Origin of the sequence: Kitasatospora sp. NPDC048722 (assembly GCF_040650235.1) — a bacterium.
Lineage (GTDB): Bacteria > Actinomycetota > Actinomycetes > Streptomycetales > Streptomycetaceae > Kitasatospora.
The window spans coordinates 11,767-67,232 of the sequence record NZ_JBEZGX010000012.1 but is presented as its reverse complement, the minus strand read 5'-3'; the positions used below and the strand labels follow the sequence as shown (position 1 = coordinate 67,232).

At 72.4% G+C, this 55,466-nt stretch carries 54 protein-coding genes and 1 pseudogene; 33 read left to right on the top strand and 22 right to left on the bottom strand.

What is annotated here, in order from left to right:
* Positions 1–66: 66 nt before the first annotated feature.
* The 14 genes from AB0C76_RS11860 (at position 67) to AB0C76_RS11795 (ending at position 16,106) form a co-directional block, all read left to right on the top strand.
* Entirely contained in the window at positions 67–1,011 is a 945-nt protein-coding gene (locus AB0C76_RS11860) for an ABC transporter permease (protein WP_359963339.1), read from the top strand.
* Complete coding sequence (locus tag AB0C76_RS11855; protein ID WP_359963336.1) at positions 1,004–1,945, top strand: ABC transporter permease; 942 nt, start codon at positions 1,004–1,006, stop codon at positions 1,943–1,945. Before AB0C76_RS11860 ends, AB0C76_RS11855 begins: the two co-directional genes overlap by 8 nt.
* Positions 1,946–1,964: 19 nt before the next feature.
* Positions 1,965–3,014, top strand: a complete 1,050-nt coding sequence (locus AB0C76_RS11850) for an ABC transporter ATP-binding protein (RefSeq protein ID WP_359963334.1) — start codon at positions 1,965–1,967, stop codon at positions 3,012–3,014.
* On the top strand, positions 3,007–4,029 hold the full coding sequence (locus AB0C76_RS11845) for a dipeptide ABC transporter ATP-binding protein (RefSeq protein WP_359963331.1): 1,023 nt from the start codon (positions 3,007–3,009) through the stop codon (positions 4,027–4,029). Before AB0C76_RS11850 ends, AB0C76_RS11845 begins: the two co-directional genes overlap by 8 nt.
* A gap of 177 nt (positions 4,030–4,206) precedes the next feature.
* Positions 4,207–5,826, top strand: coding sequence for an ABC transporter substrate-binding protein (locus AB0C76_RS11840; RefSeq protein ID WP_359963329.1), 1,620 nt, complete (start codon positions 4,207–4,209; stop codon positions 5,824–5,826).
* Between the two features lie 70 nt (positions 5,827–5,896).
* Positions 5,897–6,823 (top strand): ABC transporter permease, encoded by a 927-nt coding sequence (locus AB0C76_RS11835; protein WP_359963326.1) that lies wholly within the window; start codon positions 5,897–5,899, stop codon positions 6,821–6,823.
* Positions 6,824–6,899: 76 nt separating this feature from the next.
* The gene (locus AB0C76_RS11830) at positions 6,900–7,814 is read left to right on the top strand and encodes an ABC transporter permease (protein WP_359963529.1); all 915 of its coding nucleotides are present in this window, start codon (positions 6,900–6,902) and stop codon (positions 7,812–7,814) included.
* A gap of 15 nt (positions 7,815–7,829) precedes the next feature.
* Positions 7,830–8,882, top strand: coding sequence for an ABC transporter ATP-binding protein (locus AB0C76_RS11825; protein WP_359963325.1), 1,053 nt, complete (start codon positions 7,830–7,832; stop codon positions 8,880–8,882).
* On the top strand, positions 8,872–9,990 hold the full coding sequence (locus tag AB0C76_RS11820) for a dipeptide ABC transporter ATP-binding protein (RefSeq protein ID WP_359963322.1): 1,119 nt from the start codon (positions 8,872–8,874) through the stop codon (positions 9,988–9,990). The genes AB0C76_RS11825 and AB0C76_RS11820 overlap by 11 nt, the downstream gene beginning before the upstream one ends.
* Positions 9,991–10,399: 409 nt before the next feature.
* Positions 10,400–12,022, top strand: a complete 1,623-nt coding sequence (locus AB0C76_RS11815) for an ABC transporter substrate-binding protein (RefSeq protein ID WP_359963319.1) — start codon at positions 10,400–10,402, stop codon at positions 12,020–12,022.
* Between the two features lie 95 nt (positions 12,023–12,117).
* The gene (locus AB0C76_RS11810) at positions 12,118–13,062 is read left to right on the top strand and encodes an ABC transporter permease (RefSeq protein WP_359963316.1); all 945 of its coding nucleotides are present in this window, start codon (positions 12,118–12,120) and stop codon (positions 13,060–13,062) included.
* Positions 13,055–13,981, top strand: coding sequence for an ABC transporter permease (locus tag AB0C76_RS11805; protein WP_359963313.1), 927 nt, complete (start codon positions 13,055–13,057; stop codon positions 13,979–13,981). Before AB0C76_RS11810 ends, AB0C76_RS11805 begins: the two co-directional genes overlap by 8 nt.
* Positions 13,982–13,996: 15 nt before the next feature.
* Positions 13,997–15,094: an ABC transporter ATP-binding protein gene (locus AB0C76_RS11800; RefSeq protein ID WP_359963311.1), complete on the top strand. Its 1,098-nt coding sequence runs from the start codon at positions 13,997–13,999 to the stop codon at positions 15,092–15,094.
* Complete coding sequence (locus AB0C76_RS11795) at positions 15,087–16,106, top strand: dipeptide ABC transporter ATP-binding protein (RefSeq protein ID WP_359963308.1); 1,020 nt, start codon at positions 15,087–15,089, stop codon at positions 16,104–16,106. Before AB0C76_RS11800 ends, AB0C76_RS11795 begins: the two co-directional genes overlap by 8 nt.
* Positions 16,107–16,190: 84 nt before the next feature.
* Here AB0C76_RS11795 and AB0C76_RS11790 read toward each other — a convergent pair whose 3' ends face one another.
* From AB0C76_RS11790 to AB0C76_RS11770, 5 genes are all read right to left on the bottom strand, one after another.
* The gene (locus AB0C76_RS11790; protein WP_359963306.1) at positions 16,191–17,903 is read right to left on the bottom strand and encodes an ABC transporter family substrate-binding protein; all 1,713 of its coding nucleotides are present in this window, start codon (positions 17,901–17,903) and stop codon (positions 16,191–16,193) included.
* Between the two features lie 151 nt (positions 17,904–18,054).
* Positions 18,055–20,457 carry a peptidoglycan binding domain-containing protein gene (locus AB0C76_RS11785; RefSeq protein ID WP_359963303.1) on the bottom strand — a complete coding sequence of 801 codons (2,403 nt, stop codon included), beginning with the start codon at positions 20,455–20,457 and terminating at the stop codon, positions 18,055–18,057.
* A gap of 239 nt (positions 20,458–20,696) precedes the next feature.
* Positions 20,697–21,200, bottom strand: a complete 504-nt coding sequence (locus tag AB0C76_RS11780) for a DUF6113 family protein (RefSeq protein WP_359963301.1) — start codon at positions 21,198–21,200, stop codon at positions 20,697–20,699.
* On the bottom strand, positions 21,197–22,129 hold the full coding sequence (gene mshB / locus AB0C76_RS11775) for an N-acetyl-1-D-myo-inositol-2-amino-2-deoxy-alpha-D-glucopyranoside deacetylase (protein WP_359963299.1): 933 nt from the start codon (positions 22,127–22,129) through the stop codon (positions 21,197–21,199). The genes AB0C76_RS11780 and mshB overlap by 4 nt, the downstream gene beginning before the upstream one ends.
* Before the next feature lie 48 nt (positions 22,130–22,177).
* A complete protein-coding gene (locus AB0C76_RS11770) occupies positions 22,178–22,372 on the bottom strand; it encodes a DUF2304 domain-containing protein (RefSeq protein ID WP_329928134.1) in 195 nt (64 codons plus the stop codon).
* 315 nt (positions 22,373–22,687) lie between these two features.
* On the opposite strand from AB0C76_RS11770, the gene AB0C76_RS11765 reads away from it, so the two are divergent.
* From AB0C76_RS11765 to AB0C76_RS11740, 6 genes are all read left to right on the top strand, one after another.
* Complete coding sequence (locus AB0C76_RS11765) at positions 22,688–24,841, top strand: prolyl oligopeptidase family serine peptidase (protein ID WP_359963296.1); 2,154 nt, start codon at positions 22,688–22,690, stop codon at positions 24,839–24,841.
* Positions 24,842–25,040: 199 nt separating this feature from the next.
* Entirely contained in the window at positions 25,041–26,000 is a 960-nt protein-coding gene (locus AB0C76_RS11760) for an ABC transporter ATP-binding protein (RefSeq protein ID WP_359963293.1), read from the top strand.
* Positions 25,997–26,719 carry an ABC transporter permease gene (locus AB0C76_RS11755; RefSeq protein ID WP_359963290.1) on the top strand — a complete coding sequence of 241 codons (723 nt, stop codon included), beginning with the start codon at positions 25,997–25,999 and terminating at the stop codon, positions 26,717–26,719. Before AB0C76_RS11760 ends, AB0C76_RS11755 begins: the two co-directional genes overlap by 4 nt.
* 8 nt (positions 26,720–26,727) lie before the next feature.
* Positions 26,728–27,987: a histidine kinase gene (locus tag AB0C76_RS11750; RefSeq protein ID WP_359963287.1), complete on the top strand. Its 1,260-nt coding sequence runs from the start codon at positions 26,728–26,730 to the stop codon at positions 27,985–27,987.
* A gap of 35 nt (positions 27,988–28,022) precedes the next feature.
* Entirely contained in the window at positions 28,023–28,373 is a 351-nt protein-coding gene (locus tag AB0C76_RS11745) for a hypothetical protein (protein ID WP_359963285.1), read from the top strand.
* A gap of 53 nt (positions 28,374–28,426) precedes the next feature.
* Complete coding sequence (locus tag AB0C76_RS11740) at positions 28,427–29,056, top strand: response regulator transcription factor (RefSeq protein ID WP_359963282.1); 630 nt, start codon at positions 28,427–28,429, stop codon at positions 29,054–29,056.
* A gap of 4 nt (positions 29,057–29,060) precedes the next feature.
* Here the strand turns inward: AB0C76_RS11740 and AB0C76_RS11735 are convergent, their stop codons facing one another.
* Positions 29,061–29,933, bottom strand: coding sequence for a transglutaminase-like domain-containing protein (locus AB0C76_RS11735; RefSeq protein WP_359963279.1), 873 nt, complete (start codon positions 29,931–29,933; stop codon positions 29,061–29,063).
* A gap of 57 nt (positions 29,934–29,990) precedes the next feature.
* The gene (locus AB0C76_RS11730; RefSeq protein WP_359963276.1) at positions 29,991–31,007 is read right to left on the bottom strand and encodes a GNAT family N-acetyltransferase; all 1,017 of its coding nucleotides are present in this window, start codon (positions 31,005–31,007) and stop codon (positions 29,991–29,993) included.
* Between the two features lie 131 nt (positions 31,008–31,138).
* On the opposite strand from AB0C76_RS11730, the gene fdxA reads away from it, so the two are divergent.
* The gene (gene fdxA / locus AB0C76_RS11725) at positions 31,139–31,465 is read left to right on the top strand and encodes a ferredoxin (protein WP_030061559.1); all 327 of its coding nucleotides are present in this window, start codon (positions 31,139–31,141) and stop codon (positions 31,463–31,465) included.
* A gap of 20 nt (positions 31,466–31,485) precedes the next feature.
* Positions 31,486–32,637 carry a succinyldiaminopimelate transaminase gene (gene dapC / locus AB0C76_RS11720; RefSeq protein WP_359963273.1) on the top strand — a complete coding sequence of 384 codons (1,152 nt, stop codon included), beginning with the start codon at positions 31,486–31,488 and terminating at the stop codon, positions 32,635–32,637.
* A 98-nt stretch (positions 32,638–32,735) separates the two neighbouring features.
* Here dapC and AB0C76_RS11715 read toward each other — a convergent pair whose 3' ends face one another.
* Positions 32,736–33,497 (bottom strand): hypothetical protein, encoded by a 762-nt coding sequence (locus tag AB0C76_RS11715; RefSeq protein ID WP_359963270.1) that lies wholly within the window; start codon positions 33,495–33,497, stop codon positions 32,736–32,738.
* A gap of 293 nt (positions 33,498–33,790) precedes the next feature.
* The gene (locus AB0C76_RS11710) at positions 33,791–34,816 is read right to left on the bottom strand and encodes a hypothetical protein (protein WP_359963269.1); all 1,026 of its coding nucleotides are present in this window, start codon (positions 34,814–34,816) and stop codon (positions 33,791–33,793) included.
* Positions 34,817–35,000: 184 nt separating this feature from the next.
* On the opposite strand from AB0C76_RS11710, the gene dapE reads away from it, so the two are divergent.
* Both dapE and AB0C76_RS11700 read left to right on the top strand, forming a co-directional pair.
* A complete protein-coding gene (dapE, locus tag AB0C76_RS11705) occupies positions 35,001–36,077 on the top strand; it encodes a succinyl-diaminopimelate desuccinylase (protein WP_359963267.1) in 1,077 nt (358 codons plus the stop codon).
* A gap of 113 nt (positions 36,078–36,190) precedes the next feature.
* Entirely contained in the window at positions 36,191–37,000 is an 810-nt protein-coding gene (locus AB0C76_RS11700; protein ID WP_359963265.1) for a TIGR00730 family Rossman fold protein, read from the top strand.
* Positions 37,001–37,054: 54 nt separating this feature from the next.
* Here the strand turns inward: AB0C76_RS11700 and folP are convergent, their stop codons facing one another.
* Entirely contained in the window at positions 37,055–37,867 is an 813-nt protein-coding gene (gene folP / locus AB0C76_RS11695; protein WP_359963527.1) for a dihydropteroate synthase, read from the bottom strand.
* Positions 37,868–38,045: 178 nt separating this feature from the next.
* Here folP and AB0C76_RS11690 point away from each other — a divergent pair, with 178 nt between their 5' ends.
* Both AB0C76_RS11690 and AB0C76_RS11685 read left to right on the top strand, forming a co-directional pair.
* Complete coding sequence (locus tag AB0C76_RS11690; RefSeq protein WP_359963524.1) at positions 38,046–38,456, top strand: DivIVA domain-containing protein; 411 nt, start codon at positions 38,046–38,048, stop codon at positions 38,454–38,456.
* The gene (locus tag AB0C76_RS11685; protein WP_359963262.1) at positions 38,453–39,073 is read left to right on the top strand and encodes a DNA-3-methyladenine glycosylase I; all 621 of its coding nucleotides are present in this window, start codon (positions 38,453–38,455) and stop codon (positions 39,071–39,073) included. Before AB0C76_RS11690 ends, AB0C76_RS11685 begins: the two co-directional genes overlap by 4 nt.
* Before the next feature lie 8 nt (positions 39,074–39,081).
* Here the strand turns inward: AB0C76_RS11685 and AB0C76_RS11680 are convergent, their stop codons facing one another.
* Positions 39,082–39,882 carry an enoyl-CoA hydratase-related protein gene (locus AB0C76_RS11680; protein WP_359963261.1) on the bottom strand — a complete coding sequence of 267 codons (801 nt, stop codon included), beginning with the start codon at positions 39,880–39,882 and terminating at the stop codon, positions 39,082–39,084.
* 298 nt (positions 39,883–40,180) lie between these two features.
* Between AB0C76_RS11680 and AB0C76_RS11675 the strand changes: the two genes are divergently transcribed.
* Complete coding sequence (locus tag AB0C76_RS11675; protein WP_014137929.1) at positions 40,181–40,348, top strand: DUF3117 domain-containing protein; 168 nt, start codon at positions 40,181–40,183, stop codon at positions 40,346–40,348.
* 114 nt (positions 40,349–40,462) lie between these two features.
* On the opposite strand, the gene AB0C76_RS11670 is transcribed toward AB0C76_RS11675, so the two are convergent.
* Positions 40,463–41,095: an O-methyltransferase gene (locus AB0C76_RS11670; protein WP_329928162.1), complete on the bottom strand. Its 633-nt coding sequence runs from the start codon at positions 41,093–41,095 to the stop codon at positions 40,463–40,465.
* A gap of 174 nt (positions 41,096–41,269) precedes the next feature.
* On the opposite strand from AB0C76_RS11670, the gene sigE reads away from it, so the two are divergent.
* The 4 genes from sigE to AB0C76_RS11650 all read left to right on the top strand — a co-directional run bounded on the left by sigE (position 41,270) and on the right by AB0C76_RS11650 (position 44,610).
* Positions 41,270–42,118, top strand: coding sequence for an RNA polymerase sigma factor SigE (gene sigE / locus AB0C76_RS11665; RefSeq protein WP_359963259.1), 849 nt, complete (start codon positions 41,270–41,272; stop codon positions 42,116–42,118).
* Complete coding sequence (locus AB0C76_RS11660; RefSeq protein ID WP_359963257.1) at positions 42,115–43,116, top strand: zf-HC2 domain-containing protein; 1,002 nt, start codon at positions 42,115–42,117, stop codon at positions 43,114–43,116. The genes sigE and AB0C76_RS11660 overlap by 4 nt, the downstream gene beginning before the upstream one ends.
* A gap of 153 nt (positions 43,117–43,269) precedes the next feature.
* Positions 43,270–43,707, top strand: a complete 438-nt coding sequence (locus tag AB0C76_RS11655; RefSeq protein ID WP_359963254.1) for a sec-independent translocase — start codon at positions 43,270–43,272, stop codon at positions 43,705–43,707.
* Between the two features lie 225 nt (positions 43,708–43,932).
* Complete coding sequence (locus tag AB0C76_RS11650) at positions 43,933–44,610, top strand: hypothetical protein (protein WP_359963251.1); 678 nt, start codon at positions 43,933–43,935, stop codon at positions 44,608–44,610.
* A 90-nt stretch (positions 44,611–44,700) separates the two neighbouring features.
* Here the strand turns inward: AB0C76_RS11650 and AB0C76_RS11645 are convergent, their stop codons facing one another.
* The 4 genes from AB0C76_RS11645 to AB0C76_RS11630 all read right to left on the bottom strand — a co-directional run bounded on the left by AB0C76_RS11645 (position 44,701) and on the right by AB0C76_RS11630 (position 48,513).
* Positions 44,701–45,861, bottom strand: a complete 1,161-nt coding sequence (locus tag AB0C76_RS11645) for an Mrp/NBP35 family ATP-binding protein (protein ID WP_359963248.1) — start codon at positions 45,859–45,861, stop codon at positions 44,701–44,703.
* A gap of 56 nt (positions 45,862–45,917) precedes the next feature.
* On the bottom strand, positions 45,918–46,433 hold the full coding sequence (locus tag AB0C76_RS11640) for a DUF1003 domain-containing protein (RefSeq protein WP_359963521.1): 516 nt from the start codon (positions 46,431–46,433) through the stop codon (positions 45,918–45,920).
* A 109-nt stretch (positions 46,434–46,542) separates the two neighbouring features.
* Entirely contained in the window at positions 46,543–47,838 is a 1,296-nt protein-coding gene (locus tag AB0C76_RS11635) for a CBS domain-containing protein (protein ID WP_359963245.1), read from the bottom strand.
* A 141-nt stretch (positions 47,839–47,979) separates the two neighbouring features.
* Complete coding sequence (locus AB0C76_RS11630; protein ID WP_359963242.1) at positions 47,980–48,513, bottom strand: hypothetical protein; 534 nt, start codon at positions 48,511–48,513, stop codon at positions 47,980–47,982.
* 198 nt (positions 48,514–48,711) lie between these two features.
* Here AB0C76_RS11630 and AB0C76_RS11625 point away from each other — a divergent pair, with 198 nt between their 5' ends.
* Complete coding sequence (locus tag AB0C76_RS11625) at positions 48,712–49,572, top strand: DMT family transporter (protein WP_359963518.1); 861 nt, start codon at positions 48,712–48,714, stop codon at positions 49,570–49,572.
* A gap of 16 nt (positions 49,573–49,588) precedes the next feature.
* On the opposite strand, the gene corA is transcribed toward AB0C76_RS11625, so the two are convergent.
* Positions 49,589–50,713: a magnesium/cobalt transporter CorA gene (gene corA / locus AB0C76_RS11620; protein ID WP_359963239.1), complete on the bottom strand. Its 1,125-nt coding sequence runs from the start codon at positions 50,711–50,713 to the stop codon at positions 49,589–49,591.
* A 347-nt stretch (positions 50,714–51,060) separates the two neighbouring features.
* Here corA and AB0C76_RS11615 point away from each other — a divergent pair, with 347 nt between their 5' ends.
* Positions 51,061–51,699: a suppressor of fused domain protein gene (locus AB0C76_RS11615; protein ID WP_359963237.1), complete on the top strand. Its 639-nt coding sequence runs from the start codon at positions 51,061–51,063 to the stop codon at positions 51,697–51,699.
* Positions 51,700–51,777: 78 nt separating this feature from the next.
* Here the strand turns inward: AB0C76_RS11615 and AB0C76_RS11610 are convergent, their stop codons facing one another.
* The 5 genes and pseudogenes from AB0C76_RS11610 to AB0C76_RS11590 form a co-directional block, all read right to left on the bottom strand.
* Positions 51,778–52,638 (bottom strand): PHP domain-containing protein, encoded by an 861-nt coding sequence (locus AB0C76_RS11610; protein ID WP_359963234.1) that lies wholly within the window; start codon positions 52,636–52,638, stop codon positions 51,778–51,780.
* A gap of 46 nt (positions 52,639–52,684) precedes the next feature.
* On the bottom strand, positions 52,685–53,323 hold the full coding sequence (locus AB0C76_RS11605) for a DUF6758 family protein (RefSeq protein WP_359963231.1): 639 nt from the start codon (positions 53,321–53,323) through the stop codon (positions 52,685–52,687).
* Positions 53,324–53,642: 319 nt separating this feature from the next.
* The gene (locus tag AB0C76_RS11600) at positions 53,643–53,801 is read right to left on the bottom strand and encodes a hypothetical protein (RefSeq protein ID WP_359963543.1); all 159 of its coding nucleotides are present in this window, start codon (positions 53,799–53,801) and stop codon (positions 53,643–53,645) included.
* A gap of 343 nt (positions 53,802–54,144) precedes the next feature.
* Entirely contained in the window at positions 54,145–55,056 is a 912-nt protein-coding gene (locus tag AB0C76_RS11595) for an alpha/beta fold hydrolase (RefSeq protein WP_359963229.1), read from the bottom strand.
* A 137-nt stretch (positions 55,057–55,193) separates the two neighbouring features.
* Positions 55,194–55,466 (bottom strand): annotated as a pseudogene (locus AB0C76_RS11590) (DEAD/DEAH box helicase); the annotation flags it as partial.

Here is a 55,466-nt window from a genome sequence, read left to right as displayed (position 1 = left end):
CGGGTGGACCGGACCACAGTCCGGCTCCGCCCGCCTCCCTTCCTTGTCCGAAAGTATGGAGGTCTGATGGGCCGCTATGTGATCCGCCGGTTGATACAGGCGATCCCTGTTCTCATCGGTGCGACGTTCCTGATCTATTTCATCGTCTTCTCGCTGCCGGGTGACCCGGTGCAGGCGCTGGCCGGTGAGAAGCGCGCCGACCCGATCGTGGCGGAGATGATCCGTCAGAAGTACCACCTGAACGACCCCTTCCTCGTTCAGTACTGGAACTACATCTCGGGCGTCTTCCGGGGCGACCTGGGCGAGAGCCTGCAGGGTCGCAGCGTGAGCGACATGATCGGCGACGCCTTCCCCTACACCCTGAACCTCGGCATGGTGGCGTTCGTCATCGAGGCGGTCGTCGGTGTGGCGGCGGGTGTCATGGCGGCCCTTCGCAAGGGCAAGTTCCTCGACCAGCTGGTCCTCCTCAGCACCCTGCTGGTCATCTCGGTCCCGGTCTTCGTCACCGGCTTCATCCTCCAGCTGGTGCTCGGCGTCCAGCTGAAGAACTCGTACGGCATCGACTTCTTCTCGGTCTCCTTCAACGAAGAGGACGGGATCCGGGCCTACCTGCTGCCGGCCTTCGTCCTCGCGTCGCTCTCGCTCGCGTACGTCGCCCGACTGACCCGCACCAGCCTGATGGAGACCATGCGCGCGGACTACGTCCGCACCGCGGTCGCCAAGGGCCTGAAGCGCCGTCGGGTGATCGGCCGGCACGCCCTGCGTAACGCGCTGATCCCGATCATCACCTTCCTCGGCGCCGACCTCGGTGGCCTGATGGGCGGCGCGGTGATCACGGAGAAGATCTTCAACATCCACGGCATCGGTGGTCTGCTCGCCCAGGCCGTGTACCAGAAGCAGGGCACGATCATCGTCGGCGTCGTCACGCTGCTGGTGCTGATCTACCTCGTGACCACCCTGCTCGTGGACATGCTGTACGCCGTGCTCGACCCGAGGATTCGCTATGAGTGACACCATCACCAAGGACGCCTCGGCGCCGGCCGGGGACAACAGCCCGAAGGCCGCGCCGGCGAAGACGGAGAAGCCGGAGCGCGTCGCCAGCCTCTGGTCGGACGCGATCCACGACCTGATCCGCAACCCGCTGTTCATCATCGGCGGTCTGCTGGTGCTGGCGCTGATCGTCATCTCGATCGTGCCGCAGTGGTTCACCGACGGCAGCCCGTTCGACAACAACGCGTGCGACCTGTCGCACTCGCTGGAGCGCCCGAGCGCCGACCACTGGTTCGGCTACGACGTCCAGGGCTGCGACAACTACACCCGGACGATCTACGGTGCCCGTAACTCGATCATCGTGGGCATCCTGACCACCACCCTGGTCACCCTGATCGGTTCCCTCCTCGGTCTGCTGGCCGGCTGGAAGGGCGGGATCATCGACTCGATCCTGTCGCGGTTCACCGAGATCTTCTTCTCGATCCCGACCCTGCTCGGCGGCATGCTGATCATGTCGATGCTCGGCAAGGGCAACGCCTACACCGTCTCGCTGGTGATGGCCGTCCTCGGCTGGCCGCAGATCTACCGCATCATGCGCGCCTCGGTGCTGTCCAACAAGAACAACGACTACGTGATGGCCGCCCGCGCCCTGGGCGCCGGTGCCGGCCGGATCACCTTCCGGCACATCCTGCCGAACGCCATCGCGCCGGTCATCGTCGTCGCCGCGATCAGCCTGGGCGTCTACATCAGCGCCGAGGCCGCCCTGTCCTACCTGGGCATCGGCGTCCAGTCGCCGGAGATCTCCTGGGGCCTGATGATCAGCGACGCCCAGGTCCGCTTCCTGGCGGCCCCGCACGTGCTGCTCTTCCCCGCCGCGGTCCTGAGCGTCACCGTGCTGGCCTTCATCATGCTCGGCGACGCGGTGCGCGACGCCCTCGACCCGAAGCTCCGCTGAGAGAAGAGGTGACGACCCGATGACCACCGTGATCGAGAAGAACCAGAAGAGCGGCCGGCTCGAAGTTGGCACCCCGCTGCTGGAGGTCAAGGACCTCCACGTGGAGTTCCACACCCGGGACGGCGTCGCGAAGGCCGTGAACGGAGTCAACTACTCCGTGGCCGCCGGTGAGACCCTGGCGGTGCTCGGCGAGTCCGGCTCCGGCAAGTCGGTGACCGCCCAGACCATCATGGGCATCCTCGACATGCCGCCCGGCAAGATCAGCAAGGGCCAGATCCTCTTCCGCGGCCAGGACATGCTGGCCATGAAGGAGGAGGAGCGCCGGCTGATCCGCGGCCAGAAGATCGCGATGATCTTCCAGGACGCGCTGTCCTCGCTGAACCCCGTCATGACCGTCGGCGCCCAGCTGGGCGAGATGTTCCGGGTGCACCGCGGCGCCTCCAAGAAGGAGGCCCGGGAGAAGGCCATCGAGCTGATGGAGCGGGTCCGCATCCCCGCCGCCAGGCAGCGCGTCGGCGACTACCCGCACCAGTTCTCGGGCGGCATGCGCCAGCGCATCATGATCGCGATGGCGCTCTCCATGGAGCCCGACCTGATCATCGCCGACGAGCCCACCACCGCCCTGGACGTGACCGTCCAGGCCCAGGTGATGGACCTCCTCGCCGAGCTGCAGGCCGAGTACAACATGGGCCTGATCCTGATCACCCACGACCTCGGCGTGGTCGCCGACGTCGCGGACAAGATCGCCGTCATGTACGCCGGCCGGATCGTCGAGACGGCCCCGGTGCGCGACCTGTACGCCAACCCGGCGCACCCGTACACCAAGGGCCTCCTGCGTTCCATCCCGCGCCTGGACCAGAAGGGCCAGGAGCTGTACGCGATCAAGGGTCTGCCCCCGAACCTGCTGAAGGTCCCGGCCGGCTGCGCGTTCAACCCCCGCTGTGACGTCGCCACCGACCTGTGCCGCACGGAGATCCCGGCACTGCACCAGGTGACCGACAAGGACGGCAAGGAGCTCACCGGCCGCCGCAGCGCGTGCCACCTCTGGAAGGAGACCCTCCATGGCTGAGCCCATCCTGGAGGTCAAGGACCTGGTCAAGCACTACCCGCTGACCCAGGGCATCCTCTTCAAGAAGCAGGTCGGCGCGGTCAAGGCGGTCGACGGCATCTCCTTCGACCTGATGAAGGGCGAGACGCTCGGCATCGTCGGTGAGTCCGGCTGTGGCAAGTCCACGCTGGCCAAGGTCCTGATGAACCTGGAGCGGGCCACCTCCGGCCAGGTGCTGTTCAAGGGCGAGGACATCTCCAAGCTGACCGGCCAGGCCCTCAAGGCCGTGCGCCGGAACATCCAGATGGTGTTCCAGGACCCGTACACCTCGCTGAACCCGCGCATGACGGTCGGCGACATCATCGGCGAGCCGTTCGAGATCCACCCGGAGGTGGCGCCGAAGGGCGACCGCCGCAAGGCCGTCCAGGACCTCCTGGACGTCGTCGGCCTGAACCCGGAGTACATCAACCGGTACCCGCACCAGTTCTCCGGCGGCCAGCGCCAGCGCATCGGCATCGCCCGCGGCCTCGCGCTCAAGCCCGAGATCATCATCTGTGACGAGCCGGTCTCCGCCCTGGACGTGTCCGTCCAGGCGCAGGTGATCAACCTGCTGGAGCAGCTGCAGACCGAGTTCGGGCTGTCGTACATGTTCATCGCCCACGACCTCTCCATCGTCCGGCACATCTCCGACCGCGTCGGCGTGATGTACCTCGGCAAGATGGTCGAGATCGGCACGGACGAGGAGATCTACGACAACGCCACCCACCCGTACACCCAGGCGCTGCTCTCCGCGGTGCCGGTGCCGGACCCGACGGCGCGCGAGAGCCGCGACCGGATCATCCTGAGCGGCGACATCCCCTCGCCGGCCAACCCGCCGTCCGGCTGCCGCTTCCGCACCCGCTGCTGGAAGGCGGAGGACCGCTGCTCCGAGGAGATGCCGCTGCTCGCGGTCCCCTCGCTGCTCAAGGGCCCGGCCGCGCACGAGTCGGCCTGCCACTTCGCCGAGGTGCGCGAGACGGAGACGGCCGCGGCCTGACCGAGGCACCCGTGACGCACCCGGAAGGGCCCGTGGCTTCCCGCCACGGGCCCTTCCGGCGTTCCGTCAACTCCGCGGGCGGTCGACGCACCCGTCCGGGGGTACTCGGCTCGCGCCGTCGCCGGGGCGCGCTTCTCATGGGGTGTGATGCGACACACATCCTGAGGAGGGACCTTCATGCCCGCAGCCGCCCGTGCTCGTTGGGTCCTCGCCACTGCGACGTCCGTGGCCCTGGTGGCCAGCGGGTGCAGCAGCAGCGGAGGCGGCAGCAGTTCGTCGGACACCAGCAAGACCTTCAGTTACCAGAGCAGTGAGCCGCAGAACCCGCTCCAGCCCGCCAACGCGAACGAGACCGGCGGCGGTCGCATCATCCAGAACCTGTTCAAGGGGCTCGTGGACTACGACCCCAGCACCGCGAAGCTCCGCATGCAGGTCGCCGACAAGATCGACACCAGCGACTCGCAGACCTTCACCGTCACGCTGAAGGACGGGTGGAAGTTCCACGACGGCACCCCGGTGCACGCCAACAACTTCGTCGACGCCTGGAACTGGGCCGCCACCAGCACCAACAACCAGATCAACAGCTCCTGGTTCTCGGACATCGAAGGCTACAAGGACGTCCATCCGACCACCGGCCAGCCGACCACGACCAAGATGTCCGGTCTGACCGTCACCGACGACCTGCACTTCACGATCAAGCTGAGCAACAAGGTCTCGTACTTCGAGTACAAGCTCGGCTACATCGCCTTCTCCCCGCTCCCGAGCGGCTTCTTCAACGACCCGGCCGGGTACGGGCAGAAGCCCGTGGGCAACGGCCCGTACCAGTTCGTCAGCTGGTCGCACAACCAGTCGGTCGTGACCAAGGCCTTCCCGGACTACCAGGGCGTGGACAAGCCGAAGAACGGCGGCGTCGTCTTCAAGATGTACAACACGTCGGAGGCCGCCTACGCCGACCTCCAGTCCAACAACCTGGACGTGATGGACCAGGTGCCGCCGTCCGCGCTGGCCACCTACAAGAGCGACCTCGGCGACCGGGCGATCGACTCTCCCCAGGGCGCCATCCAGAACGTGGGCTTCACGCTGTACCAGGCCGACTGGTCCTCCCCCGACAAGGCCAAGGTCCGCCAGGGCCTGTCGATGGCGATCGACCGCGACACCATCACCAAGACCGTGCTCCAGGGCTCCCGGAAGGCCGCCAGCGCCTGGGTGGCCGAAGGCGTCGAGGGCTACAAGGCAGGCGCCTGCGGCGACTTCTGCACGTTCAACCCCGACAAGGCCAAGCAGTTGATCGCCCAGGGCGGCGGCGTCCCCGGCAACAAGGTGACCGTCCTCTACAACGCGGACGGCGGCCACAAGGAATGGGTCGACGCGGTGTGCAACTCGATCCGGCAGAGCACCGGGGTGGACTGCACGGGCGACCCGAAGCCCGACTTCAAGACCGCCCGCGCGGCGATCACGGGCCACCAGGTCGACGGCATGTTCCGGACGGGCTGGGTGCAGGACTACCCGCTGAACGCCAACTTCCTCGCGGACGTGTACCGCACCGGCGCCGCGTCCAACGACACGGGGTACAGCAGCCCGCAGTTCGACCAGGCCGCCAAGCAGGCCGACGAGGCCGCCAGCGTGACGGACACCGTCACCGGCTACCAGCAGGCCGAGGCCGTGCTGCCCGGCGACATGCCGGCCATCCCGCTCTGGTACTACCGGACCAACTCGGGCTACTCCACCAAGGTGCAGAACGTGCAGTTCGACTCCTTCGGCAACCCGGCCTGGACCCAGGTCGAGGTCAAGGGCTGATCCCCTCTCCCGCCGGCCCCGCCCTCACCGCACGAAGGTCGGGGCCCGGCCACCTCGGAAGGAGGCTCGGATGGGCAGTTACGTGCTGCGGCGGGTGCTGCAGATGATCCCAGTGTTCTTCGGCACCACGCTGCTGATCTTCCTGCTGGTCTACACGCTGCCGGGCGACCCGGTGGCGGCGCTGTTCGGCCAGAAGGCGGCCGACCCGGCCGTGGTGGCGAGCATCAAGCACAAGTACTACCTCGACCAGCCGGTCTGGAAGCAGTACCTGCACTACATGGGGAACCTCTTCCAGGGAGACTTCGGGACCAGCTTCACCGGCCGATCGGTCACCGACATCATGGCGGACGCCTTCCCGGTCACCATCCGGCTCGCGCTGATGGCCTTCGCGTTCGAGATGATCCTCGGGCTGTGCCTCGGACTCGTCTCCGGCCTCAAGCGCGGCAGCATCCAGGACACCCTGGTGCTGATCCTCACCCTGCTGGTGATCTCGATCCCGGTCTTCGTGCTCGCCTACATCGCGCAGACGGTGTTCGCCACCAACCTGGGCTGGGTCACGCCGACGGTGCAGGACAGCTACGACCTCACCCAGCTGATCCTGCCGGCGATGGTGCTCGGCTCGCTCTCGCTCGCGTTCGTCGCCCGGCTCACCCGCACCTCCATCGGCGAGAACCTGCGGGCCGACTACATGCGCACCGCGGTCGCCAAGGGCCTGCCCCGCCGGACCATCATCTCCCGCCACCTGCTGCGCAACTCGCTGATCCCGGTGGTCACGTTCCTCGGCACCGACCTGGGAGCCCTGATGGGCGGCGCGATCGTCACCGAGGGCATCTTCAACGTGCAGGGCATCGGCAACGTCCTGTACCGGGCGATCAACCAGAAGGAAGGACCGACGGTGGTCGGCATCGTGACCGTCCTGGTGATCGTCTACCTGGTCGCCAGCCTCATCGTCGACCTGCTCTACGCGGTCCTGGACCCGAGGATCCGCTATGTCTGACGTCCACGACGAGGATTCGTACGAGCCGCACCCCAAGCCCGGCGTCGGGCGTCTCGACTATGCGGGCGAACAGGGGATGGCCGTCGAGCAGGAGACCCTGGTCGAGGGCGACGTCGCCAAGCGGGAGGACGCCCGCAGCCTCTGGGGCGACGCCTGGCGGGACCTCCGGCGGCGGCCGATCTTCCTGGTCTCGGCGGTTCTGATCCTGCTGCTGATCGTCATGTCGATCTTCCCGTGGGCCTTCACCGACGCTGACCCGCGCAAGGCCGACCTGGTGCACGACTACCTCAAACGCCCGGACTGGACTGACTTCTTCGGGGCGGGGTGGTTCGGCTACGACGCCCAGGGGCGGTCCATCTACGCCCGGGTCGTGTACGGCGCCCGCGCCTCGATCACGGTCGGCATCTTCGTGACCGCCGGGGTCACCCTGCTCGGCGGGCTGACCGGCATGATCGCCGGCTACTTCGGCGGCGCCATGGACGCGGTGCTCTCCCGGATCATCGACGTCTTCTTCGGCATCCCGCTGCTGCTCGGCGCCCTGGTGCTGCTCAACGGCTTCGCCAGCCGCACGGTCTGGGCCGTGGTCTTCGCGCTGGTCGTCCTCGGCTGGACCCAGATCGCGCGGGTGATGCGCGGTGCCGTCCTGACCGTCAAACAGGCCGACTACGTCGTGGCCGGGCGGGCGCTCGGGGCCGGGACCGGGCGGCTGATGGTCCGCCACATCCTGCCGAACGCGATCGCCCCGGTGATCGTCGTCGCGACCATCGCACTGGGCGGCTACATCGCGACCGAGGCGACGCTGAGCTTCCTCGGCATCGGCCTGCAGGACCCGACCATCTCCTGGGGCATCGACATCTCCTCCGCCCAGAAGGTGATCCGAACGGCGCCGTACGTCCTCTTCTTCCCGGCCGCGGCGCTCTCCATCACCGTGCTGGCCTTCATCATGATGGGCGACGCCGTGCGCGACGCCCTCGACCCGAAGCTTCGCTGAGCGAGGGAGGGCATCGTGACCACAGCTGTCGACACCACGAGGCAGGAGCGGGAGACGCCGTACGAGGGACCGCTGCTCGACGTGCGCGACCTGCACGTCGAGTTCGTCACGCGGGACGGCGTGGCCCGGGCGGTCAACGGCGTCAACTACAGCGTCCGGGCGGGGGAGACGCTGGCGGTGCTGGGCGAGTCCGGGTCGGGCAAGTCGGTGACGGCGCAGGCGATCATGGGCATCCTGGACATGCCGCCGGCCCGCATCCCGCGCGGCGAGATCCGCTTCCGCGGCCAGGACATGCTCAAGATGGACCGGGAGGAGCGTCGGCGGATCCGCGGCCAGAAGATCGCGATGATCTTCCAGGACGCACTGTCCTCGCTCAACCCCGTGCTCAGCGTGGGCTTCCAGCTCGGCGAGATGTTCCGGGCGCACCACGGGACGTCCCGCAAGGAGGCCAAGGACAAGGCCGTCGAGCTGATGGACCGGGTGCGCATCCCGGCCGCGAAGCAGCGGGTGAACGACTACCCGCACCAGTTCTCGGGCGGCATGCGCCAGCGCATCATGATCGCGATGGCGCTGGCGCTCGAACCGGACCTGATCATCGCGGACGAGCCCACGACCGCGCTGGACGTGACGGTGCAGGCCCAGGTGATGGACCTGCTGGCCGAGTTGCAGTCCGAGTTCCACATGGGCCTGATCCTGATCACCCACGACCTCGGCGTCGTCGCGGACGTCGCGGACAAGATCGCGGTGATGTACGCGGGCCGGATCGTCGAGACGGCGCCCGTGCACGAGCTGTACGCGCGCCCGGCCCACCCGTACACCCGGGGCCTGCTGGACTCGATCCCGAGACTGGACCAGAAGGGCCAGGAGCTCTACGCCATCAAGGGGCTGCCGCCCAACCTGCTGCGGATCCCGGAGGGCTGCGCGTTCAACCCGCGCTGCCCGCGGGCGCAGGACATCTGCCGGGCCGAGGTGCCGGAGCTGTTCCCCGTGACCGAGGAGGACGGCACCGCGCTGGCCGGGCGGGGCAGTGCGTGCTTCTTCTGGAAGGAGACCCTCCATGGCCGGTAACGGGGCGAGTGCGCTGGGGGCGACCACGGCGGCGGCGACCACGCCGGAGGAGCTCGTGTTCGACCAGAACGTGGCGCGCGGCGAGCCGATCCTCGAAGTCCGCGACCTGGTCAAGCACTTCCCGCTGACCAAGGGGGTGCTGCTCAAGAAGCAGTTCGGCGCGGTGAAGGCCGTGGACGGGGTCTCGTTCGACCTGATGCAGGGGGAGACGCTGGGCATCGTGGGCGAGTCGGGCTGCGGGAAGTCCACGCTGGCCAAGGTGCTGATGAGCCTGGAGCCGGCCACCGGGGGATCCGTCCGGTACAGGGGCGAGGAGATCTCCCGGCTGTCGGGGTCGGCGCTGAAGGCCGTGCGGCGGAACATCCAGATGGTGTTCCAGGACCCGTACACGTCGCTGAACCCGCGTATGACGGTCGGGGACATCATCGGCGAGCCGTTCGAGATCCACCCGGAGGTGGCGCCGAAGGGCGACCGCCGCAAGGCCGTCCAGGACCTGCTGGACGTCGTCGGGCTCAACCCGGAGTACATCAACCGGTATCCGCACCAGTTCTCCGGCGGTCAGCGTCAGCGCATCGGCATCGCCCGGGGGTTGGCGCTCAAGCCGGAGATCATCATCTGTGACGAGCCGGTGTCGGCGCTCGACGTGTCGGTGCAGGCGCAGGTGATCAACCTGCTGGAGCAGCTGCAGACCGAGTTCAACCTCTCGTACATGTTCATCGCGCACGACCTCTCGATCGTCCGGCACATCTCCGACCGCGTCGGCGTGATGTACCTCGGCAAGATGGTCGAGATCGGCTCCGACGCGGAGATCTACGACCACGCCACCCACCCGTACACCCAGGCGCTGCTGTCGGCCGTGCCGGTGCCCGACCCGACCGCGCGGGAGTCGCGGGAGCGGATCGTGCTGACCGGGGACGTGCCCTCGCCGGCGAACCCGCCGTCCGGCTGCCGATTCCGCACCCGCTGCTGGAAGGCGCAGGAGCGGTGCGCGGTGGAGGTCCCGCTGCTCGCGGCCCCGTTGTGGCTGGACGGGGCGGCCCGGCACGAGTCGGCGTGTCACTTCGCCGCGGAGCGGGACAACGGGAGGGGGGTCGTGGCGGCCGGGTAACAATTCGGTCGACGCCGCGGCGGCCGGCGCACACCAAGGGCGCGTCCTCGATTCGAGGGCGCGCCCTCCGCTGTGCTGCGCAAACACCGGAAAAAGATCAATTACTCCTCGTAAACGCGCGAATACCGGAGATCGTCGTCCGCCTTCCGGAGATCGGAACGGGCGGTCACGGATGCGATATGCGGGAATTTGGCGAGCATTGTCCGGGCCGGGTCCGGCGCGTAATTGAAAAGAGATGTGACGCGGATTCCGAAAGCGGGTCGGTTGATCGATAGTTGCTTTGCGCGTATCAGTGGTCACCTCGCCAACTGTGCGGATCGGCCCTGAGATGTCGGCCTCCGTCACGCCCGGCACACCGAGTGGCGGGGCCGCCGTTCGTTCGTAAGCCCCCAAAACGAGGAGCAGTTGAATGAGGCTCACCAAGACGATGCGCCTGACCGCCCTGGCGGCCTGTACGGCGCTCGCGATCTCCGCGTGCAGCACGGGCGGCGACAAGAAGCCCGCGGCCGGCAAGACCGGCGGGTCGATCAGCGTCCAGCTGGGTGAGCCGCAGAACGGTCTGATCCCGCAGAACACCGCGGAGTCCGAGGGCACCCAGGTCGAGTACGCGCTCTTCACCGGGCTGGTCGACTACGACCCCAAGACCAGCACGCCGAAGCTCGCCATGGCCGAGTCGATCGACTCCCCGGACTCCACCGTCTGGACGATCAAGCTCAAGGACGGCTACACCTTCCACAACGGCGAGAAGGTGACCGCGCAGTCCTTCGTCGACGCCTGGAACTGGGGCGCCGACCAGGACAACGCCGCGCAGGCCCTGCCGTTCTTCGACAAGATCCTCGGCTCCGACGAGCTCGCGCCCGGCAAGGACAAGAAGCCCACCGCCACGGCGCTCAAGGGCCTCAAGGTCGTGGACGACAAGACCTTCACCGTCACCCTCAAGGCGCCGTTCTCGCAGTTCAAGACCATGCTCGGGTACAACGCCTTCTACCCGCTCCCGAAGGTGTTCTTCAACGACCCGAAGGCCTTCGGCGACAACCCGATCGGCAACGGCCCGTTCCAGATGGACGGCCCGTGGCAGCACAACCAGCAGATCAAGGTCAAGCGCTACGACAACTACCCGGGCAAAAAGGCCAAGCTCGATTCGGTCACCTTCAAGATTTACGACAAGCTGGAAACCGCGTACAACGACCTCCGCGCGGACAACATCCAGATCACCAACAAGCTGCCGATCTCGGCGATGGCGACGGTGGCCCAGGAGTTCGGTGACCGCTACATCTACCAGCCGGAATCCGGCGTCGGCTACATCGGATTCCCGATCGCGACCAACCCGGCGTTCGCGAACCCCGACCTGCGCAAGTCGATCTCGATGGCGATCGACCGCGAGGCCATCACCAAGACCATCTTCTCCGGCACCCGAAAGCCGGCCGACGACTTCATCAGCCCGATCATCCCGGGCTACCGCCAGGGCGCCTGCGGCGACGCCTGCAAGTACGACCCGGCGAAGGCGAAGGCGCTCTACACGCAGGCCGGCGGCCTGCCCGGCAACAAGCTGGAGATCGGCTACAACGCGGACGGCGGCCACAAGGAGTGGATCGAGGCCGTCGGCAACCAGCTGAAGAACAACCTCGGGATCGACGTCACCTTCAAGCCGTTCGAGAAGTTCGGCAAGATCCTCGACGCGCTGGGGGCCAAGCAGTACTCCGGTGCCTTCCGCATGGCCTGGTCGATGGACTACCCGTCGATCGAGGACTACCTGCGCCCGATCTTCTCGAAGATCGCCATCGACAACGGCTCCAACTACGGCGGCTACGTCAACGAGGACTTCGAGGCACTGCTCGCCAAGGCCGACCAGGCGAAGACCGAGGACGAGGGCATGAAGCTGTACCAGCAGGCCGACGACATCCTGCTCAAGGAGCTGCCGTACATCCCGGTGTACACCTACATGAGCTCCGGGGCCTACACCAAGACCGTCAAGAACGTGATCATCGACGCCCAGAGCCGGATCGACCTGACCTCCGTCGAACTCGCCTGATCTGACTCCCCCTGACCGGTGCGTCCCGCAGGGCGGCGCGGGAAACCCCCGTGCCGCCCGCCGGTGACGCGCCCCAACCGCGAGGAGGCCGCCGCATGGGCCGCTATGTGGTCCGTCGGGTCATCCAGGCCATACCTGTGATCCTCGGCGCGACGTTCCTGATCTACGCACTGGTTTTCCTGCTGCCCGGTGACCCCATCCAAGCGCTGGCCGGTGAGAAACGCGCGGACCCGACGGTCGTCGCGATGCTGCACGACCGGTACCACCTGGACGATCCGTTCTTCCTCCAGTACTGGCACTACCTGGTCGGCCTGTTCCAGGGCGACTTCGGCGAGGACTACCGCGGCCACGCCGTCGTCGACGTGATGACGCGGGCCTTCCCGTACACCATCAACCTGGCGGTGACCGCGCTGGTCATCGAGATGGCGGTGGGCGTGTCCGCCGGTGTGGTCGCCGCCCTGCGGCGCGGCCGGTTCATCGACAACCTGGTGCTGATCTCGACCCTGATGGTCATCTCGATCCCGACGTTCGTGATCGGCTTCGTGCTCCAGCTGCTCCTCGGGGTGAAGCTCCACAACGACTACGGCATCGACTTCTTCCCGGTCTCGTTCAACGAGGACGACGGCTTCCGCGCCTACCTCCTGCCGGCCTTCGTGCTCGCGTCCACCTCGCTCGCGTACATCGCCCGGCTCACCCGGACCAGCCTGACCGAGGTGATGCGGGCCGACTACGTGCGCACGGCGGTGGCCAAGGGCCTGAGCCCGCTGCGCGTCGTGGTGCGGCACGGGCTGCGCAACGCGCTGATCCCGATCGTCACCTTCCTCGGCATGGACCTGGGGTCGCTGATGGGCGGCGCGGTGATCACCGAGGGCATCTTCAACATCCCCGGGATCGGGCACCAGCTGTTCCAGTCGGTGTACCTGCGCGAACGCACCATCGTGGTGGGCGTCGTGAGCGCCCTCGTCATGGTGTACCTCTTCACCAACCTGGTGGTCGACCTGCTCTACGCCGTTCTTGACCCGAGGATCCGCTATGAGTGAGCCGACGAACGCGCTGGACACGACGGCCCCGGTGACCAAGGCGGTCGCCGAGAGCGGCAAGGAGCGGGTGGCCAGCCTCTGGACGGACGCCTGGTACGACCTGCGGCGCAACCCGCTCTTCATCATCGGCGGGCTGCTGGTGCTGCTCATGGTGGTGATGGCCGTCGCCCCGCAGCTGTTCACCGACAAGGACCCGAACTCGGCCGGGTTCTGCGAACTCTCGTCCTCCCTGCAACGCCCCTCCGCGGACCACTGGTTCGGGTTCGACGTCCAGGGCTGCGACGTCTACACCCGGACGATCTGGGGCGCCCGCAACTCGATCATCGTCGGCATCCTGACCACCTCGCTGGTGGTCCTGGTCGGCGGCACGCTCGGGCTGCTGGCCGGCTGGATGGCCGGGTTCTGGGACAGCCTGCTCTCGCGCGTGACCGAGATCTTCTTCGCGATCCCGTTGCTGCTCGGCGGCATGCTCATCATGTCGACCTGGCAGAAGGGCAACGCCTGGACGGTCTCGGCGGTGATGGCGGTGCTCGGCTGGCCGCAGATCTACCGGCTGATGCGCTCGGCGGTGATCTCCAACAAGCACAACGACTACGTGGTCGCCGCCCGCGCGCTCGGGGCCGGCACCGGGCGGATCGTCACCCGGCACATCCTGCCGAACGCGGTGGCGCCGGTGATCGTCGTCTCCACCATCAACCTCGGCGTGTACATCGGCGCCGAGGCCGCGCTGTCCTACCTGGGCATCGGCATCCAGTCCCCGGCGATCTCCTGGGGCCTGATGATCAGCGACGCCCAGTCCCGGTTCCTGAACGCCCCGCACGTGCTGCTCTTCCCGGCCACCGTGCTGAGCATCACCGTGCTGGCGTTCATCATGCTCGGCGACGCCGTGCGCGACGCCCTCGACCCCAAGCTGCGCTGAGGAGGGCCGCGGACCATGACTGACACGACGAAGCCGTCCGGCACGAGGGACGGCGGGGCGCGCGTGGGCGCGATCGAGGTGACCGGCCCGCGCCGGGAGAACCTGGTGCCCGGCACGCCGCTGCTCGAAGTCGACGACCTGCACGTCGAGTTCGCCACCCGGGACGGCATCGCCAAGGCCGTCAACGGCGTCAGCTACTCGGTGTCGGCCGGGGAGACGCTGGCGGTGCTCGGCGAGTCCGGGTCGGGCAAGTCGGTGACGGCGCAGGCGATCATGGGCATCCTGGACATGCCGCCGGGGCGGATCACGGCCGGCAAAGTGCTGTTCCGGGGCCAGGACCTGCTGACGATGAGCCCCAGGGCCCGGCGCGCGGTGCGCGGCCGGAAGATCGCGATGATCTTCCAGGACGCGCTGTCCTCGCTCAACCCGGTGCTCAGCGTGGGCTACCAGCTCGGTGAGATGTTCCGGGTGCACCAGGGCGCTTCGCGCAAGGAGGCGAAGGACCGCTCGGTCGAGCTGATGGAGCGGGTGCGCATCCCGGCGGCGGCGCAGCGGGTGAACGACTTCCCGCACCAGTTCTCGGGCGGCATGCGCCAGCGCATCATGATCGCGATGGCGCTCTCGATGGAGCCCGACCTGATCATCGCGGACGAGCCCACCACCGCGCTGGACGTGACGGTGCAGGCCCAGGTGATGGACCTGCTGGCCGAGTTGCAGTCCGAGTTCCACATGGGCCTGATCCTGATCACCCACGACCTCGGCGTCGTCGCGGACGTCGCGGACAAGATCGCGGTGATGTACGCGGGCCGGATCGTCGAGACGGCGCCCGTGCACGAGCTGTACGCGCGCCCGGCCCATCCGTACACCCGGGGCCTGCTCAACTCGATTCCCCGGCTGGACCAGAAGGGGCAGAACCTGTACGCCATCCAGGGCCTGCCGCCGAACCTCCTGCACATTCCGGCCGGCTGCGCGTTCAACCCGCGCTGCGACCGGGCGCAGGACCGCTGCCGGTCCGAACCGCCGCCGCTCGTCCCGGTGCTGGACGCGGAGGGCAGGGACCTGCCGGGCCGGCACAGCGCCTGCCACTTCTGGAAGGAGACCCTCCGTGGCTGAGCCGATCCTGGAGGTCCGGGACCTGGTCAAGCACTACCCGCTGACCCAGGGCATCCTCTTCAAGCGGCAGGTCGGCGCGGTGAAGGCCGTGGACGGCATCTCCTTCGACCTGGTCACCGGGGAGACGCTGGGCATCGTCGGCGAGTCGGGCTGCGGGAAGTCCACGCTGGCCAAGGTGCTGATGAGCCTGGAGCGGGCGACCGCGGGCCAGGTGCGCTACAAGGGCCAGGACATCACCCGGCTGTCGGGGTCGGCGCTGAAGGCCGTGCGGCGGAACATCCAGATGGTGTTCCAGGACCCGTACACGTCGCTGAACCCGCGCATGACGGTCGGGGACATCATCGGCGAGCCGTTCGAGATCCACCCGGAGGTGGCGCCGAAGGGCGACCGCCGCAAGGCCGTCCAGGACCTGCTGGACGTCGTCGGCCTGAACCCGGAGTACATCAACCGGTACCCGCACCAGTTCTCCGGCGGTCAGCGCCAGCGCATCGGCATCGCCCGGGGGTTGGCGCTCAAGCCGGAGATCATCATCTGTGACGAGCCGGTGTCGGCGCTCGACGTGTCGGTGCAGGCGCAGGTGATCAACCTGCTGGAGCAGTTGCAGACCGAGTTCGGGCTGTCGTACATGTTCATCGCGCACGACCTCTCGATCGTCCGGCACATCTCCGACCGCGTCGGCGTGATGTACCTCGGCAAGATGGTCGAGATCGGCACGGAGGACGAGATCTACGCCCACCCGACCCACCCGTACACCCAGGCGCTGCTGTCGGCCGTGCCGGTGCCCGACCCGACCGGCCGCGAGCAGCGCGAGCGCATCCTGCTCAGCGGCGACCTGCCGTCGCCGGCGAACCCGCCGTCCGGCTGCCGATTCCGCACCCGCTGCTGGAAGGCGCAGGAGCGGTGCTCCGAGGAGGTGCCGTTGCTCGCGGTGCCCGCGCTGCTGAAGGGCCCGGCCGCGCACGAGTCGGCCTGCCACTTCGCCGAGGTGCGGGACGTGATCGGGAGCGCCTGAGCCCGTTCCCCGGCCGGGCCGCGGAGTCCCTCGACTCCGCGGCCCGGCCGCGTGCTTGCGGGGGCCGTCGGTTCCCGGGGCCGGTCACTTCTCGAAGCCGACGTTCTCCCAGACGATGTCGGACAGGCCCTGCGCGCCGATGTTGGCGAGGTTGGCGCGGGCGCCGTACAGCTGCGGCCGCTGGTAGAGCGGGAGCATCCCGGCCACCTTCCACAGCTCGGCGTCGGCCTGGTTGATGGCTTCGGAGGCGGTGGCGGCGTCGGGCGCGGCGGCGGCCCGGTCGAGGGCGGCGTCGACGGCCGCGCTGCCGGTGCCGGAGTGGTTGTTGCCGCTGTTCTGGGCGAAGCTGGCGCGGCTGCCGCTGGCCGGGAAGGGCGTGCCGAGCAGCGCGTACACGGCGAGGTCGAAGTCCTGCCGGTTGACGTACTTGTCGAAGAACTCGTTCGCGCCGGCCTGGACGGTGGTGACCTTCACGCCGACGCCCTTGAGCATCCCGGTGACGGTCGCCGCCTCGGTCTGGGCGGTGGCGACGCCGGCCGGGACGACCATCCGCAGGTTCAGCTCGCGGCCGTCCTTGTGGCGGACGTCGCCGTCGAGCTTCCAGCCGGCGGCGTCGAGCTTGCGGCGGGCCTCGGCGGGGTCGTAGCGGCTGAGGCCGAGCGAGTTGTCGCGGTAGGCGTTCTGGTTGGCGACCAGCAGGTGGTTGTTGAGCGTGGTCGGCGGCCAGTCCAGGCCCTTGAGGTCCTCGCGGGCGATCGCGTCCCGGTCGATCGCCTGGAACACGGCCTGGCGCACGGTCGCGTCGGTGAGCAGCGGGCTGCGGCCGTTGAGGGTGAGCTGGCGGAAGTCCGGGCCGCCGGCCCGCCGGACGACGGCGCCCTTGGTGCGCTTGATGGCCTCGTACCCGGCCACGTCCGGGCCGTTGTTGAAGAGGTCGATGTCGCCGCGACCGAAGGCGGCGGCCATCGTCGCGGGCGTCATGGCGTGGAAGACGATGCGGTCCAGCAGCGGCTTGTCGCCCCACCAGGCCGGGTCGGCGACCAGGGTGACGGTCTGGGTCGCCGGGTCCAGCTTCTCGACCTTGAACGGGCCCGCGGTCACCGGGATGGCGTCCAGGTAGGCGGTGTTGAACAGGTCGGGGCTGCTCACCCTGCTCGCCGGCAGCAGCGGGGCGTTGGCCGCACCGTTGAACATCGACTGCCACTCGGAGAAGGGCTGGTCGAAGGTCATCACGGCCTGGAAGTCGTCCTTGCCGGGCACGACCGAGGAGACCAGCTCGAAGCCGGTGCTGCTGGAGGACTTGTACGCCGGGTCCTTGCCGTTCATCGCGCGCCAGTCGGCCTCGATGTCGCGCCAGGTGATCGGTGTGCCGTCGGACCAGTGCGCCTTGGGGTTGAGGGTCCAGACGACCACCTGGTGGCCGTCCCTGAGCTCGGCGTGGGCGTCCTGGAGGTAGGCCGGGTTGGGGGTCTGGGTGCCGGCCGCGTCGGAGCGGAAGAAGGTGGGCAGCAGCGGCTTGGTGACGCTGCCCGTCGAGGACTCGGTGCCGTCGGCGTGGATCGGCGACCACTGGTGGGAGAACTGGGCGATCGCGAGGTTCAGCGTGCCGCCCTGGCGCAGTTGCGCGCGGTCGCGCGGGTTGACGTCCGTCGACGTGGACTTGGGCGACCGGGGGACGGACGCCATCGCGTCGCCGGGCGAGCCGTCCGGCTGGGAGGCGCACGAACAGAGCGTCAGCGAGAGCGTGAGCGCGGTGAGGCCGGCGAGCAGGGCCGTCCGGTGGTGGAGGCGGCCCATTGGCGTGCTCCCGAGGCAGGTGTGACGGATGGTGTGGCGTCACATCTTGGCGAGCGGGACGGGAGTTGTCGAGGGGGGCGGCCGAGGGGCGGGCCCGGCTCCTTCACGAGGAAGGTGGCGGACCCGCCCCTCGGCGGTCGAGCGCGGTCGGTCAGGCGACGGTGAACTTGAAGGTGCGGTCCTTGTCGCCGCTCTTGTCGAGCAGCGGGGTGAGCGCGTCGGCGACGTCCTGCGCGGTGATCGCCACGGACTGGCCGTTCTTCTTGATCCTGACCTTGTCGAAGACGTTGCCGAGCTGGGCGTTGAGCGCGTCCAGGTCCCACTTGGGCGTCAGCTTGCCCGAGGCGTCCGGGACGAGGGTCAGCGCCTTGGCGGCGGTCAGCTTGCCGAAGTTCCACGTCTTGGTGCCGGCCACGATGTGGATCGGCCCGCTGACCGCGGACTTGCCGAGGCCGTCCGCGGCGGCCTGCAGGGCCTGGGCGGAGACCTTGGGCTGGGCGGCCGTGACGTTCAGCGCGATCGGCTGGTCGGGCTTGCCGGCGGCGCGGTCGCGGTAGGCCTGCTCGACCACGGCGACGGCGCTCGCGGAGTCCAGTGCCTGACCGGCCTTGCCGGGCACGACGACCGGGTCGCCGGAGTCGCCGAACTTGACGAAGCCCTCCTGCAGGCCCTGGCCCGCCCCGGAGGCCAGGCCGTCCAGCGCGGCCTTGAGCTTGGCCCGGTCGACCTTGACCTCCGGCGCGACGTTCTTCGTGCCGCCCTGTAGCGACTTGATGACGTCGACCGGGCTGTAGCTGTGCTGGGTGAGGCCGTCCACGGTGGCCGTGGTGTCGAAGCCGAGTCCGGCGACGGTCGGGTCCAGGTCGACGCTCTGGTCGCCGATCTTCAGCTTGAGCGGCTGCTGGCCGGCCTTGCCCACCGTCTCGTCGAGCTGGTGGATGGCCTGGTCGCGGTTGTTGCCGCCGATGTCGGTGCCGAGCACCACGGTGCCCTTGGGGATGTCCGACTGGTTCAGCATCAGGCCGGTGCCGTACGCGGCGGCGCCGAGGAACAGGACACCGCCGATGCCGTAGACGCCGAGCTTGACGATCTTCTTGCCGGCGCCGCCCTTCTTCTTGGCCTTGCCCTGCGCCTTGGCGGGCGCGGGCTCCGCGGCGGCGGGGGCCGGCAGCGGGGTGACCGCGGTGGCCTCCGGGTCGCGGCCGGGCTGCTGCGCGCCCGCCGGGGCGCCGCCGAACGGGCCGGTGCCGAACGGGTCGGCGGAGGAGGCCTTGCCGCCCGGTGCGCCCGGTGCGCCCGGCGTGGCGGGTGCGCCCGGGAACAGGCCGCCGGGGGCGGCGAACGCGTCCTGGCCGGCGGGCGCGGCAGGGCGCTGCGCGGCGAACGGGTCGGCGCCGGTGGGCGCGGAGGCGAACAGGCCCGGCTGCTGGCGGCCCTCGTCGGCACCCCGGCCGGCGCGCGGGGCGCCGTCGTGGGGCAGGCCGGGTATGGCGGCCGACGCCGGCACGTCCTCGCGGATCGGCGCGAAGCCGTCGACGGAGGTGTCCTCGGGGTCGGCCGCGCCGCCGGCCGGGAAGGGCCGGGCACCCTGCGGGCCGCGGTTCTGCGGGCGGCCGTTCGGGGCGCCGGCACCCTGCGGACCGCGCTTCTGCGGACGGCCGTTCTGCGGGCCGCGCGGACCGGCGGGGGGCGCCGCGGCGGGAGGAACAGGGGCGAACGGGTCGGCGGCGAACGGGGCCGCCGCGGCCTCGTACACGCCGGGCTCGTCGGCCCGGTCCTCCGGGCGGCCGAACGGCGCGGCGGGCGCACCGCCCGGACGCGGCGCGGGAGCCGGGGCGGGCGCGGCACCGTTGGCCTGCGCCTGGGCGGGGACCGGACGGCCGTTGGGCCGGGCGGCACCCTGGCCGGCGCGCTGGGCGCCGTTCTGCGGGGCGCCGTCGGGGCGCGCGCCGTTCGGCTGGGGCCTGGGCCGGGCCTGGGCCTTGGCCTGCGGCTGGGACTGCGGTTCGGTTCCGGCACCCGGCGCACCGGCCGGGACCGGGGCGGGCGCGGCCTCGCCGGGCGCCGACGCGGCCTTCTTCTGCCGCGGCCGGAACCACGCGCCGGTCGACTCGGACTCGGAGGTCGCCGGCGGGATCGGCGGGATCTGCCACTCCGGCGGCAGGTTCGGCGGGGTCGCCGTGCGGCCGCCGCCCTCCATCACGCCGAGGACGGGGGAGGAGGGCGCTGAGCGGTGGCGCGCGCCGCCCGCCTCGGGGGCGGACGCCGGGGCCTCGTCGCCGGGGCCCTCCTCGTTCTTGACGGCGCTGCGGACGACGACCGGCGGGATCGGGCGCGAGCCGGGGATGTTGATCCGGACCCGGGTGGTCAGGGTGGTCTCGGTCTTCGGGACCTCGTCCTCGCCGCCCGACGCCGCGCCCTGGGCGGCACCGGTGCCGGCCAGGTCGCCGCCGGGCAGGCCCGGTGTGCCGTAGGGCGGGGTGCCCGACGGGTAGGCGTCCGGGCCCGTGCGCCGGGGCGTCGGGTGGGCGTTGTCAGATTCGCGGCTGCTCAATGCTGCTCTGCTCCGGGTTCGCGGGCGGGCCGTGCGGCGCGACCGCGGTTCGTGGTCGCCGGGCCTGGGGCGGGCGGCGGTCGGGTACGGCGTTCTGCGGCACCACCATACTGGGAAGAACTGAGCGGTGAACGGGTTCGGACAGATCCTGATACGTCCGGTTCCTCCGGTATGAGAGTACGGCCGTGTGGTCCTGACTGCGCGTCGTGCGCGGTGCCCTACGCGCCGCACTCGCGGGGTCAGCGGGGCGGGTTGGGGACTCCGGGGAACCAGCTCGCGCGGGTGGGCAGGGTGGCGCAGATCACGCCCAGGATCGAGCCGGCGAACATCCAGGCGAGCGAGGTGGCGTTGGGCCACAGCACGGTGTCGCCCTCCGGCCGCGGCACCATGACGACGACCAGGGCGATGAACCAGCCGGCCGCGGGCAGGGTGGCGCCCAGCCGGGTGCCGGTGACGCGCAGTCCGCCGTAGAAGGTGGCGGCGCTCGCGCCGAGCGCGAGCAGGACCCCCACGGGCGGCCACAAGGCCTGCACAAAGGATCCGCAGACCGAGACCGCGAAGCCGAGCGCGAAGAACAGGACATACGCCACGAACCGGGCGCCGCGTGGGGGCTGAGCCTCGGCCAGGCGCTCCTCCCGGGTGCCGAGGACCGTGGCGGCGAACGAGCGCTTCGGCGCCCCGGACGGCTTCCCGTCGGCGGGCCCGGCGGACCCGGTCGGCGTGCGGTCGGCGGACTTGTTCATCGGGCGCCCTCCTCGGCGGTCGCCGCAGCGGTCTCTTCGGCGGTGGTGCGCTCGGCGTCCAGGCCCGCGAACAGGTCGTCCTCGGGCTGTCCGGGCCCCGCCTGCCCCCGCACCAGCTGGTAGTACTCGGTGGCCACCAGTGGCTGGCCGAGGTGGTTGGAGAGTGCGAACGAGGTGCCGTCCACGGTGATCTGGGTGACGTGCGCGGCCATCGCGGCGGCCTTCCGTCCGGCGTACGCGGTGCCGTCCACCACGGTGGTGACCACCGCGTCGTCCACGACGCCGGGGACGTCCGACGGGACGGCCGTGCCGGGGAAGACCGCGCGGGCGGCGGTGGCGGCGAGCCCGGCCTCGATCACCGAGCGGGGCATGCGGTTCCAGTACACCTTGGCGATGCGCCAGGCGGAGCCGAGTCCGGGCCGGTACGCCGGGTCGGCCGCGAGGTCGTACGCGCGCATCGCGACCCGGTGCGCCTGGATGTGGTCCGGGTGCCCGTAGCCGCCGTTCTCGTCGTACGTGACCAGGACCTGCGGCCGCACCTCGCGGATCACGGCGACGAGGTGGCCGGCGGCCTCGTCCACGTCGGCCCGCCAGAAGCAGCCGGGCGCGTCGTTCTCGGGCACGCCCATCATCCCGGAGTCGCGGTAGCGCCCCGGGCCGCCGAGGAAGCGGAAGTCGGCGACGCCGAGGGCGGCCATGGCGTCGGTCAGCTCGCCGATCCGGTGCGCGCCGAGGGTGTCGTCCCGATCGGCCGTCAGGTGCGCCAGCCCGGGCGGGATCACCTCGCCGCCCTCGCCGAGGGTGCAGGTCACCAGGGTGACGCGGGCACCCTCGGCGGCGTACCGGGCCATGGTGGCGCCGTTGCCGATCGACTCGTCGTCGGGGTGGGCGTGCACCAGCAGCAGGCGGCGTCCGGTAGTCGAGGTCATGGGAGGAAGCCTAACGACCGGCCCTTCGGGCGCGTGAGCGCGCGCGGCTCAGAGCTTCAGGCCGTTGATCATCCCGGCGAGGTTGCTGGTGACCTGGCTGATCGACGGGGCGATGGAGCTGGACGCCAGGTAGAAGCCGAGCAACGCGCAGACGATCGCGTGCGCGAGCTTCAGGCCGGAGCGGCGGATCAGCACCACCACGATGACCAGCATCAGCATGGCTGCGGAGACGGACAAAGCCATGTCGGTTCACACCCCTTCTCGGGTGCGCCGCCCCCTGGGGAGGTCGGCGGTCGGACCGTGCGGGACTTGCGGTCGGGCGACCGGCGGTCCGGGACGGGGCCGGACGATCACCCGCTTGATCAGTCTTACCCGATGGGTGAGCGAAGCATTACGTTCCGTGAGTCCGCGCGCGCCGGGGTACGGCGGCACGGGTGGGGCGCATGGGCCGGTGGGAGGGGGTGCGGACCACTTTGGGGCGTACTTCCCGACGATGCTCCGAACGAGTGATCAGAACGCTCCCGGCGGCGCGCGCGAGAGGTCGTAGGGTCTGGTGCCATGACCTCCCACACACCTGCGGACACCTTCCCCCGGCAGTACGCGCGGACCCTGCGCTACACCGTCGGCGCGCCCCGGTCGTTCTCCGTCGCACCGGACGGCTCCCGGGTCGTCTTCCTCCGCTCGCGCTCGGGCAGCGACCGGGCCAACCTGCTCTGGACCCTCGACACCGCCACCGCGGAGGAGCGGATCGCCGCCGACCCGGTGGTCCTGCTCGGCGGCGGCGAGGAGGACCTCTCCCCGGCCGAGAAGGCCCGCCGCGAGCGCAGCCGCGAGGGCTCGGCCGGCATCGTCGGCTACGCCCTCGACGCGGCCGGCCGGCTGGCCGCCTTCGCCCTGTCCGGCCGCCTGTTCACCGCCGACCTCGTGACCGGCGCCACCGCCGAACTCCCCGCCGAGGGCCCGCTGCTGGACCCGCGCCCCTCCCCGGACGGCAGGTACGTCGCGTACGCCAACACCGCCGGCGAACTGCGGCTCACCCGTACCGACGGCAGCGGCGACCGCGCCCTCGCCGAGCCCGACGGGCCGAACGTCACCTGGGGCCAGGCCGAGTTCATCGCCCAGGAGGAGATGAGCCGCGACCGCGGCTACTGGTGGTCCCCGCAGGGCGACCGGCTGCTGGTCGAGCGCGCCGACGACACCCCGGTGCGCCGCTGGTGGATCGCCGACCCGGCCAACCCGGAGCGCGAGCCCGCCGAGGTCGCCTACCCCGCCGCCGGCACCGCCGACGCCGAGGTCGGGCTCTGGGTGTTCGACCTGGACGGCGGCCGCACCGAGGTCGTCTGGGACCGCGCCGCCTTCCCCTACCTCGCCCGGGTGCACTGGTCCGCGGGCGGCGTGCCGCTGCTGCTCGTCCAGGCCCGCGACCAGCGCAGCCAGCGGATCCTCGGCCTCGACGTCGCCACCGGCGCCACCGAGGTGCTGTTCGAGGAGCACGACGACGCCTGGCTGGAGCTGTTCCAGGGCGTCCCGGCCTGGACGCCGGACGGCAAGCTCGTGCGGATCAGCGACCAGGGCGGCGTGCGGGCGCTGGTGATCGGCGACCAGGCCGTCACCGGGGACGACCTGCACCTGCGCTCCGTCGTCGCGGTCACCGCCGACGAGGTGTTCTTCACCGCCTCCGGCGGCGCCGCCGAGACCGACCCCGAGCCCGGCTGGGTCGCCGTCGGCCGGATCGGCCACGACGGCAAGCGGCTCGGCTGGGAGGCCTCCAACGGCCGTCCGTTCACCTCCGTCACCACCGCCGTGCACGCGGCCGGCATCACCGTCCGGGCCACCGCCGAGCCCGACCTGCCCGGCAGCCTCGTCCAGGTCTCCCGGGACCTGCCCGAGGGCGTGGTCGTCGACGACGTCGCCACCATCGCCTCGTACGCCGAGACCCCGGTCATCACCGCCCGCCCGGTCTTCCGCTTCGCCGGCGAGCGCCGCATCCCCGCCGCCGTCTTCCTGCCCACCGGCTACGACCGCGAGCGCGACGGCCTGCTGCCCGTCCTCATGGACCCGTACGGCGGCCCGCACGGCCAGCGCGTCGTCCAGGCGCACAACCCGCACCTCACCTCGCAGTGGTTCGCCGACCAGGGTTTCGCGGTGATCGTCGCCGACGGGCGCGGCACCCCCGGGCGCGGCCCGGCCTGGGAGAAGTCGATCGCCTTCGACTTCGCCGGGAGCACCCTGGAGGACCAGGTCGACGCGCTGCAGGCACTGGCCGGGGAGTTCCCGCTCGACCTCGGCCGCGTCGCGATCCGCGGCTGGTCCTACGGCGGCTACCTGGCGGCGCTCGCCGTGCTGCGCCGCCCGGACGTCTTCCACGCGGCCGTGGCCGGCGCGCCGGTGGCCGACTGGGAGCTGTACGACACCCACTACACCGAGCGCTACCTGGGCCACCCGGCCGAGCGGCCCGAGGTGTACGCGGCGAACTCGCTCACCGGGTACGCGGCCGGGCTGGAGCGCCCGCTGATGATCATCCACGGGCTCGCGGACGACAACGTGGTGGCCGCCCACACCCTGCGCCTGTCCTCCGCCCTGCTCGCCGCCGGCCGCCCGCACACCGTGCTGCCGCTGTCGGGCGTCACGCACATGACCCCGCAGGAGGAGGTCGCGGAGAACCTGCTGCTGCTCCAGGTCGACTTCGTGAAGCGCTCGCTCGGGATGTGACCCCGACAGGGGCCCGCCGACGCCCCTGACCAGCGGTTCCGGCGGCCGGTTCCCCTGACGGGGGTACCGGCCGCCGGCATGACATCCGTCATACGGAACGCACGACGGCGGACACTGCCGCCGTGCCCGGCCCGCGCGGGACTCTGAGGTGGTGCGAACGGCACCGGACGCGACACCACCAGGGGACAGGAGCAGGGCGATGGGCACGGATGTGGCCGCCTTCCGCGGCGTCGGCAAGAGCTACGGGCGGGTACGGGCCGTCGACGGGCTGGACCTCGTGCTGCGGCCGGGCGAGACCGTCGCCCTGCTCGGGCCCAACGGCGCGGGCAAGTCCACCAGCCTCGACCTGCTGCTCGGCCTGCGGGAACCCGATCAGGGCACCGTCTCGCTGTTCGGCAGCAGCCCGCGCGGGGCGATCGCGGCCGGCCGGGTCGGCGCGATGCTGCAGAGCGGTGGGCTGATGGCCGACGTCAAGGTCCGCGAGCTGGTCAAGCTCGCCTGCGACGTCCACCCGCGCGGCCGGTCGGTCGCCCAGGTGCTCACCGACGCGGGGATCAGCGAGCTGGCCGAGCGCCGGGTCGACAAGCTGTCCGGCGGTCAGGAGCAGCGGGTCCGCTTCGCCCTCGCGATCGCCGGCGACAGCGACCTGATCGTGCTGGACGAGCCCACCACCGGCATGGACGTCACCGTCCGGCAGGCGTTCTGGGCGAGCATGCGCGCCCAGGCCGACGCCGGGCGGACGGTGCTGTTCGCCACCCACTACCTGGAGGAGGCGGACTCGATCGCCGACCGCGTGCTGGTCCTGCACCGGGGCCGGCTGATCGCCGACGGCACGTCCGCGGAGATCAAGGCGCGTGCGGGCGCCCGCCGGGTGGCCTTCGAGCTCCACGACGGCGACGGCGCGTTCGACGGCGGCGTGCTGCGCGCCCTGCCGGGTGTGCAGTCCCTGGACGTCACCGCCCGCGTGCCCGGCGTGCGGACGGTCCGGATCCGGACGGCGGACGCGGACGCGAGCGTCGCCGGGCTCTACCGGGCGGGCCTGTACCCGCGCGGACTGGAGGTCACCGGGCTGGGCCTGGAGCAGGCCTTCCTCACCATCACCGGCGAGCAGGACGACCGCGACGACCGGAACGACGCCCCGAAGGAGACCGTGCGATGACCACCCTGATCCAGCTGGAGATCCTGCGGACCTTCCGCAACCGGCGCTACCTGTTCTTCACCGTCGCCTACCCGGCGCTGATGTACTTCTTCTTCATCCACGCCTACGGCTCCGCCAACCAGGCCGGCGGCCTCCCGGTGAAGACCTACTTCATGGTCTCGATGGCCACCTTCGGCGCGGTCGGCGCGGTGCTCACCGGCAACGCGCAACGGATCTCGCTGGAACGCAAGACCGGCTGGACGCGCCAGCTGCGGCTGACGGCGCTGCCGGGCCGGGCCTACACCGTCGGCAAGATCGCGGCGAGCGCGGTGACCACGCTGCCGGCGATCCTGGTGGTGTTCGCGGTCGGTGCGAGCCAGGGCGTGTCGCTGGGTGCCGCGCAGTGGATCGGCCTCGGGGCCGCGCTGTGGCTGGGCAGCTTCGTGTTCGCCGCGCTCGGCGTGGCGCTCGGGTACGCGGCGGCGCCGGACTCGGTGCAGCCGATCGTGATGATCACCTACATGGCGATGGCGCTGCTCGGCGGCACCTGGTTCCCGGTGAGCGGTTCGCTGGAGAAGTTCGCCCGCTTCAACCCGGTGTTCCTGTACAACAAGCTGGCCGCCTTCACCCAGCCCGGGCACTCGCTGGACACCGTCGCCGTCGCAGGGCTGGCCGGCTTCCTCGCGGTGTTCGTCGCCGCCGCCACCGTCCTGTACCGGCGCGACACCCGACAGGCATGATGATCCACATGGACGACACCCGCCGCACCCACCGCACCGACGAGCAGCCGGAGGCGGGTGTGGCGCGCGTGTCGTTCATGAACGTCCCCGGCTCCCCGGTAGAGACCAGGCGGCAGATGCTGGTCAAGGTCTCCTGGATGCTGCTGTGGATGCTCTACCTGGCCTACCCGGCGGGCGAGCTGCTGCACGGCGGCCACGGCCCGGCCGCCCGGGTGTTCGGCTGGGTCTGCCTGACGGGCTTCGTGGCCGCCTACGTCCTGCTGGTGGTCTTCCGCTCGACTGCGGGGATGCGGCCGCGGGCCTGCCAGGTGATCGTCGCGACCATGATCGTGCTCGCGGTCGTGGCCTCCGCCGTCTTCGGCAGTGCCTTCCTCACGCTGTTCATCTACGCCTCGGTCTGCCTCGCGATCATCATTCCGCTGCGCTTCGCGGTGCGCGCGCTGCTCGGCATGGCCGTGCTCACCGCCGTGACCGGCCTGGCCGTCCACGCCGGCGGGGACAGCACCACGACCTTCGCCCTCAGCGCCTTCCTCGCCGGCATCGCGATGACCGGCCTGCAGCGGCTCGTCGCCACCATGAAGGAACTGCGCGAGGCCCGGGCCGCCGTCGCGCACCTGGCCGCCTCCGAGGAGCGGCTGCGGCTCGCCCGCGACCTGCACGACCTGCTCGGGCACTCGCTGTCGCTGATCACGCTGAAGAGCGAGCTCGCCGGGCGGTTCATGGACGCGGGGAAGGACGAGGCCGCGCGCGCACAGGTCGCGGACATCGAGCAGGTGGCGCGGCAGTCGCTGATCGACGTCCGGGAAGCGGTGACCGGCTTCCGCCGGCCCACGCTGCCGGTCGAACTCGCCGCCGCCCGCACGGCGCTGGCCGCGGCACAGGTGAGGCTGGAGGCGTCGCCGGAGCTCGTCGACAGCTGGCCGGGCCTCGCCAACGAGGAGGCGGGCGCGCTGGCCTGGGCGCTGCGCGAGGCCGTCACCAACATCGTCCGCCACGGCGAGGGCGCCACCGTCTGCACCGTCACCGCCGACACGGCGTGGGAGGGCAGCGGAGAGCGCTTCGCCGTCCTGCAGATCACCGACGACGGGCGCGGTCCGGGCAAGTCCCAACCGGGCAACGGCCTCTCGGGCCTGGAGGAGCGCCTCGCCCTCGTCGGAGGCCGCCTGGAGAGCGGCCCGGGGGAGCGCGGCAAGGGCTTCCGGCTGCGCGCGATGGTGCCGCTGCGCGAGGTGCCGGCTCCGGTGCCGCCGGCGGCCGGGCGGTCGTAGGGAACTCCGCCGAACGGCCCCGCGTAGGAGGGGACATGACCAACGTCCTCGTCATCGGCATCGACCCGCACACCGTCCCCGGCATGGACGGCGCCACCCTGCGCGCCGCCCTCGACGCCGAACTCCTCCGCTTCGCCGACCACGGCATCGACGCCGCCATGACGCTCGTCGCCCTCGACGCGACCGCCGGGCCCGCGATCGTCGCGGCCCTCGGCGAGCGGACGTGGGACGTCGTCGTGATCGGCGGGGGCATCCGCAAGCCCGAGCCGCTGCTCACGTTCTTCGAGCACGTGGTCAACCTCGTCCGCCGGCACGCCCCGGACGCCGCCCTCGCCTTCAACTCCAGCGGCGGGGACAGCGTCGAGGCGGCCCGGCGCTGGCTGTGAAGCCCCGGTCCCCCGGGGGAGGTTCGGGCGGGTTCCCCTCTAAGGTCGTGCCCATGAGTGACGATCAGAACGGCCCCTCGATCCGCGTGCTGCTGGCCGAGGACCAGGGGATGGTCCGGGAGGCGCTGGCGGCGCTGCTCGGGCTGGAGGGGGACATCGACGTCGTGGCGCAGGTGGGCCGTGGCGACGAGGTGGTGGCGGCGGTGCTGGCGAACGACGTCCAGGTCGCCGTGCTGGACATCGAGATGCCCGGCATGACGGGCATCGAGGCGGCGGCGAAGCTGCACCGGGAGGCGCCGGGGACGAAGGTCGTGATCGCGACGACCTTCGGGCGGCCCGGCTACCTGCGGCGGGCGATGGAGTCCGGCGCGGACGCGTTCCTGGTGAAGGACGCGCCCGCCTCCGAACTCGCCGAGGCGATCCGCCGGGTGCTGCGCGGGGAGCGGGTGATCGACCCGGCGCTGGCCGCGGCCGCGCTGGCCGAGGGCGCCAACCCGCTGACCGCCCGCGAGCGGGACGTCCTCGGGGCGGCGGCGGACGGCGCGGTGAACGCGGACATCGCCAAGCGCCTGCACCTGTCCGAGGGCACGGTCCGCAACTACCTCTCGATGGCGATCCAGAAGACCGAGGCCCGCAACCGCACCGAGGCGGTCCGCATCGCCCGGGAGAAGGGCTGGCTGTAGTTCCTCAGTTGAGCCGGTGCCGGGCCGCCCTGGCCTCCTGCCGGACCTCGGCCGCCGCGTCCGGGTCGAAGGCGTCGAGGATCTCGGCATAGGCGTCCATCTCGGCCGAGCCGCCGAGGAAGTCCCCGGTGCGGACGAGGAGTTCCGCGCGTTCGAGGCGCAGCTGGGCGGGGTGGCGGGGGAGCAGCAGGGCGAGTTCGGTGGCCCAGAGCTGGGTGCGGGCGTGCTCGGGCCGCTCGGAGGCCCAGGCCCGGATGTTGCCGAGGACGCGGTGGACGATGTCGAGCGGCTGGGCGGGGGTGAGCAGCACGGGTGTGAAGGGGTGCCCGGTGGCCTCGACGAGGCGCTCGGCGTCGCCGGGGTCGAGCAGCCGGCCGCCGTGGAAGGGGTCGGCCAGGACGTACTCCTCGCCGCCGGCCGGGCCGCCGACGGCGACGATGAAGTGGCCGGGCAGCGCGATGCCGTGGACGGTGAGCCCGGCCCGCCGGCCGACCGCCATCCACACCAGGGACAGCGTGATGGGCAGCCCGCGCCGCCGCCGCAGGACCTCCGGCAGCAGCGAGGACTCCAGCCGCCGGTAGTCGGACTGCCGCCCGTGGAACCGTTCCCGCCCGCCGAGGACGGCGGCGAGCAGGGCGGCGGTCTCCTCGGGCCCGGCGGGGGCGCGTTCGGCGACCGCGAGGCGGACGGCGGCGGCGTGCCGGTCGAGGGCGGCCCCGCAGGCGGCGAGCAGGGCGTCGAGGCCCGGCGGCTCGCCGGGGTCGTCCGGGTCGGTGAGGGGGCCGTGTTCGGCGGCGGCGAGCAGGCAGAGCAGCACCGGGTCGGGCTGTTCGGCGCGGGCGGCGGTCCGGAAGCGGTCTCTGCTCTGCTCGGTCACGGTGACGGCGACGGCTTTCGTACGGCGGGCGGGCGATCGGGCAAGCGGTGGCCGGGGCTACCCCTGGGGCGGCCGGGCGTAGTGGTAAGTGTGACTGGTCGTGAAGCCGAGTCCGTCATAGAGCGCGGCCGCACCGTCGTTGTCCGCCTCGACCTGCAGGTAGGCGCCGGTGGCGCCCTCCTCGGCGGCGCGGGCGGCGAGCACCGCCATGACGGCCGTGGCCAGCCCGGCCCGCCGGGCGTGCGGCTGGACCTCGATGGCGCCGAAGCAGGCCCACGCGCCGTCGACGACGCAGCGTCCGATGGCCAGCGGCGGCTGTCCCGCGGCGCCGGGCACGGTGGCGAACCAGACCGAGGGCCCGCCGTGCAGGACCCGCCGGGCGGCCTCGCGCACCGCCGGGTCGGCGCTGAGCTTCCCGTACAGGGACATCCAGTCGGGTCCGGCCGTGCGGGAGAGCCGCACCCGGTCGTGCCCGGAGCCGACCCTGACGAGTCCGGCCAGGGGGGCGGTGCGCACCAGCGTCGGCGACTGCGCGGGGCCGAGCAGTCGGCGCAGCCCGTCCGCCGTGCCGGGCGTGACGACTTCGACGAGGACGGGCAGTTCGCGTTCGGCGTACCAGTCCCGGACGGCGGCCAGTGCCGCCGGCAGCGGCAGCCCGGGGTCGCCGAGCGCCTGGACGGAGTTGGCCCGCCGGGTGAACCCGGCCGAGGCGCGCAGGGTCCACTCGCCGAGCGCCTCCTGCTCGGCGCCGGGCCAGCCGCGCGCCGCGATCCGCTGGAGCTCGACCGGCGTCGCGGCCGGAAGCGGGGCCCGCCGGGCCGGGAAGAGCGGGACCACCTTGCCCGCGACCAGCAGTTTCTCGGGGAAGGAGACCGGCTCGCCCGAGCGGGGAACGACCGTCAACCCGTGATCGTCCCACGATGTGAGCACGCCGATCACATCACGGAAGACCGGCCGGTCGCCCACGAACGCGGACAGCCGTCGGGCGGACACGCGTCGTCCCACGTCGGAGCGATCTATCCGGACCTCCGGACGGTCCTGCGGACGGCTGCTTTCCGGGTCGCCTGCCGTCATCTGGGCACCTCCTGTGCATTTGCGGTCTCCGACCCGCGATACTAGGGGCGGGCATCGACGACGCCGCGCTCACCGCGCACGCGAGCAGAACAGAACGGGCCGCCAGGGCCCTTCCGAGGAGGAACGACAGCGTGACTTACGTCATCGCGCAGCCTTGTGTCGACGTGAAGGACAAGGCGTGCATCGAAGAGTGCCCGGTTGACTGCATCTACGAGGGCGAGCGATCGCTCTACATCCACCCGGATGAGTGTGTCGACTGTGGCGCTTGTGAGCCGGTCTGCCCGGTCGAGGCGATCTTCTACGAGGATGACACTCCCGAGGAGTGGAAGGACTACTACAAGGCGAACGTCGAGTTCTTCGACGACCTCGGTTCGCCCGGTGGCGCCTCGAAGCTCGGCCTGATCGAGCGTGACCACCCGTTCATCGCCGCTCTGCCGCCGCAGAACGCCGACCACTGACGATCGGTGGCATCTGAGCTGTGAGCACCGACAACAGCACGCGCGCGCCGTTCCCGGGCCACCCGGGGGCGGCGCGCCGCGTTTCGGACCGCCTGCCCGTCTTCCCGTGGGACAAGCTGGAGCCGTACAAGGAGACCGCCCTCGCCCACCCGGGCGGCCTGTGCGACTTCTCCGTCGGCACCCCCGTCGACCCGGTCCCCGAGGTGATCCAGAAGGCGCTGGCCGCCCACTCGGACACCCCCGGCTACCCGACCGTCTGGGGCCCGCTTGAGCTGCGCGAGGCGATCGCCGGCTGGCTGCGCCGCCGCTGCGGCGCCGAGATCGGCCCGCAGGCCGTGCTGCCGACCATCGGCTCCAAGGAGCTGGTGGCCTGGCTGCCGACCCAGCTCGGCCTCGGCCCGGGTGACCAGGTCGCCTACCCGCGCCTCGCCTACCCGACCTACGAGGTGGGCGCGCGGCTGTGCGGCGCGGAGCCCGTCGAGTACGACTCGGTGGACGAGCTGGACGGCTCGCGCGTGCGCCTGCTCTGGGTGAACACGCCGTCCAACCCGACCGGCCGGGTGCTCGGTGCGGACGAGCTGCGCCGCACCGTCGCGTGGGCCAGGGAGCACCGGGTGCTGCTGGTCAGCGACGAGTGCTACCTGGAGCTCGGCTGGGAGGCCGAGCCGGTGTCCGTCCTGCGCCCGGACGTGTGCGGCAGCGACCACGAGGGCCTGCTGGCCGTCCACTCGCTCTCCAAGCGCTCCAACCTGGCGGGCTACCGCTCCTCCTTCCTGGCGGGCGACCCGGTCGTGGTCAAGGAGCTGCTGGGGCTGCGCAAGCACGGCGGCATGATGGTCGCCGCGCCCGTCCAGGCCGCGACGATCGCCGCGCTGGACGACGACGCCCACGTGGCCGAGCAGCGGGAGCGCTACGCGGCCCGGCGCTCGGCGCTGCGGACGGCCCTGGAGGCGTACGGCTTCCGGATCGAGCACTCGGAGGCGAGCCTCTACCTGTGGGCCACCCAGGACCGCCCGTGCTGGGAGACGGTGGCCGAACTGGCCGCCCTCGGCATCCTGGTGGCGCCCGGAGAGTTCTACGGCCCGGCCGGCGGGCAGTTCGTCCGGGTCGCCTTCACGGCGACGGACGAGCGGGTCGCCGCGGCCGTCGAGCGGCTGAACGCGGCGCGCTAGCGGCGACGCGCGAAGGCCGGTGTCCGCCTCGGACACCGGCCTTCGCCGTCTTCGTGGTACGTCGTCGGGGCCCGTCAGCGGGCCCGCCCGGGGGTGGCCTACAGGCCGACGCCGCCGCCGTTCACGGCGCCCAGGAGGCCGCCGACCGGGCCGAGCGCACCGGTGAGGCCGGACAGCGGGTTGTTCGGGCCGAGGTCGGCGCCGCCGAGGCGGTTGGCCGAGCCGTGCTCGGCCAGGCCGAGCACGTCGGCGCCGGGCAGGCCGCCCGGCAGCGCGCGCTCGACGGAGCCCAGCGGCAGCGCGTCGGTGACGGCGCTGGTGCTGGGCACGCCGTTGGTGAGGTTGCCGGCGCCGGGCAGCTGCTTGGCGACCGAGCCGGTCTGGGCGAGCCCGCCGACCGGGCTGGCGGCGGCGCTGCGGGTGCCCGCGGCCTTGCCGGTGACGGCCTCGCCGAGCTTGCCGGCCAGCGCGGAGGCGACCTTCGGGGTGACGCCGGAGAGCTGCCCGGTGGTGGCGGCGGTCTGGTCGACCGGGGCGGTCAGCGAGCTGGCCTTCTCGTTCGCCTCGGGCAGCTGGTGGGCGACGATGTTGCCGGCGGCGTCGGCGGAGGCCGGTACGCCCGCGGCGACGGTGGCGGCGCCGGTGGTCCCGGCGGCCTCGCCGAGCTGGTGGGTGGTGTGCTGGAGGCTGGAACCCGCGTCGGTGTTGGTGAGCTGGCCCACCGGAGCGGCGAGGTCGCTCTTGGGCAGCAGGGCGTCGCCGCCCAGGGCGGACGCGGAGCCGGCCGCGACCAGCGGGGTCGCTCCGGCCGCCACGACGAGCGCGGCCTGGGCGATCCGACGCGTGAGGGGGTGAGACATGGGGCTCCTCGAAAGGGTCTGGGTCCGTCCCGTCCGCCGGGTGGACGACCGGGCGGACGACGTTGTTACCGCTTGAGAAGCCAGAAGGTTTCGGCCGGTGCAAGGAAACTGTCCGACTGACCATCGGATCGTATGACTGCAAGGGGGCGCCCTGGTGGAGCCCGTCGGAGCCCGTGGATCCTGCACCGGGCAAGGGGAGTGACGGTTCTCCAGTGGGGGTCGCCGGAACGGGCGGCCGGTCCACCGAGGTTGACCGGAATCACCCGTCCGGCGGCAACCCGTACGTCAGTGCGTCAGCTCTTGTCGGACGGCGCCAGGGTGACCTGGACGAGCTTGGTCGTGGTCCCCGTCGGCTGCGACTGCCAGCCGTCCTCCGACGAGGCCTTGCGCCAGATCTTCCCGTCGTAGGCCACCGTCGCGATGCCCAGCTGCTGCGCCTGGGCGACCGCCCAGTGCGCGACCTCCCAGCCGCTCGCCCGCTCGGCGGCCTCGGCGGCGTCGGCCCCGGCGTCCGCCGAGGTGGTCAGCGCGGCGGTGGACGGGTCCGGGGTCAGCGCGACGGCGTTCTCGGCCCCCTTGATCGACGACGTGTAGCCGGGGGCCGCGGCGACCGTGCGGCCGAACTCGCGGCGCACCCGGTCGGAGAGCACCTGGGTGCGGTCCGGCGCCGCCGCCGGGGTCGCGGAGGCGGACGCGGTCGGCGAGGCGGAGTCGGCGGAGTCGTCCGTCCCGGGCTTGGCGTAGTCGTGCACGACGCAGCTGAACGAAGCGGGCTCGCGGCCGGCCAGCGCCGAGGTGAGCAGCGTCGCCTTGGTCTCGTGCTTGGCGTACGCCTGCGGGTAGCCGCTCTTCTGCACCGCCTGGGCGGCGTCGGTCAGCGGCAGCCGGGTGTAGCCGGGCACCTTGACCAGGCCGTCCAGGAACTTGTTGGTCGCGTAGACCGGGTCCTGGATCTGCGCCGAGGTGCCCCAGCCCATCGAGGGGCGCTGCTGGAACAGGCCGAGCGAGTCCCGGTCGCCGCCCGCGAGGTTGCGCAGCTTGGACTCCTGCATGGCGGTGGCCAGCGAGATCGCCGTCGCCCGGTCCGGCAGCCCGCGCGAGCGCGCCACCGCGGCGATCGTCGCGGCGTTGGCGGCCTGCGACAGCTCCAGCGTGCCCTCGCCGGTCGCGGTCTTCACCGTGCAGCCCTCGGGTTCGGTGCCCTTGAAACCGAACCACCAGATGCCGACCACGGCCGCCCCGCCGACGAGCGCGAGACCGAGCAGCCCGACGATCACGAGCAGCAGGGCGCGCAGCGGCCCGCGGCGGGGGGGCTCCAATTCGTCGCCCTGATCCTCGCTGCTCTTCTTCCTGGCCACCCTCGCCCCTCTCGCGCCTGCTTCTTGATCCGACACCGTACCCACTCGGACGGGTGTGCGGCGCCCCCCGGTTGCCCTTACGCTTCGCCGACCCTGTCACAGGACCGCTACGCAGGGTCTCCGCGGCGCGCACTAGGCTGGCGTCATGAGCAGCCCCGAGACGACGCCCCTGGACCTCACCCTCGACGGCGGCACGCTGACCGCCCGCCTGGTCGACTTCCCGTCCGTGAGCGGTGACGAGCAGCCGCTCGCCGACGCCGTGGAGGCCGCTCTGCGCGCCTACCCGCACCTGACCGTCGACCGGTACGGGAACAACGTGGTGGCCCGCACCCGCCTCGGCCGCCCCGAGCGCGTCCTGCTGGCCGGCCACCTGGACACCGTCCCGATCGCCGACAACGTGCCCTCGTACGTCGACGGGGACCTGCTCTACGGCTGCGGCACCTCGGACATGAAGTCCGGCGTCGCCGTCCAGCTGCGGCTCGCCGCCACGCTGCCCGAGCCCAACCGCGACCTGACCTTCGTGTTCTACGACTGCGAGGAGGTGGAGGCCCACCGCAACGGCCTCGGCCACCTCGCCAAGGAGCGGCCCGACTGGCTGGCCGCCGACTTCGCCGTGCTGCTGGAGCCCAGCGGCGCCGTCGTCGAGGGCGGCTGCCAGGGCACCCTGCGGGCGCAGGTCAGGCTCACCGGCGTGCGCGCCCACGCGGCCCGCAGCTGGCTCGGCGACAACGCCATCCACCACGCCGCCGAGGTGCTCTCCCGGCTCGCGGCCTACGAGCCGCGCCGGGTGGAGATCGACGGCCTGGAGTACCGCGAGGGCCTGAACGCGGTGCGGATCGACGGCGGTGTGGCCGGCAACGTCATCCCGGACGAGTGCGTCGTGACGGTCAACTTCCGCTACGCACCGGACCGCAGCGAGGCGGAGGCGGAGAAGCACGTCCGCGAGGTCTTCGACGGCTTCGAGGTGACCGTCACCGACTTCGCCCCCGGCGCCCTGCCCGGCCTCGCCCAGCCGGCCGCGCAGGCTTTCCTGGCGGCCACCGGCGGGCAGGCCAGGGCCAAGTTCGGCTGGACCGACGTCGCCCGCTTCAGCGCGCTCGGCGTCCCGGCGGTCAACTACGGCCCCGGTGACCCGAACCTCGCGCACAAGCGGGAGGAGCACTGCTCGCTGAGCGCCATCGCCGAGGCCGAGGAGCGGCTGCGCGCCTGGCTCACCAGCTGACCGCCGCCCGCCCGGCAGTTGATCCGATCAGAAGCCGAACGCCACCTTCCGGTTCCCCAACCGACCTTCCCCCGTTGCCTGAAAACGGGGGAAGTCCGGCGTAGGGTTTCGTCATGACAGGCACAGGAGACGAGAAGCAGTACGGGCACGGCCCCGAGCAGGTCGGCGTGCCGCGGAAGAAGAAGGCCTGGCCGGAGAAGCAGAAGGGCCCGGTGCTGGTGCGCCGGGACCAGGTCGGCACGAGCACCACGGACCAGCGCCTGCTGGACACCACCGGGCCGACCGACTGGCTGCACACCGATCCGTGGCGGGTGCTGCGGATCACCTCGGAGTTCGTCGAGGGCTTCGGCGCCCTGGCCGAACTCCCGCCCGCGATCAGCGTGTTCGGCTCGGCCCGGACGCCGGTCGACTCGCCCGAGTACGAGTCCGGCGTGACCATCGGCCGCGCGCTCGCCGAGGCCGGCTACGCGGTGATCACCGGCGGCGGCCCGGGCGCCATGGAGGCCGCCAACCGCGGCGCCTCCGAGGCCGGCGGCCTGAGCGTGGGCCTCGGCATCGAGCTGCCCTTCGAGCAGGGGCTCAACGAGTTCGTCGACCTCGGGCTGAACTTCCGTTACTTCTTCGTCCGCAAGACGATGTTCGTGAAGTACGCCCAGGGCTTCGTGGTCCTGCCCGGCGGGCTGGGCACGCTGGACGAGCTGTTCGAGGCGCTCACCCTCGTCCAGACGAAGAAGGTCACCCGCTTCCCGGTGATCCTCTTCGGCAGCTCCTACTGGGGCGGGCTCTACGAGTGGCTCAAGAACACCCTCGTCGCGCAGGGCAAGGCGGCCCCGCACGACCTGGAGCTGTTCCACATCACCGACGAGATCGACGAGGTCCTGAAGATCCTCGCCGACGCCCGCCGGCCGGTGAACGAGATCTGAGCCGACCGGACCCGAGCCGACCGGACCCGAGTGGACCGGATCGGAGAGCCGCGGTCAGGCCAGTCCCCGGCGGGCCACCGCCGGGGGCCGGGTGCCCCGGATCGAGGCGACCATGTCCAGCACCTGCCGGGTCTCGGCGACCTGGTGCACCCGGTAGACCTGCGCGCCCAGCCAGGCCGAGACGGCCGTCGTCGCGAGGGTGCCCAGCAGCCGCTCGTCCACCGGCTTGTCGAGCGTCTCGCCGACGAAGTCCTTGTTGGACAGCGACACCAGCACCGGGAAGCCGGTCGCGGTCATCTCCGGCAGCCGCCGGGTCGCCTCCAGCGAGTGCCGGGTGTTCTTGCCGAAGTCGTGCCCCGGGTCGATGATCAGCGCGTCCCGCCGCACGCCCAGCTCCACGGCCCGCTCGGCCAGGCCGACGGTCACCCGCAGGATGTCCGCCATGACGTCCTCGTAGCCCACCCGGTGCGGCCGGGTGCGCGGCTCGGCGCCGCCCGCGTGCGTGCAGACCAGCCCCGCGTCGTACCGCGCGGCCACCTCGGCCAGCTTCGGGTCCACTCCGCCCCAGGCGTCGTTCAGCAGGTCCGCGCCGGCCTCGCAGACCGCCTCGCCGACCTCGTGCCGCCAGGTGTCCACGCTGATCACGGCGTCCGGGTGGCGCTTGCGCAGCTGCGCCACGAACGGCACCGTGCGGCGCAGCTCCTCCTCGACGGTGACCTCGTCGCCCGGCCCCGCCTTGACCCCGCCGATGTCCAGGATCGCGGCGCCCTCGGCCACCGCCCGGTCGGCGGCGGCGAAGGCGGCCTCGTCCGCGAACGTCGCCCCCCGGTCGAAGAACGAGTCCGGGGTCCGGTTGACGATGGCCATGATCACCAGCTCGTCGTCACCGAATTCGCGCGGTCCCAGGCGCAGCGCCACCGATGTCTCCTCCACGGCTCGCCAGGGTGCGATGATGGCCCCCGGCCTCACTTGGGACCATGCTGTCATGATCAGCGCGGTCCGGGCACCTGACAGCAGGCCGGCCGGGAAGTCGGGAGGACAGCTCGTGTTCTGGGTGATCGTGGTCGCCATGGCCGTGGTGGTCGGCGGCGCCGCGCTGGTGGCGCTCGGCGGCGGCGGTTCGATGCCGGAGGCGGTTCAGGACCGCCTCGCGGCGCGGCTGCCGCAGGACCGTCCGCTGCACAAGACGGACGTGGACGACCTGCGCCTGCCGATGGCCGTGCGCGGCTACCGGATGGACGAGGTCGACGACGTCCTGGACCGCCTCGGCGCCGAACTCGCCTACCGCGACTCGCGGATCGCCGAACTGGAGGCCGCCGCCCACCTGCGCGGCGCGGTCGAGGCCACCACGGGACCCGACGCCGGCGCCGAACCGCTGCCGGGCCTGGAGGCGTTCGCGAAGGTCGTCGAGCCGGCCGGGGCGCCCGAGGACGCGAAGCCGGCGGAGGACCGGTGACCGGTCCGCAGGACGGCACCGTCCTCGGCGCCGACGGCCTGCTCCGCTGCGGCTGGGGCGACTCGACCGACGACTACCGGGTCTACCACGACACCGAGTGGGGCCGCCCGGTGCACGGCGACGACGCCCTGTTCGAGCGGGTCTGCCTGGAGGCCTTCCAGTCCGGCCTGTCCTGGCTGACCATCCTGCGCCGCCGCGAGGGCTTCCGGGCCGCGTTCGCCGGCTTCGAGATCGGCAGGGTCGCGGAGTTCGGCGAGGCCGACGTCGAGCGGCTGCTCGCCGACACCGGCATCATCCGCAACCGGGCCAAGATCGAGGCGGCCATCGCCAACGCCCGGGTCGCCCGCGAGCTCGACGGCGGCCTGGAGGCGCTGATCTGGGGCTTCGCAGGCGACCCGGACCGGCCGGCCCCCCGCACGCTCGCGGAGGTCCCGGCCGTCACGCCCGGGTCGACGGCGCTCGCGAAGGCGCTCAAGAAGGAGGGCTTCCGCTTCGTCGGCCCCACCACCGCCTACGCGCTCATGCAGGCCTGCGGCCTGGTCGACGACCACCTGGCGGCCTGCCACGTGCGCACCGAGCCCCGGAGCCCGTCGCGGAAGGCCCGGCAGCCCCGGTAACGCGGTGCTCAGCGGCCCCGGTAGGCGGGCTTCTCCTTGGCGATGAAGGCGCGGACCGCGATCCGGTGGTCCTCGCTCGCGCCGGCCAGGGTCTGCAGCTCGTCCTCCTTGTCGAGCAGTTCGTCCAGCGAGTGCGAAGCCCCGTACGCCAACGACTCCTTGATGGCGCCGTAGGCCACCGTCGGGCCCTCGGCCAGCTCGCGGGCGAAGACCCGTGCGGTGGCGGCCAGTTCCTCGGGCGCGACGACCTTGGTGGCCAGGCCCAGCTCCATCGCCTCGGTGGCCCTGACCGTCCGCGGCAGCATCAGCAGTTCGGTGGCCTTGGCGTGTCCGACCAGCCGGGGGAGCGTCCAGGAGGCGCCCGAGTCCGCGGTCAGCCCGATCCCGGCGAAGGCGGTGTTGAAGCCGGCCTTCTCGGACAGGATCCGGAAGTCGCAGGCGAAGGCGAGCGAGGCGCCCGCGCCCGCCGCGACCCCGCCGACCGCCGCGACGGTCGGCTTGCGCATGCCCGCCAGCGCCCGCACCAGCGGGTTGTAGTGCTCGGCGACGGTCCGCAGCGCGCCCTCGCCGGTCTCGTCGGCCCGCTTGAGCATCGCGAGGTGCTCGTTGAGGTCCTGTCCGACGCAGAACGCGCGCTCGCCCGCCCCGGTCAGCAGCACGGCGCGCACCGCCGGGTCCGCCGCCGCGGCGGCCATCGTGTCCCGCAGCGCGACCTTCGTCGCGACGTCCAGCGCGTTCATCGCCTCCGGACGGTTGATCGTGATGACGGCCAGGCCGCCGTCCAGCTCGTACAGCACGGAATCGGACATGGGCGAGGGGTCTCCCTTGTGATCGCTGCGGTGTCGTCGGGTGTCAGGATGCCGGAGCACCGGGCCGCCTGGGGAGTGTGAGGTATCGCACCTTCCGGTGGTGTCGGCACCGCCGCCGCGGCGGGGCTTATGGCGGCAAATGCGGCGGTTGGGGTTGATCCGGCCGAGGTTGCACCGAGAGTGATGTTGGTCATCAGGCCGTGGCATGCGGGATAATGGCTTCCGATCAATGCGTTCGATACCGGCGGTGGACGGACTGCCGGTGCGTAGCTGAGCGGTTGCAGGAAGGGGAACGAGCATGGCGGCCATGAAGCCGCGGACGGGTGACGGCCCGCTCGAAGTCACCAAAGAGGGGCGGGGCATCATCATGCGCGTTCCGCTCGAAGGCGGCGGACGCCTCGTGGTGGAGCTCACGCCTGACGAGGCCGACGCCCTCGGCGAGGCCCTGAAGAAGGCCTGCGGCTGACCGCAGCGGGCGCTCCCCATCTCCTGGAGATGTGCTGCCGGGCCCGGGTTCGACGTCATGTCGGCCCGGGCCCGCGGCTTCCCGGGGCCGTCCTGCGGGCGCGCCCGGAGGTGCTCAGCGCTTGACGGCGCAGAGCAGCCCGTCCGAGACCGGCAGCAGCGCGGGCAGCAGCCCGTCGCTCTCCCGGACGTCCTGGACCAGGTTGCGCACCGCGTCCGTCTGCGGGTCCTGCAGCTCCGGCTCGGCCAACCGGCCCTCCTGGAAGACCCCCTCGAAGCAGACCATCCCGCCCGGCCGCAGCAGCCGCAGCGCCTCCGCGAGGTACTCCCGCGACTCCGCCGGATCGCCGTCGCAGAACACCAGGTCGTACTGGCCGTCCGCGAGCCTCGGCAGCACCTCCAGCGCCCGTCCGGGTATGAACCGCGAGCGGTTGGCCGCGAAGCCCGCCGCCTGGTACGCCTCGCGCGCCAGTTGCTGGCGCACCGGCTCGGAGTCCACCGTGGTCAGCACGCCGTCCGGCCGCATCCCGCGCAGCAGGTAGACCCCGGAAACCCCCGTCCCGGTGCCGATCTCGGCGACCGCCTTGGCGTCCAGCGCGGCCGCCATCAGTCTCAGGCAGGCCCCGCCGCTCGGCCCGATCGCCCGTATCCCCGTCCGCGCGGACTGCGCCCGGGCGTAGGTCAGCACCGCGTCCTCGCCCACGTAGGTGTCTGCGAGGGCCGCGCGCGCGGGCCCGAACTCGCTGATGGCTGCCTCTTTCGGAGCCCCGGGTGGCGGCCCGGTGCCGGGGGATGTCGATATTTCCTGCCACAGATTACTGGCCGGGCGGGAACCGCGTACGGCGGCGGGCCGTTGTGAGGAGGGACCGGGTACGGGAGACCTCCCGGGCACTTTTATCCGGGCTTGACGGGTGAGGTGGATATGGTGGTGGCCCTGCTGGGCAGAAGAGCCGACCGAGGAGGTGTGGCCGAGGGCGACGTCCCCGTGCGGCGGCACGTCCGCGGCACCACGTCGGCCCGTACGCCGAAGCCCGTGATGAACCAGCCTGCGCACTCCGACCTGGACCAGCTCGCCGCCGCCGCGACGCCGGACGCCGGTACCACCGAGGCCCCCGCCCTCGCGACCTTCACCGAGGGTCCCGACGCGCAGTCCTGGACTCCCCCCACGTGGGAGGAGATCGTCGAGGCCCACAGCGCCCGCGTCTACCGCCTCGCCTACCGCCTGACGGGCAACCAGCACGACGCCGAGGACCTCACGCAGGAGGTCTTCGTCCGGGTGTTCCGTTCGCTGTCCACCTACACCCCCGGCACGTTCGAGGGCTGGCTGCACCGGATCACCACCAACCTGTTCCTGGACATGGTCCGCCGCCGCCAGCGCATCCGCTTCGACGCGCTCGGCGACGACGCGGCCGAGCGCCTCGCCTCCCGCGAGCCCAGCCCGGCCCAGCACTTCAGCGACACCCACTTCGACGCCGACGTGCAGCAGGCCCTGGACACCCTCGCCCCGGAGTTCCGCGCCGCCGTGGTGCTCTGCGACATCGAGGGCCTGTCCTACGAGGAGATCGCCGCCACGCTGGGCGTCAAGCTCGGCACCGTCCGCAGCCGCATCCACCGCGGCCGCTCCCACCTGCGCGCCGCGCTCAAGCACCGCGCCCCCGGTTCGGCCCCCGGGCGCGAGCGCCGCGGCGGCTCGGAGGAGCCGGTGCCGGTGGGCGCCGCCGTCGGCGAGGTCCCGGTGACACCGGGCGGGCGCGGACGGAGGCGATCGTGAGCGGAACCGGCCGCTCGGGGTCGGGCCGTCCGGAGCCGTCCGGCCGGTCCGCCACCAGGCGGGGCTGGTCCCTGCCCGGCCGCCGTGGCGGTGACGAGCCGGGCGAGCCGCTGCCGTCCGCCGCCCCGCTGCCCGGCGACGCCGAGCTGCGGGCCGTGGCCGTGCGCCCCGCCGAGCCCGCCGCCGAGGAGCACCACCTCGGCGAGCGCCTGTCCGCCTTCCTGGACGGCGAGCTCGGGCACGACTCCCGCGAACGCGTCCAGGCCCACCTGGCGACCTGCCCGCAGTGCCTGGCCGAGGCGGACGAGGGCCGCGGCGTCAAGCACCTGCTGACCCGCACCGGCACCCCCGCCCCGTCCTCGGCCCTGATGGCCCGCCTGATGGCCGTCGGGAGCCTGCCGGACGACGAGCAGCCCGGCTCCGACTGGCGCGACGGCCGGGACGACGACGACCTGCCCGGCGGCGGCGTCACCGGCCCCGGCACGCTCGGCGGCAGCCGGCTCAACGGCGGCTCCTTCGGCCGGGGCGCCGGCGCCTCCTTCGGCGCGGGCGCGCTCGGCGCCGACACCCCGCTGCCCGGGGTCGACCCGCGCGCGTTCGGCCGCGGCGGGGCCGTCCTGCGCCCGCTGATGGGCCGCCGCGCGCCGCGTCCCGAGGCCCCGGCCCGGCCGCAGCCCGCCGCCGCGGTGGCCGTGGTGCGGCCGTCCGCGCCGCGCGGGCGCCGCTTCGTCTTCGCCGCCGCCGGCGCCTTCTCGGTGGCCGCGGTGACGCTGGGCGGCGTCGGCGGCCTGACCGCGCAGAGCGAGGACCAGCACGGCACGTCGGTGAGCCCGGTCGGCTCGGCCGGCACTCCCGGCCGCACCGGCGGGCTGGTCCCGATGAACGCGCAGGTCCCGGTGGACTTCCCGGGCTTCCCGGTCGCCTCGACGCACGAGGCGACCCCGGCGCCGGACCGCCCGGCGGGCGGGCTGACCGCCCTGCACCGGGAACTCCGTTAGCCCCTGCCCTATAAACCCGCGCCACAGCGCCGCTCGCGGACGGCTATCGGCCATCGGCCGGTCTTTACCACGGGTTCATCACACCGTGGACCAGGGACCCGCCGATGGCCATTACCCTGTAGGAACCGTCGTCCGACGAGCTAGGGAGCACAGGTGTTCAGCGACGTAGGCGGGCTGGAGATCCTCACCCTGATCGTCATGGCGATCATCATCTTCGGCCCCGACAAGCTCCCGAAGCTGATCCAGGACACGATGGGCTTCATCCGCAAGGTCCGCTCCTTCGCCGACAGCGCGAAGGAGGACATCCGCAGCGAGCTCGGCCCGGAGTTCAAGGACTTCGAGTTCGAGGACCTGCACCCCAAGACCTTCGTCCGCAAGCAGCTCATGGGCGGCAACGAGGACCCGCTGGGCCTCAAGGACATGAAGGACTCGCTGGACATCCGGTCCGTCCTGGACGACAAGCCCGCGACCCCGGTGAACGGCCGCGCCGGCAGCGTCAGCTTCGACAAGGCCGCCGCCCCGGCCGCCGCCTCCGCCGGCCCGCCGCTCCAGCCCGGCGAGCGCCCCCCGTTCGACCCCGACGCGACCTGACCGCGCCCCCGCGCCGTCTCCCTTCGGCAACGCCGCCGCCCCGCTCGCCCGCACGATTGAGCGGGGCGGCGGCGTGCGCGCCGCTATTGTGCTGATTGTTCCCGTCGAGCTGTCCGTCAGTTCCCGCGCCCGCGCGGGCCGCAGGACGCGCGCCGGGGGCGCCGGGGCCCGCCACCAAGGGAGCGGGGTCCCGGCAGGCACACGTGCTTTAGAGGAGGCCCGGGGATGGACGCGACGAGTCAGGCGGGAGGGGCGACGGCCACGGCCGGAGGCCCGGTGGTCGGCGGGCAGGCCGGCCCGGTGGACCCGCTGGTGCCCTACCTGTCCGCCGACTTCCCGTGGTACGGCCTGGACGACGGCTGGACCGGCCGCCGCTACCTGATGCAGGCCGGTGCCGGTGGCCCCCGCGGCCTGGCGTCCGCCGGGGTCGACTACGGCACCCTCGGCCACGGCGAGGAGCCGGCCCGCCAGTTCGAGCCGCGCGACGTGCGCAAGTTCGCCGTCGTCGTCACCGTCGCCCGCCGTGACAGCCGCCGCAGCGCCGACAACACCGGCACCCTGGAGGCGACCTCCGCCTCCTCCGCCGCCTGGCTGGCCGGCTCCGGCCTGCTCGCCGCCACCTGGCCCGGCCAGCTGGACCGGGCGCTGCGCCAGGACTGGCTGGAACAGCAGAGCTCCCTCGCGTGGGACCTCGCCGACGACCTGGCAGGCCCCGGCTGGTCCACCCTGAGCCTGCCGGTGAACGGGCTCCCGCAGCCGTTCCGCTACCGCGAGTCCGAGTACGGCTGGGTGCTGGCCGGCGAGGCCCCAGGCGTCCTGCTGGGCGCGTACGGCCGCGGCATCAGCGCCTACGGCGCCGGCTTCTCGACCGTCCCGGACCTGACCGCGTACACCCGTCCCTAGTGCCACGGCACCGGCGCCGCGGCACCGGCGCCGTCCGCGAACGCGCCGAGGGGCCGGGTGGCGCACCACCCGGCCCCTCGTGACGTACGGCTAGAACTTGTTCCTGGGCGTCAGTCCGAGCGACATGCCGGACAGGCCGCGCTGGCGCCCGCCGAGCTTGCCGGCGACGGCGCGCAGGGCGACGCCGGCCGGGGAGTCGGGCGCGGCGAGCACGACCGGGCGGCCGTCGTCGCCGCCCTCGCGCAGGCGGACGTCGATCGGGATCGAGCCGAGCACCGGCACGGTCGCGCCGACGGTGCGGGTGAGCGCGTCCGCGACGGTCTGGCCGCCGCCGGTGCCGAAGACGTCGATCATCTCGTCGCAGTGCGGGCACGGCATGCCGGACATGTTCTCGATCACGCCGACGATCTTCTGGTGCGTCTGCACCGCGATCGTGCCGGCCCGCTCGGCCACCTCGGCGGCGGCCATCTGCGGGGTGGTGACGATCAGGATCTCGGCGTTCGGGACCAGCTGGGCCACCGAGATCGCGATGTCGCCGGTGCCCGGCGGCAGGTCGAGCAGCAGCACGTCCAGGTCGCCCCACCAGACGTCGGCGAGGAACTGCTGGAGGGCGCGGTGCAGCATCGGGCCGCGCCACACCACCGGGGCGTTGCCCGGGGTGAACATGCCGATCGAGATGACCTTCACGCCGTTCGCCTGCGGCGGCATGATCATGTCCTGGACCTGGGTGGGCCGGCCCTCGACGCCCAGCATGCGCGGCACGCTGTGGCCGTAGATGTCGGCGTCCACGACGGCGACCTTCAGGCCGTCCGCGGCCATCGCGGCGGCCAGGTTGACGGTCACCGAGGACTTGCCGACGCCGCCCTTGCCGGAGGCGACGGCGTACACGCGGGTGAGGGTGCCGGGCTTGGCGAACGGGATCTCCCGCTCGGGGGCGCCGCCGCGCAGCAGCTGGGAGAGCTCCTTGCGCTGCTCGTCGCTCATCACGTCGAGCTCGACCTCGACGCCGCTCACGCCGGGGACCCGTCCGACCGCCTCGCGGACCCGGGCGACGATGGTCTCGCGCATCGGACAGCCGGAGACGGTCAGGTAGACCGCGACCCGCACCGCGCCGCCCTCGGCGATCTCGACCGATTTCACCATGCCGATCTCGGTGATCGGGCGGTTGATCTCCGGGTCGTTGACGGTCGACAGCGCCTGGCGCACGGACTCCTCCGTGACGCCGGCCGCGACCTCTGTCTCGTTGGCCATGCCTTGATGGTACGGCGCCCGCCGACCCCCTTAACCCGTCGGTAGCGTGCCGCCGGTCACAGCGCCTCGCTGGTCTCCCGGCGCTCCTCGATCTCCTTCAGCAGGGACTGGAGTTCGGACCGGATGAAGTCGCGGGTGGCGACCTCGCCGAGGCCCTGGCGCAGCGCGGCCACCTCGCGGGTCAGGTACTCGGTGTCGGCGATGTTGCGGTCGCTGCGGGCCCGGTCCTGCTCCATGTTGACGCGGTCCCGGTTGTCCTGGCGGTTCTGCGCGAGCAGGATCAGCGGCGCGGCGTAGGAGGCCTGCAGCGACAGGACCAGGGTCAGGAAGATGAACGGGTAGGAGTCGAAGCGCACGCCGTTGGGGAGCAGGGTGTTCCAGGCCACCCAGATGATGATCACCACGGTCATCCAGACGATGAACCGTCCGGTGCCGAGGAAGCGGGCGATGCGCTCGGAGAGCTTGCCGAAGGCCTCGGGGTCGTACGAGGGCAGGGAGAGCAGGCCCGGCCGGGCGGTGCGCGGCTGGTCGAACCGGACGCGGTTGGAGCCGCTGATCGGGGAGGTCTCCAGGCGGTCCCGGCTGCCCTCGCGGGTGCGCAGTTCGCGCAGCTGGCGCAGTTCCCGCAGCTCGCCTCGCAGGCGCCGGCGTGCGGGGTCGTCGTCCGCCCGTCCCTTGCGGTCAGCGTCCACCGATCGCCCCTTCCGTCTCGTGCTGGTCGTGGTCCCGGGCGTGCAGCGCGGCGTCGCGCCAGTCCTCCGGCAGCAGGTGGTCGAGCACGTCGTCGACGGTGACGGCGCCGAGCAGGTGGTCAGCTTCGTCGACGACCGGGGCCGCGACCAGGTTGTAGGTCGCCAGGTAGCTGGTGATCAGCGGCAGCGGGGTGTCCGGCGGCAGCGGGTCGAGGTCGTCGTCGACCAGCGAGCCGACCAGGACGTACGGGGGCTCGCGCAGCAGCCGCTGGAAGTGCACGGTGCCGAGGTAGCGGCCGGTCGGGGTCTCGTTCGGCGGGCGGCAGACGAAGACCTGCGCGGCGAGCGCGGGCTTGTGGTCGCGCACCCGGATCCGGGCGAGGGCCTCGGCGACCGTCGCGTCCGGCTCCAGCACGACCGGCTCGGTGGTCATCAGACCGCCCGCGGTGTCCTCCTCGTAGGACAGCAGGCGGCGCACCGGCTCGGCCTCGTCCGGCTCCATCAGCTGGAGCAGGCGCTCGGCCTCGTCGTTCGGCAGCTCGGAGAGCAGGTCGGCGGCGTCGTCCGGGTCCATCGCCTCCAGGACGTCGGCGGCGCGCTCCTCCTTGAGCTTGCCGATGATCTCGACCTGGTCGTCCTCGGGGAGCTCCTCCAGGACGTCGGCGAGCCGCTCGTCGTCGAGTGCGGCGGCCACCTCGGCGCGGCGCTTGGCGGACAGGTGGTGCATGACGCCGGCGAGGTCGGCGGGGCGCAGCTGCTCGAAGGTGGCGAGCAGGTTGGCCGCGCCCTGGTCCTGCTCGGGCAGCGCGAAGCCGGTGACGTCCTGCCAGTCCAGGGTGAGCCGCTCGCCCTTGCCCTTGCGCAGCCGCCCGGCCCGGCCGACCTGGACGAATACCTTGCTGATCTCCCACTCGCGCAGCCGGCTCTGGACCATGCCGACGTCCAGTACCGTGACCGGCTCGTCGGTCTTCGACCACGTGACGGTGCGGTCCAGCAGCTCGGCGAGGACGAGGGTCTCGGCGGGGCGCTGCTCGAAGCGGCGCAGGTTGATCACGCCGGTGGTGAGCACCTGGCCGGACTCCAGGCTGGTGATCCTGGTCATCGGGAGGAAGATCCGGCGCCGCCCGACCACCTCGACCACGAGTCCGAGCACCCGCGGCGGGCGCCCGCCCAGGCGCAGCGTGACGACCACGTCGCGGACCCGGCCGACCTGGTCCCCGTTCGGGTCGAAGACCGCGATCGCGGAGAGGTGGGAGATGAAGACCCGGGTGCCTGGCCCTGCCATGAACTCCCTCGACTCGCTCGACCGGTCCGAAACCGTGCTGGGTGCGCGCCGCGGCGCCCCCGTTGGCCAAGGCTACCCGCGGCGTGCGGGAGCGGCCCGACGAGGCACCGCCGCGACGCCGGGAGTAGCGGGTACGGACCTTCAGCGGCGCTTGAACAGCAGTTTGGGCAGACCGGCCGGGATCGGCCGGCGGGTGGTCGCCGGGGTCGCCAGCGGCTCGGCGGCGTGCGAGCCGTCCGGCATCGCGCCCGGGCGCTCCGCCAGCGGGCCGGCCGGCTCCAGCCGCAGCACCCGGCACTCGCGGGCCCAGCGGTCGGCGATGGTGTCGGTGTCGGGCGCGTTCAGCCGCTTGCCCTTGAGTTCCTCGACCGCGCCCAGCCAGGCCTCGCTGTGCGGGGCCAGTTCGGTGACCCGGGCCGGCCAGCCGGTGAGCCGCCCGCCCTTGTCCTTGCTGCGGACGGTGACCACGGCGGCGGAGCCGGCGGCCAGGCCGTGCAGCGGCTGCTCACCGCCGTCGCCGACGACGACCACGGCACCGTCGTGCCACGCGTGCCAGACCGGGCGGGACTGCTCCTGGCCGTCGGCGCGGACCCAGAGCAGTCCGGACTTCTTCGCGGCCTCCTCCAGGAGGGCCTGGTCCAGGAAGTCGTCGGCGGTGGCGGGCGTACGGTCCATGGCGCACAGCGTACGGCCTCCGCCCTCCACGGGCCGTCTCACCCGTCGGGCGACAGTTCCATCGCCGCGGCACGGGCCTTACGGTGAGACCCGCTCAGCCACCCCGCCAGCCACCCTCGCCCGCGAAGGAGCGCCGTGCCCGCCGCCCGGCCCGCCACCGCCCCCGCGTCCACCACGGGTGCGTCCCCCTCGCACCCGCTGCCCACCCTCGACCTCCTGCTGCTCGCCGTCTCCATCAGCGGCATCTCGCTCTCCGGCCCGCTGATCAGCGCCACCGCCGCGCCCGCGCTCGCGATCGCGTTCTGGCGCAACGTCATGTCGGTCGGCGTGATCGGCCCGTACGCGCTGCTGCGCCACCGCGCCGAGCTGCGCGGGATCGGCCGGCGGGCGCTGCTGCTCGCGGCCGCGGCCGGCGCCCTGCTCGCGCTGCACTTCGCGCTCTGGATGCCGAGCCTGCGGATGACGTCGGTGGCCTCGGCGACCGCCCTCGTCACCACGTCCCCGCTGTGGACGATCCTGCTGATGCGGCTGTTCGGCACCCGGGCGCCCCGGATGGTCTGGCTCGGCATGGGCGCCGCCTTCGCCGGCGTGCTGGTGCTCACCGGCGTCGACCTCTCGCTCTCCCCGCGCGCGCTGCTCGGCGACGCCCTCGCGCTCGGCGCGGGCCTGGCCGCGGCCGGGTACATGCTGCTGGGCGCGGAGGTCCGCAAGACCGTCAGCACCACCGCGTACACGCTGGTCTGCTACGCCACCACGGCGGTCGTGCTGCTGGGGATCTGCCTGGCCGCCGGGACGCGGATGTCCGGCTGGCCGGCCGGGGTGTGGTGGCAGATCGTGCTGCTGATGGTCGCCGCGCAGTTCCTCGGCCACTCGCTGAGCAACCGCGTGGTGCGCACGCTCGGCCCGTCCGTCACCTCCACCGCCGTCCTGCTGGAGGCCCCGGGCGCGGCACTGATCGCGGCGCTCTGGCTCGGCCAGCGGCCCCCGGCGGCCGCCTACCCGGCGGTGGTGCTGATCCTGCTCGGCCTGGTGCTGGTGGCCCGCGCCGGGCGGCGCTGACGGCGTCCTGCGGGCACTACAGCCAGCCGTTGCGCCGGAAGCCGCGGTACATCGCGACGCAGATCACGGCCACCGCGCCGAGCACCAGCGGGTAGCCGTACCGGTGGTGCAGCTCGGGCATGTAGTCGAAGTTCATGCCGTACACGCCGGTGATCATGGTGGGCACGGCGAAGATCGCGGCCCAGGCGGTGATCTTGCGCATGTCCTCGTTCTGCGCGACCGACACCTGCGCGAGGTTCGCCTGGAGCAGCGAGTTGAGCAGTTCGTCGAAGCCGTGCACCTGCTCGGTCACCCGCGCCAGGTGGTCGGCGACGTCCCGGAAGTACTTCTGGACGTCCGGGTCGACGAGCCCCTGCTGCGGCTCCGAGAGCTGCTGCATCGGGCGCAGCAGCGGGACCACCGCCCGCTTGAACTCCAGCACCTCGCGCTTGAGCTGGTAGACCCGGCCGACGTCGGTGCCGCGCCCGCCGCGGTTGCAGAAGACGTCGAACTCGATCTCGTCCACGTCGTTCTGCAGCCGCTCGGCGACCAGCAGGTAGTTGTCCACGACGTGGTCGGCGATCGCGTGCAGCACGGCGGCCGGGCCCTTGGCGAGCAGCCCCGCCTCGTCCGCGTCCGCCTCCAGCCGGTGGCGCAGGTCCTGGAGCGAGCCGTGGCCGCCGTGCCGGACGGTGATCACGAAGTCCCGCCCGGCGAAGACCATCAGCTCGCCGGTCTCGACGACCTCGCTGGTCGGCGTCAGCTGGTCGTGCTCGACGTACCGGATCGTCTTGAACACCGCGAACAGCACGTCGTCGTAGCGCTCGACCTTGGGCCGCTGGTGCGCGTGCACCGCGTCCTCGACCGCGAGCGGGTGCAGCCCGAAGCGCTGGGCGATGCCCTCGAACTCCTCCTCGGTCGGCTCGTGCAGCCCGATCCAGCTGAACGAGCCGGCGCCGCCCGGCAGTTGACGCGCGGCCCGGACCTGCCGGGCGGCCTCGCGCGGGCTGCAGCGCTGCCCGTGCCGTCGGCCGTCCTGGTAGACCGCGCAGTCCACCACGGCCGAGCCGGCACCGCCCGGCGGCACGGTGTCGTAGCGGCCGGCGGCCGGACGGCGGCGGCCCGGGCGGACGGCGGCGCGCAGGTTGTTGATCATCGACATGGCAGGCTCCCTGGAACAGGAGCCGCCGCACGTGCGGCGCGAGTGGGCGGAGGGCCGCGGGTGCGACGGCGAGGAACACCGGTGAAGGGCGGGGAGCTCTCCCGGCCGGTCCGTCCGCGGGCCGCCCCCGGCCGCCGCTACGGGATCAGCGGGCGGGGCGGGACGTGCGGGAAGGGCGCTGGGCAGAGCTGCCGGTACTCCGATCTCGGCCGGTATCCACCGCAACCACCTCCTTCGCGCCGCGGCCCCGGAAGGCCCGAACTCATGGTTCCCGGTGGCCAGTCGCTCACCCTAACATCCGACCGGCGACCGGCGCCGGGTCCGGTCCGCGGGATACGCTCACGGGCATGGCGCACGACTTCCCGATCTTCGGCGACCCCCACGGCTCCTCCCCGGAGCTCTCCCGGGAGGCGGTGCTGGCGGCCGTCGAGGCCCGGCTGATCGCCACCTTCGGCGAGCCGAGCGGCCGCGCCGCGGTCACCTTCCTCGGCACCGACCGGATCGAGCTGCTGCGCTTCGGCCCGGACGCCGGCGGCCTCGTCCGCTACACGACCCTCGGCATGGCCGCCGCCCCGATGGCCGACCCGACCGCGATGGTCGCCGACCAGGTGCGCGGCCCGCGCGCCGAACTCGTCCTGACCGTCCGCGGCGGACGCGACGACGTGCTGCGCAGCCTCGCCACCTTCGCCGCGACGCCGCAGGTGGAGGGCCTGGTGGTGGCCCCCGGCGGCTCGCTGGACCTGGGCTCCCCGCTGTGGGCGGGCGCGCCGTTCACGTCGGTCCTGGTCGCCGAGCCGGGCGGTCTGGTGCCGGACCTCGACCTGGACGAGCCCGCCGACCCGGTCCGCTTCCTCCCGCTGCTGCCGATGACCCCCAACGAGGCCGGGTGGAAGCGCGTCCACGGTGCCGCCGCCCTCCAGGAGCGCTGGCTGGAGCACGGTACGGACCTGCGCGACCCGGAGCGCCGCGGCGTCCGTCTGGACTGACGGGGCGCCACCTGGTGCGCGCTCCGGGCGCACCCCGCCCCGGCGCTCCCGCACGCCCGCGCGGCTCCCCGCGCGGGCTCAGCCCCCGATCGGCTTCGCGCCGGTGGCCTGGGCCAGCAGCGCCTCGTACACCCCGGGGTCGGTGGTGTGCGCGCCGAGCCGGACGGTCTTGCGCTCGCCGTGGTAGTCGCTGGACCCGGTGACCAGCAGCCCGAGCTCGCCGGCCAGGCCGCGCAGCCGGGCCCTGGTCTCCTCGTCGTGGTCGGTGTGGTCGACCTCCAGCCCGGCCAGCCCGGCCGCCGCGAGCTTCGCGATCACCTCGTCGGAGACGGTCCGCCCGCGCTTGACCGCGCCGGGGTGGGCGAACACCGGCACCCCGCCGGCCGCCCGGACCAGCCGGACCGCCTCGGCCGGGTCGGTCTCGTGCTTGCGGACGTCCGCCCGGCCGCCGTTGGCGAGCCACTCGGCGGTGAAGGCGTCCGAGACGGTCGCCACCACGCCGGCCTCGACCAGCGCGCTCGCGATGTGCGGCCGGCCGACCGAGCCCTCGCCCGCGATCCGCCGCACCTGCTCCCAGTCGATGTCCGCGCCGAGCTCCCGGCAGCGCTCGACGATCGCCCGCCCGCGCCGGAACCGGTCGGTGCGCACCAGTTCCCGCTCGGCCGCGAAGGCCGGTTCGGCCGGGTCGAACAGGTACGCCAGCAGGTGCATGCTGATGCCGTCCACGACGCAGGACAGCTCTGCCCCCGGCACGACGGTCAGCCTGGTGCCGGCCGGCAGCGCGTGCACGGCCTCGGCGGCCCCGGCGTGCCCCGCGACGGTGTCGTGGTCGGTGAGCGCGACGACGTCGAGGCCCGCGGCGACCGCCGCCGCGACCAGCTCGGCCGGGCTGTCGGTGCCGTCGGACGCGTTGCTGTGGGCGTGCAGGTCGATGCGCACGGGTCGGACCTCCTGGAGCTCGCGGATGCGGCCCAGGATAGGGCGCTCAGCCCAGGAGCCGGGGGGAGAGGGCTCCGCAGGGCAGGAGGTCCAGTTCGGCGCCCGCCTCGCGAAGGTCGGTGAGGACCAGCTCGTCGTACATCACCAGTGCGGACTGCTCGGGCCACGCGATCGCCCACAGCCAGAGCCCGCGGGCCTCGCCGACGAACACGGCGCGGTCGGCCGGGGCGTCCGGGACGTGGAACATCGGGGTGGGCCGCCCGGCGGCCATCAGCTTGGCGTCGGCGGGCTTGTAGAGGGCGACGGACTCGCCCGGGTCGGGGCCGGGCATCCCGGCGTAGCGGGCGCCGAGGCCGACGCCCAGCTCCTCGGCCACCAGCACCAGCTCGCCGAAACCGCCGAGCGGGGCCGGCCCGGAACAGGCGACGGCGGTGGCGCGGGCGCCGGAGACGTCGTCGCCGACGTGCGCGATGCCGGTGTAGAGCCAGCCGACTGGCAGCGGCCAGGGCAGCCACACCGGGACCTGGGAACGGGCGACGGCCACGCCGAGCGCCTCCACGCTCGGGGGCAGCACCGGCTGCATCGGGTGCACGGCTCCGTGCTGGTCGCACTGCCAGGTGTCCGAAAACAGACCGGGGGCGCGGACCCGACCGGCGCACCTCGGGCAGCTTGGCTCGCCCCTCATAGCCGACAACGCTCCTCCCTCCGGACCGCCGCGTCAAGGACGATCACCCGTAAGGAGGGTTCGGCGGCACCTGTCGGTGGCGGGACGCCCGGCCCGGCGCGGGTGGGCGCGGGTGCGGGCGGCTCAGGTTGGGGGATGTCCAGCGGCGGGGGGCGGCAAACGTCGGGCCGGTGGGGCCGGGCCGGGCCCGGACGCACTGACGCCCCGTCATCGGCGATAGCGGTGACGGGGCGTCAGTCGGGTTTCGGCACGTCCGGATCGGACGCTCCGGGCTCGTCGGCGGCGGGCGGGGTCTCCCGGTCGGAGGCGCCGCGCGGGGTCAGACGGTCGGGCACGGACGGATGAGCAGGCGCTCGCCGGTGCGGGCGGCGGCCTGCACGACCTCGCGGACGGTCTCGGCGTCGGCGATCAGGCGGTCGGTGGCGGAGCCGTTGGCGTCGTCCAGCCGGACGATCTCGAAACGCATGGGCTTCGTCATGGGCGTCTCCTTTCCTCGCCCCGCGTCACGGGGCGGTTGCGGCTGAGTCGGTATCAGCCCTTCCGGGGTCTTGCGGGCGGTCCGGCGCTTGGGCCGGATCACGCGGCTCGTACGTGTGGCGGTCTGCTGCGGCAAGGGCTCCCCCTGCTTGCCCGGTGCTGCTGGTGCCTCGTGGACCACGGTGTCGTGGCGGTGCTTCCGGACCGTTGCCCGTCCGTTAAGTACTGGTTTCAGTGGATCGAAACCCGCGGAGGGCCGGCGATGATTCCCGGACAGAATCAAAGATTACCGTAACTAACGACTTTTGTCCTGCGTTGAACGCGGTCGAACTTCGAGAAGTGGTTCAGACCACGTCGGGCGAGGCCCCGTCACCGGCCCAGAACGCGGCCAGCGCGTGCGCCGTCGCGGCCGGGCGCTCGGCGTTGGGGGAGTGGCCGGCGTCCTCGACGACCACGCGTCGGGCACCGAGCCGCTCCGCCATGCCCGACTGCGCCGGCACCGGCCAGGCGTAGTCCCGCGCGCCGGAGAGCACCAGCACGGGCAGCCCGGCGGTGGCGGCGGCCAGCTCGTCGACCCGGTCCGGCCCGGCGACCAGGTGGCCGCCGGTGACGGCCAGCGCGCGCGGCACGTTGGCCAGCCAGCGGCGGTGCAGGAACGCGGCGACGTCGGCGGCCGGGCGCTCCTTCTGGTCGCCGCCGCCCTCCTCCATCTGCCGCATGACCTGCCAGATCTCCTCCAGGCTCAGCACCGGCAGCGCGTCCAGCAGCAACTTGGTGCGGGCCGCCTCGGCCGGGTCGATGGCGCCCGCGCCGGTGGACATCAGCGTCAGCGAGGCCCACGGCAGGGGCCCCTCGACCGCCGCCGCGAGCACCGCCTCCCGGACCACCTGCCCGCCGAAGGAGTGCCCCACGAGGTGCACCGGCCCGCCGTCGCCGTCCTCCCCGGCGAGGGCCCGGGTGAGCGCCCGGACGTCCTCCCCGAGGGCCCCGACGGCATAAGCGGCCGGATCGTCGGGCCCGCCGGTCTCGTACTGCCCGCGCTGGTCGACCGCCGTCACCCGGTACCCGGCCGCCGCGAGCGGCTCCAGCAGCGCGATGAAGTCCTCCTTGCTGCCGGTGAACCCGGGCACCAGGAGCGCCGACCCGCGCACCGCGCCCGCAGGCTCGGCCCGCAGCGCCGCGAACCCGCCCCGCTCGGTCGCGACCCGCAGGGCCCGGGCACAACGGGGAAGGGTGAGGAACGGCGGCGTGCTCATGGACCTGCTCTCCTGCGTGCGTCGTACAACTACCCGGGCCAAGCCCGAGCCTAGGGCCTGTCCTCACGTCCCGGGGAACGCCGGAGGGGGTGGGCAGGCCCGTTCCGGGCCCGCCCACCCCCTCCGGGGTGGGTGCGTCAGCTCTCCGGGGTCGCCTCGGCGGCCTTGCGGGTGCGCGTCCGGCGGCGCGGGGCCGGGACCTCGGCGGTCTCGGCCACGGTCTCGGCCGCGACGGTCTCGGCCTTGGGCTTGCGGGTCCGGGTGCGCGTGGCGGGCTTCTTCTCCTCGGCCGGAGCCTCGGTGACGGCGACCTCGGTCTCGGCCGCGACGGTCTCGGCCTTGGGCTTGCGGGTCCGGGTGCGCGTGGCGGGCTTCTTCTCCTCGGCCGGAGCCTCGGTGACGGCGACCTC

What these genes read in the sequence shown, in the direction of transcription:
- AB0C76_RS11595 (WP_359963229.1), bottom strand. Translation starts at nt 55,056, where the DNA reads ATGAGCACGCCGCCGTTCCTCACCCTTCCCCGTTGTGCCCGGGCCCTG.
- AB0C76_RS11680 (WP_359963261.1), bottom strand. Translation starts at nt 39,882, where the DNA reads ATGTCCGATTCCGTGCTGTACGAGCTGGACGGCGGCCTGGCCGTCATC.
- AB0C76_RS11820 (WP_359963322.1), top strand. Translation starts at nt 8,872, where the DNA reads ATGGCCGGTAACGGGGCGAGTGCGCTGGGGGCGACCACGGCGGCGGCG.
- AB0C76_RS11755 (WP_359963290.1), top strand. Translation starts at nt 25,997, where the DNA reads ATGACCACCCTGATCCAGCTGGAGATCCTGCGGACCTTCCGCAACCGG.
- AB0C76_RS11635 (WP_359963245.1), bottom strand. Translation starts at nt 47,838, where the DNA reads ATGGCAGGGCCAGGCACCCGGGTCTTCATCTCCCACCTCTCCGCGATC.
- AB0C76_RS11765 (WP_359963296.1), top strand. Translation starts at nt 22,688, where the DNA reads ATGACCTCCCACACACCTGCGGACACCTTCCCCCGGCAGTACGCGCGG.
- mshB (WP_359963299.1), bottom strand. Translation starts at nt 22,129, where the DNA reads ATGACCTCGACTACCGGACGCCGCCTGCTGCTGGTGCACGCCCACCCC.
- sigE (WP_359963259.1), top strand. Translation starts at nt 41,270, where the DNA reads ATGGTGGTGGCCCTGCTGGGCAGAAGAGCCGACCGAGGAGGTGTGGCC.
- AB0C76_RS11740 (WP_359963282.1), top strand. Translation starts at nt 28,427, where the DNA reads ATGAGTGACGATCAGAACGGCCCCTCGATCCGCGTGCTGCTGGCCGAG.
- AB0C76_RS11855 (WP_359963336.1), top strand. Translation starts at nt 1,004, where the DNA reads ATGAGTGACACCATCACCAAGGACGCCTCGGCGCCGGCCGGGGACAAC.
- AB0C76_RS11810 (WP_359963316.1), top strand. Translation starts at nt 12,118, where the DNA reads ATGGGCCGCTATGTGGTCCGTCGGGTCATCCAGGCCATACCTGTGATC.
- AB0C76_RS11745 (WP_359963285.1), top strand. Translation starts at nt 28,023, where the DNA reads ATGACCAACGTCCTCGTCATCGGCATCGACCCGCACACCGTCCCCGGC.
- AB0C76_RS11715 (WP_359963270.1), bottom strand. Translation starts at nt 33,497, where the DNA reads ATGTCTCACCCCCTCACGCGTCGGATCGCCCAGGCCGCGCTCGTCGTG.
- AB0C76_RS11730 (WP_359963276.1), bottom strand. Translation starts at nt 31,007, where the DNA reads ATGACGGCAGGCGACCCGGAAAGCAGCCGTCCGCAGGACCGTCCGGAG.
- AB0C76_RS11750 (WP_359963287.1), top strand. Translation starts at nt 26,728, where the DNA reads ATGGACGACACCCGCCGCACCCACCGCACCGACGAGCAGCCGGAGGCG.
- AB0C76_RS11645 (WP_359963248.1), bottom strand. Translation starts at nt 45,861, where the DNA reads ATGGCCAACGAGACAGAGGTCGCGGCCGGCGTCACGGAGGAGTCCGTG.
- AB0C76_RS11700 (WP_359963265.1), top strand. Translation starts at nt 36,191, where the DNA reads ATGACAGGCACAGGAGACGAGAAGCAGTACGGGCACGGCCCCGAGCAG.
- AB0C76_RS11830 (WP_359963529.1), top strand. Translation starts at nt 6,900, where the DNA reads ATGGCCGTCGAGCAGGAGACCCTGGTCGAGGGCGACGTCGCCAAGCGG.
- AB0C76_RS11800 (WP_359963311.1), top strand. Translation starts at nt 13,997, where the DNA reads ATGACTGACACGACGAAGCCGTCCGGCACGAGGGACGGCGGGGCGCGC.
- AB0C76_RS11605 (WP_359963231.1), bottom strand. Translation starts at nt 53,323, where the DNA reads ATGAGGGGCGAGCCAAGCTGCCCGAGGTGCGCCGGTCGGGTCCGCGCC.
- AB0C76_RS11780 (WP_359963301.1), bottom strand. Translation starts at nt 21,200, where the DNA reads ATGAACAAGTCCGCCGACCGCACGCCGACCGGGTCCGCCGGGCCCGCC.
- AB0C76_RS11845 (WP_359963331.1), top strand. Translation starts at nt 3,007, where the DNA reads ATGGCTGAGCCCATCCTGGAGGTCAAGGACCTGGTCAAGCACTACCCG.
- AB0C76_RS11760 (WP_359963293.1), top strand. Translation starts at nt 25,041, where the DNA reads ATGGGCACGGATGTGGCCGCCTTCCGCGGCGTCGGCAAGAGCTACGGG.
- AB0C76_RS11615 (WP_359963237.1), top strand. Translation starts at nt 51,061, where the DNA reads ATGGCGCACGACTTCCCGATCTTCGGCGACCCCCACGGCTCCTCCCCG.
- AB0C76_RS11850 (WP_359963334.1), top strand. Translation starts at nt 1,965, where the DNA reads ATGACCACCGTGATCGAGAAGAACCAGAAGAGCGGCCGGCTCGAAGTT.
- AB0C76_RS11600 (WP_359963543.1), bottom strand. Translation starts at nt 53,801, where the DNA reads ATGACGAAGCCCATGCGTTTCGAGATCGTCCGGCTGGACGACGCCAAC.
- AB0C76_RS11770 (WP_329928134.1), bottom strand. Translation starts at nt 22,372, where the DNA reads ATGGCTTTGTCCGTCTCCGCAGCCATGCTGATGCTGGTCATCGTGGTG.
- AB0C76_RS11805 (WP_359963313.1), top strand. Translation starts at nt 13,055, where the DNA reads ATGAGTGAGCCGACGAACGCGCTGGACACGACGGCCCCGGTGACCAAG.
- folP (WP_359963527.1), bottom strand. Translation starts at nt 37,867, where the DNA reads ATGGCCATCGTCAACCGGACCCCGGACTCGTTCTTCGACCGGGGGGCG.
- AB0C76_RS11835 (WP_359963326.1), top strand. Translation starts at nt 5,897, where the DNA reads ATGGGCAGTTACGTGCTGCGGCGGGTGCTGCAGATGATCCCAGTGTTC.
- corA (WP_359963239.1), bottom strand. Translation starts at nt 50,713, where the DNA reads ATGTCGATGATCAACAACCTGCGCGCCGCCGTCCGCCCGGGCCGCCGC.
- AB0C76_RS11675 (WP_014137929.1), top strand. Translation starts at nt 40,181, where the DNA reads ATGGCGGCCATGAAGCCGCGGACGGGTGACGGCCCGCTCGAAGTCACC.
- AB0C76_RS11630 (WP_359963242.1), bottom strand. Translation starts at nt 48,513, where the DNA reads ATGGACCGTACGCCCGCCACCGCCGACGACTTCCTGGACCAGGCCCTC.
- AB0C76_RS11790 (WP_359963306.1), bottom strand. Translation starts at nt 17,903, where the DNA reads ATGGGCCGCCTCCACCACCGGACGGCCCTGCTCGCCGGCCTCACCGCG.
- AB0C76_RS11650 (WP_359963251.1), top strand. Translation starts at nt 43,933, where the DNA reads ATGGACGCGACGAGTCAGGCGGGAGGGGCGACGGCCACGGCCGGAGGC.
- dapE (WP_359963267.1), top strand. Translation starts at nt 35,001, where the DNA reads ATGAGCAGCCCCGAGACGACGCCCCTGGACCTCACCCTCGACGGCGGC.
- AB0C76_RS11840 (WP_359963329.1), top strand. Translation starts at nt 4,207, where the DNA reads ATGCCCGCAGCCGCCCGTGCTCGTTGGGTCCTCGCCACTGCGACGTCC.
- AB0C76_RS11815 (WP_359963319.1), top strand. Translation starts at nt 10,400, where the DNA reads ATGAGGCTCACCAAGACGATGCGCCTGACCGCCCTGGCGGCCTGTACG.
- AB0C76_RS11860 (WP_359963339.1), top strand. Translation starts at nt 67, where the DNA reads ATGGGCCGCTATGTGATCCGCCGGTTGATACAGGCGATCCCTGTTCTC.